Below are 56,159 nucleotides of genomic sequence, written 5' to 3' on the forward strand. Positions count from 1 at the left end.
CCGGAAACAACTGGTCATCCCACGGTGGCCCTTCATCGTCAGCGACGACGAGAGCCCCGCAGGAATTGACACCACGCTATGGGACTCACCCGTTATCGTTGGTTCGAGTGTGAAGGCCGGCGATTCCACACCGATTGCCGCTCCGTTTCAGGCGTGTAACAGTGTCCCCACAGCGGATCGGCCGCTGTTCGGCCGCTATTCGGAGGCTTCGGCGCGCGGCTGCGCGGACGGCGCGGCGCGCGGCTGCGCGGAGGGTGCTGAGCGCGGCTGCGCGGCGGCTCGACGTGCGGCTGCGAAGTGCGCTCAGCGCGCGGCGGTGAGGGCCCGCGCCCGCGCGATCGCCTCGTCGCCGAGGCCGCACAGGCGGAGGCATCCGTCGGCGATGCGCACCGCGTCGATCGCCTCGCCGTCCCGCCGCAGCGGGATCACGATCTCGACGAGATGGATGATCGCGTCACCCAGCTCGCGGGCGGTCCAGGTGTCGCGCAGGGCGTCGGTCGCGGCATCCCTCGCGAACGCGCCGTAGGCGTCGCGCAGCTCGCGCCGCGACGCGCGGAACCCGTCGAACCGCTCGCGGCCTGCCTCGGGCAGCAGATAGAGCGTGCCGATGTTGTGGGGCGCCGACGCGAGCGACTCGACGTCGCGCACCGCGAGCAGGTGCAGGGCCGCGGCGGGGTCGAGCGCGGAATCGGCGCGGAGCTCGCGCGCGAGTTCGACGCTCGAGCGCACGGTGCGCTCGAGCAGCTCGACGAGGATGTCGTCCTTGCCGGCGAAGTGGTAGTAGAGCGAGGCCTGACGGATGCCGATGCGCTCGGCGATCTCGCGCGTCGACGTCGCGGCGAACCCCTTCTCGACGAACAGCGCGGCGGCGGCGTCGAGGATCTCGTCGCGCGGCGCGAGCTGTGTCGTCGCGGCAGTGGCCCGGGGCCGGCCGGCTCGGGCGCGGGGCGACGTGCTCATACCGGCATCCTCGCACGGTCGCGCGAGGATGCCGGTCGTGCATCAGACCGTTGCGAGGTGAGCGCGCCAGCCGCCGAGCGCAGAGATGTCGACGGCGCCGTCGAGCGCGCCGGGCGTCGCGAGGAACCCCGCGACGCGCGTGCCGTCCTCCAGCAGCACCGATCCGATCGACAGGGGCGGCGGGACGGCGTCGACGACCGCGGCGAACCCGGCCGCGGGCAGCTCCCACACCTCACCCTCGATGGCCGCACCGCCCGGCCCCGTGTGGACGAGACCCGGCTTGGGAGGAGACACGGCGAGCGCGTGGAACGCGTACTCGTCCGCCGTCGAGGCGTCGCCGACGAGGCGGCCGCCGGCTGCGACGAGCTGGCGGTTGAGCGGCTGGCCGCGCAGGTGCGCGCCGACGACGAACAGCCGTCGCGGCGCGGCGTCGAAGCGCTGCGCGATCTGCGCGAGCACCCGGTCGGTGAACGCGGGCCCCGTCAGCATGACGCCGAACGGCAGGCCGTCGACGAATCCGGCAGGCACCGCGAGCGAGGCCATGTCGAGCAGGTTCGCGAAGTTGGTGTACCTGCCCATGCGCGAGTTCGCGCCGACGGGGTCGGCCGCGACCTCGGCGAGCGTCGGGTGCCATGTCGTGGTCGGGGTGAGCAGCGCGACGCAGCCGTCGAGCGCCTCCGTGCCCCGCAGACGCAGGTCGTCGAGTCGCTCGAGGTCGGCGAACAGGTCGTGGGCGGCGGGTGCCGCGCCGGCGAGGATGATGCCCGCCACCGTCTCGTCGAGGTCGCCGCCGATGAGATCGCGGTGCGCCGAGATGTGCGCGCCGACGGCGGCGTACCGCTCCGCGACGAAGGCCCCGTCGTAGAGGAGACGGGCGGCGTCGAGGAGCGCCGAGATGTCGCGCTCGACGACGTCGAATCCGGCAGCGCGAGCCGTCGCGACGGCGGCGGCGAACGCCTCGCGCCACCCGGCGGCGAGCCCGTCCAGCTGTGTCGGCAGCGGCACGGCGAGCCGGGCACGTGCGGGCAGCGCAGAGAACGCGGTATCCGTCCGGGCCAGCGGATCGCTGCCGTCGACGCCGGTCATCGTCTCGATCGCGAGCCGCGCCGTCGCGAGGTCGCGCGCGAACGCCGTCACGACGTCCTGCGTACGGCACGCGGGGACGACGCCCGTCGTGGGCACGAGCCCCTTCGTGGGCTTGACGCCGACGATGCCGTTGAGCGCCGCCGGGACGCGGCCCGAGCCCGCCGTGTCGGTGCCGAGCGCGACGTCGACGATGCCGAGTGCGACCGAGACCCCCGACCCCGACGACGAGCCGCCCGAGATGCGCGCCGGATCCCACGCGTTGCGGACGGCGCCGAATGGCGACCGCGTGCCCACGAGGCCCGTCGCGAACTGGTCGAGGTTCGTCTTGCCGATGACGATCGCGCCCGCGGCCCGGAGGCGCGCGACGGCCGTCGCGTCGACGACCGGCTCGTACGCGAAGGATGCCGAGCCCGCCGTCGTCACGAGGCCCGCGACGTCGATGTTGTCCTTCACGGCGACCGTGAGCCCCGCGAGCGGGAGGTCCTCCCCCGCCGCGACGCGCGCGTCGACCCGGGCGGCCTCGGCGGCGAGGTCGTCGGCGGAGCGCAGCGAGATCCAGATCTCGGGTCGGTCGACCTCGGCGATCCGGATGAGGGCGCGGTCGACTGCGGCACGGGCGGTGGTGCGGCGGATCATGCGTGGGCTCCGATCGCGGCGAGGATCTGTCCGGGTGCGACCTGCTCCCCGGGTGAGGCATACAGTTCGAGCACCCGCCCGGCGCGCGGAGCGATGACCTTCGACTCCATCTTCATGGCCTCGACCGACAGGATCGCGTCACCTGCGGCCACGGTCGCGCCCACGTCGACCGAGACCTGCCAGACGGTCGACGCGAACGGCGCGTACACGGGCTCGGCGCCCTCGGGGATCGTGACCTCGGTGGGGGCGGCCGGCGCGGGAGGCTCGTCCGAGCGCTCGAACTCGCCGGCGAGGCGCCAGCGCTCGCGCTCCTCGGCGAACGCGGCGCCCTGCCGGTCGCGGAACTCGGCGATCGATCCGGCGTTGTCGTCGAGGAACCGCGAGTACTCGGCGATCGAGAAGGTGCCCTCGGTCGTCTCGAACCGTCCGCGGCCCGCGTCGGTCTCGGCGCGCAGCTCGAACAGCTCGTCGGCCGAGACGGGGTACCACTCGATGCGGTCGAAGAACCGCAGCGCCCACGGGTTCTCCTGGAACAGGCCGCCGCGGCGGAAGCGGTTCCAGATCTGCACCGTGCGGCCGACGAACTGATAGCCGCCCGGCCCCTCCATGCCGTAGATGCACATGTACGCGCCGCCGATGCCGACCGAGTTCTCGGCCGTCCACGTGCGGGCGGGGTTGTACTTCGTCGTGACGAGGCGGTGCCGGGGGTCGAGCGGCGTCGCGACCGGCGCGCCGAGGTACACGTCGCCGAGGCCGAGCACGAGGTAGCTCGCGTCGAAGACCGTGCGGTACACGTCGTCGACCGAGTCGAGCCCGTTGATGCGGCGGATGAACTCGATGTTCCAGGGCGTCCACGGCGCGTCGCTGCGGACGCCGTTGATGTACCGCTCGATCGCGAGGCGCGTCGCGGGGTCGTCCCAGCTCAGCGGCAGCCGGACCGTGCGCGACGGCACGACGAGCTCGCTCGTCGGCGGCACCTCGTCCTCGAGCTCCCGCAGGAGCACGGCCATCTTCGACGCCGGCAGGATCTCGGGATCGGTGTGGACCTGCAGCGAGCGGATGCCGGGCGTGACATCGACGACGCCCTTCGGCGCGTGCGCGGCGAGCGTCTCCTGCAGGGCGTGCACGCGCATGCGCAGGGCGAGGTCGAGCTGCATGGGACCGTACTCGACGAGGACGTTCGAGTCGCCGTCGCGGCGGTACGTCACCGACGGACCCGCGTCGGTGGCCTCCCGCCGCGCGTACACGCCGTCGTCGCCGTCGCCGCCGCGTGTGAGGAGCGTCGGAGCGGAACGACGGGCGGCGAGCGCGGGGGCGTCGGCCTCGGCCACCGGCGCGAACCGCACGCGGTCGCCGGGGCGCAGCTGGCCGACCTTCCACAGCTCGCCGCTCGCGACGACGGCGGGGCACACGAAGCCGCCGAGCGAGGGCCCGTCGGGGCCGAGGACGATGGGCGTGTCGCCCGTGAAGTCGATCGCGCCGACGGCGTAGGGCGTGTCGTGGATGTTCGACGGGTGCAGGCCCGCCTCGCCGCCGTCGGGACGCGCCCACTGCGGCTTCGGGCCGATGAGGCGCACGCCGGTGCGGGCCGAGTTGAGGTGCACCTCGTAGTCGGTCGCGTAGAACGCGTCGAGGTCGCCTCGTGTGAAGAACTCGGGCGCCGCGTGCGGGCCCTCCGTCACGCCGATCGTCCACGAGTGGGTCAGGGCCGGACGACGTTCGGCGGGCGTGCCGTCGCCGAGCGCCTCGTCGGCACCGGATGCCGCGGGCCCGAGGCGCAGCACGTCGCCCGCGAGCAGTGCACGGCCGCCGTGGCCGCCGAACCCGCCGAGGGTGAAGGTCGAGGCGCTCCCGAGGTAGCTCGGAACGTCGAGCCCGCCGCGCATCGCGACGTAGGTGCGCAGACCCGGCCCCGTCGCGGGGCCGATCGCGAGGGTCGCGCCGGCGGGGATGCGGATCGGCTCCCACAGCGGCATCCGCTCTCCGTCGACCGTGATCGCCGCCGGCGCGCCCGTCACCGCGATCACCGCGGCATGCGAGAAGCGCAGGGTCGGCCCCGTGAGCGTGATCTCGAGCCCCGGTGCCCCCTCGGGATTGCCGACCGCGAGGTTGGCTTCGGCGAACGACACGCGGTCGAACGGTCCGCTCGGCGGAACGCCGATCTGCCAATAGCCGACCCGGCCCGGCAGGTCCTGCACCGTCGTCATGGCGCCCGGCGCGATCACGTCGACGCGCGGCTCGGGGTCCTGCGTGACGTCGAGCGTCGAGGTGCTGTGGCTCGCCGCGACGAGCGCGGGGAGCACTGCGAGCGAGCGGAGCAGGCCGAGGTTCGTGACGATGCCGTCGACGCGGCTCGCGCCGAGGGCGTCTCCGAGCAGGCCGAGCGCGGCGGGGCGGTCCTCGGCGTGGGCGATGACCTTGGCGAGCATCGGGTCGTACGACGCCGTGACCTCGGTGCCGTCCTCGATCCAGCCGTCGACGCGCACGCCGGCGATCGGGTCGATCCCCTGGCCGGGGAAGGAGGCACGCGTGACGAGCCCCGTCGACGGCAGGGAGTTCCTGCCCGGATCCTCCGCGTAGACGCGTGCCTCGACCGCCACGCCCTGCGGGATCCACTCCCGCGTGAAGACGTCGTCGGCGAGACCGACGGCGCCGTCGCGCGCGAGCGTGAGCATCATCGCGACGAGGTCGACTCCGAACACCTCCTCCGTGACGGGGTGCTCGACCTGCAGTCGCGTGTTGACCTCGAGGAACGACGCCTCCTCGCGCGCGGGGTCGTAGACGAACTCGACGGTCCCGGCGCTGCGGTACGAGACGGATGCCGCGAGCTCGCGCGCCGACCGGTGCAGCAGCTCGCGCACGTGGTCGGGGAGGGCGGGCGCGGGGGCCTCCTCGACGACCTTCTGATTGCGGCGCTGCAGCGAGCAGTCGCGGTCGCCGAAGACGGCGACGCGCCCCTCGCCGTCACCGAACAGCTGCACCTCGACGTGGCGCGCGGGGCGCACGAACCGCTCGAGGAAGATGCCGGTCGATCCGAAATTCGCCGCGGCGAGCGCCGCGACGCGCGCGAAGGCGTCGCGGACCTCGGTCGGGCTGAAGCACGCCTGCATGCCGATGCCTCCGCCGCCACCTGTGGCCTTGACCATGACGGGATAGCCGATCGCGTCGGCGGCGGCGACCGCCTCGTCGGCGTCGGAGAGCAGTCCCGTCCCTTGGAGCATGGGCACGCCGGCCTGCTGCGCCAGCTCGCGCGCCGTGTGCTTCTCGCCGAACGCGGCGATCTGCGCGGCGGACGGGCCGACGAACCGGATGCCTGCGCCCTCGACCGCCGCGGCGAACGACAGGTTCTCGGAGAGGAACCCGTATCCGGGGTGGATGAGTCCTGCGCCCGTCGACAGTGCAGCTTCGAGCACGGCGTCGGCACGCAGGTACGACTCCTTGGGCGCGGCGGGGCCGAGGCGGACGGCGTCGTCGGCCTCGCGGACGTGCGGAGCCGCGCGGTCGGCATCGGAGTACACGGCGACGGTCCGCATCCCGAGCTCGCGGGCCGAGCGGATGACGCGTCGGGCGATCTCGCCGCGGTTGGCGATCAGGACGGTGTCGCGCGAGAGAGCGGTCATCGGCGTGCCTCCTCGACCGGGTCGCTCGGATCGACCGTGATCATCCGCAGCGGTGTGGGGTTGAAGTCGTTGCACGGGTTGTTCATCTGCGGACAGTTCGACACGACGACGAGCACGTCGCGCTCTGCGCGCAGCGCCACACGCTTGCCGGGCGCGCTCATCCCGTCGACGATGCCGAGGCTCCCGTCCGCCTCGACCGGCACGTTCATGAACCAGTTGATGTTCGAGACGAGGTCGCGCGCGCCGAGCCCGTGCACCGCGCCCTCGCTGAGGAAGTTCTCTCGGCACGCGTGCTGGAAGGCGACGTGATGCCCGTACCGGAGCGTGTTCGACTCCTTCGAGCAGGCGCCGCCGATCGTGTCCTGGCGATCGATCTCGTTCACGACGACCGTCATGAGCGGCAGCGCCTCGTTCGAGAGCAGCACGGAGCCCTCACGCAGGTAGGCGTTGCGCTGGGCCGCGAGGGTGTCGGGGGCGCTGTAGCGGTGGGCGGTGTCGTGCGCGTCGTAGACGAGGAAGTCGGCGGACTGGTTGCCGCCGACGTCGACGATCGTCAGCACGTGCCCCGCCGCGATCACGGCCGACCACGACGCGTTCGACGCGACACGGTCGTCGGCGACGACGCGGCCCGCGACGGCGCTCGTCGCCCAGTCCAGGGGCGAGTCGGGTGCGGCGACGGCGCCGACGGGGACCGTGCTGGCGATCGCCGTGGGCGTGATGGGGGTGCTCATAGTCCGCGGGCCTCCGCATAGTCGAGGGTGTTGAGGTAGGCGCGCCGCGACTCGGGCGACGCGTCGAAGAGCGGCGCGCCGGGGAGCGTCGGCTCGCCGCGCCATGCGTGCACGCGCAGCTCGCCCACGCGGTACTCGGCCCGGGGGTCGAGGGGGTGCGCGACGTTCGCGATCAGCACGATGAGCGGCAGCTCCGCGACGAGCGTCACCGAGCCGCCCGGCCCGACGGAGCCGAGCCACTCGGCCGCACCGTCGACGCCGACGCGCACGCCCTGGAAGAACGACACGCTCGGCGGCAGGTCGCGCGGGCCGAGGCCGTGCTTCGCAGCGGCCTTCACGAACAGCGCGCGGCCCGACGGCGCCGGCCCCTCGGGGCGTGCATCTGAGTAGCGGGCGAGGTTGGCGGCATCCGTCGTCGTGCCGAACAGTGCGTCGTGGCGCCCCGAGGTGTCACCGACGATCGTCGCGAGCGCGCGGCCGTCGCCCGAGAGGAGCGGATGCCCCGCCCCGAGGTAGGCCTGCCACGGGATCTTCACGGTGTCGGCCGTGTTGAGGCGCTCCCAGGGCTCGAGCGCGTTGAAGAGCAGGACGTGTGCGTTCGCGTCGCCGGTCGGATCGTCGAGCCGCAGACGGGTGCCGCGGGCGAGCACGCGGTGCGTGTATCCGCCGGGGGCGACCGTCTCGGCCCAGGTCAGCTCCGCGGGGTCGACGCCGGCGGGAACGTGCGGCGACGAGGATGCGGGCAGGTAGGGCATGTGCGGACTCGTCTGGCCGCCCTGCGACCGTGCGTCCGCACGAGCGTTGCCGACGGTATCGGTGTTGTGGGCCACTGCATCCGTGGTCATCGATCGGTCTCCCTGCAACGAATAACTGTCGAGCGATAGTTATCTCGGAGTATGCAGGGGCTCTGTGTCCCGGCCGTTGTGAGGATGTTTCGTCCGTGTGACGGACGCGAGGTCGCTCTCGCGCCCCGCATGGATCAGCCGGACGGGATCAGTCGTATCCCAGGACGCACGCCGCGCAGTAGGTGACGAGCGGCCACCGAAGGTCATCGTCGACCGCTACGTCGAGCGGTCCGGGAAGTTCGTCGTCGTGGGAGTGGAGGACCGTCGACGCGTCGCGGAGAGCGGACATGTCTCTCATCCTTGGTCGCCTGCGTGGATGACCGTCCGCCGGTCGCCTGACGATACGTGAGAGGCGGACGGAGGGATCAGCTTCGATCCCTTCGCCCGCCATCCTACTTTTGTCCTTACATAAGGACAAGAGTTTGCTTGAAATCAGCGAACCCCGCGGATCGGCAGGATGAACAGCGCGCCGAGGACGGCGGCGAGCGCGCCGGCCACGAACAGCGCCGTGAAGTTGACCGGGCTCGTCGCCGACGCCCCGATCGCGAGCAGCGCGGGGGCGATGGCGGGGACGAGCGACGAGGGCAGGCTGCTGGCCAGGTTCATGATGCCGAGATCCTTCGCAGGGTTCTCGGGGTCGGGCAGCACTTCGGTGATGAGCGCGAAGTCGACCGCGAAGTACACGCCCTGGCCGAGTCCCATGACGGCGATCGCGAGGAGGAACATCGGGTAGCTGTCGGCGAGGGCCACGAGGCCGAGCCCCGCGGCGAAGATGATCGCGGCGGTGATGACGAAGGGCTTGCGGCGGCCGACCTTGTCGGAGATCTTGCCGAACAGCGGAGCGAAGACGATGGAGACGCCCGTGAGGATGAGCGTCGCGACAAAGATCGCGGTGCCCACGGTCGCGGGGTCCTGGTGCTGCACCATGATCAGGTAGAACGCCTGGTACGCGTTGACGGCGGCCACGCCGAAGAAGATCATCAGGCGGCTCGCCCAAGCCCACGCGAAGCTGGGGTGCTTCGCGGGGCTGACCCAGAACGTGCCGAGGAATTCGCGGAACTGGAACTCCGGGCGCAGGTGACGCGCGAGCGGCTTGTCGGCGATGAAGAGGCCGAGTGCGACGGACGCGACGACGGCGACGCCCGCCGGCAGTGCGATCATCGCGACGATGTTCGGCTGCACGAGCTGCGCGAGGAACAGTCCGAGCACCGCGCCGAGCGGGGCGCCCAGGCCGATGATCGCGGACGGCGTGCCGCGGCGCTCCGGGGCGATCTGGTCGGGAACGAGCGCGCCGGCCGCCACGAGCCCGCACACCGCGCCGAGCGTGAGCACGACGTACGACCCGATGAGGACGAACACGTCGGCGGCCGCGATCTGCAGCAGGGCGCCCACCGCGATGAGCGCGGCGGCGGCGAAGAGGTAGGGGCGGCGCCGCCCGAAGCGACCGAGGGTGCGGTCGCTCAGGCGTCCGATGACGGGGTACCCGATGAGCGCGAACAGGGCGCCGATCGACGTGACGATCGACAGCACCGTGGTGGCATCGGCGTCGCCGCCGATCGCCGCCGACTTCAGCGAGAGCGTCAGCACGGCGCTCGCGAGCAGCGCGCCGTTGACGGCGGCGACGGCGAGCCCGAGGACGACCAGGAATCCCCGGCGCACGGGCGGCCAGGTCTGCACCGATCCGGTGGCGGTGTATTCGAGCTTCGGCTCCGTGGAGAGGCCGGCATCGGCGCCGGCGAACTTTTCGGACATCGTCGTTCCTTCGTTCGGGTGGGTGGGGGCTCAGGGGACGGACAGGAGGGGGGATGCCACGGGCACGACGTGCTCCGTGGCGCCGGGCGTCAGCGCGATCGTCGTGTCGCCGAGGACGAGGACGGCATCGACGCCGGACGGCACCGCGACGCGCACGCGCACCTCGTCGCCGCTCCGGCGCCAGTCGACGGCGAGGCGCCCCGCGGGGGTTCCGACGTGCGCGGAGGCGCTCTCGACACCGGCGTCGAGATCGGGCTCGATGCGCACCCGGCGCCAGCCGGGCGCCGTGGGCTGGAGGCCGGCGACGCGGCGGTAGAGCCAGTCGTCGACGCAGCCGAACGCGTAGTGGTTCAGCGAGACCGGACGAACCGACCCGTCGGAGCCGATGGCATCCCACGACTCCCAGATCGTCGTCGCGCTGTGGTCGACGGCGTACAGCCAGGACGGCGACTCGCGCTGCCACAGCAGGCGCCGCGCGAGGTCGCGGTGGCCGCCATCCCACAGCGCGTCGAGCAGGTACGGCACCGAGAGGAACCCCGTGTCGAGGCGGTCGCCGTTCGCGCGGACGAGCGCGGCGAGGTGGCCCGCCGTGCCGGCGCGGCGATCGGCGGGGATCATGTCGAAGGAGAGCGCGATCGCGTGCGGGCCCTGCAGTTCGACGGGCAGGCGCCCGTCGGCGTCCACGTACTCGGCAGCGAAGGCGGCGCGCACCGACGCGGCCTCAGCGGCGAGCCGCGCGGCATCCGCTCCCTTTCCGAGCACCTCGGCCATGCGGGACGCGAGCGTGAGCGTCTGAGCCTGGAACATCGGCGCGAGGTACTCGCTGGTGAGGGCCGGGGCGATGCCGATCGCCTCGTGCAGCGGTCTGCCCGCGATGGTCGACGGCGTGAGCCAGTCGCCGAAGTGATCGCCGGAGTTGTAGAGGAGCGCCTGCGCGGCACGGCGCTCGATGCTCAACGGGACGCCGGCCAGGGATGGCGGCAGCTCGGCGCGAGCCCGGCTGCGCTGGTGGTCGATCCAGGCCAGCACGGCCGGATAGTTGTCCGCGAGCACGCGCTCGTCGCCGTACCGCTCGTACAGCGTCCACGGCACGAAGGCGATCGCGTCGCTCCAGCCTGCCGACGAGACGATCGCCCCGATGCCCGTCGCATGCTCCGCCTCGGCGATGTCGAACGGCGAGCGCGGAGAGGTGATCGGCACCCGGCCGTCGGGGAGCTGGTCGGCGCGGAGGTTGTCGAGCCAGCGGCTCAGGAACGGCGCGACGAGCGCGTTGTTCGTCGCGGCGGCGGCGAACACCTGCGCGTCGCCGGTCCAGCCGGCGCGCTCGCGCTGCGGGCAGTCCGTCGGCACGGAGAGCAAGTTGGCGCGCTGGCTCCACACGACGTTGTCGTGCAGGCGGTTGAGCCGCGGGTCGGATGTCGTGAACGTCCCGGTCTGCTCCAGATCGCTCGACAGCACGACCGCGACGATGTCGGACGGGTCGAGGGATGCTTGGAGCCCCGACACGCGCGCGTACCGGAAGCCGTGGAACGTGAACTCGGGCTCCCACTCGTCGTCGCCGCCGGCCGATACGAAGACGTCGGTCTGGTCCTTGTCGATCCCGACGATGTTCTGGAACCAGTCGCCGGCGGCGTCGAGCGTCTCGGTGTGCTCGAGCGTGATCTCTCGGCCGCGCGACAACCCGCGGAGGCGGAGCCGCACCCGCCCCGCGATCACCTGGCCGAAGTCGACGACGATCCCTTCCTCCGTCTCGGTGATCGAGGTGGGGGCGAGCTCGGCGACGCGGCGGATCGGCTCACCTGTGAAGGGGACGAGCACCGACCGGTCGGCGTCGATCGGCGTCACGGGCGACCACCGCGCGTCGTCGAACCCCGGCATCCGCCAGCCCTCCGGCTCGGCGCGTCGATCGAACCGCTCGCCGACGAACGGGTCGGCGTAGTCCCAGCCGCCCGTCGCGCTGCGCATCCCGCCGTCGGAGCCGATCACCTCGACCCGCCCGTCGGCGTAGGTAACGTGGAGCTGCCAGATGAGGGCCGTGCGCGTGCCGAACTGTGCGCTCGAGCCCGTCAGCCCGATGCGGCCCGCCCACCAGCCGTCGGCGAGCGCGAACGCGAGCACGTTCTCGCCCGCACGCAGCGCGACGTCATAGGTCTGCGTCGAGATGCGGTGCAGGTAACTGTCGAATCCGGGGGCGAGCACCTCGTCGCCGGCGCGGAGGCCGTTGATCCACGCCGTGTACACACCGCGCGCCGACGCGTGCAGGCGCGCCTGCACGACCCCCTCGCCCACCGTCACAGTGCCGCGGAGCAGCCGCGCGGGACGCAGCCGAGTGCGGGGAGGCGTATCGGGCCCGGTGCCGCGGATCCAGTCGACGATGCTCCAGCGCTCGACGAGCGTGTCGTCCTGGTCGGGCTCGACCCAGCGCGCGCTCCAAGCGGCGGGGCTCAGGAGCGCCGTCGCGAACGTCGACTCGGCCCACGGGGTCGGGCCATAGACCCCGATGCTGCGCACCCGCCACCGGTAGTCGGCATCCGATCGCAGATCCTCCCCCGCGAAGGAGATCTGCGAGCTCGCGGCGGAGCCCACGCTCCCCGTGCTCCAGACGGACCGGCCGTCGGCGTCCGTCACCTCCAGCTCGTAGGCGAGCTGCGCGTGGTCGACGGTCCAGGAGAACCGCGGCGTCGCGGTGCCGATGGCGCGCGGCGCGCGCTGGTACTCCACGCGAAGATCGGCGCACCGCGACTCGGTCATTCCCTGCTCCTTTGCCGGCGCCCGGAAGCGCACTTCGGCGAGGGTATCACAAAAACCTTACGCGTAAGGTTTTAGCATGTGGGATAGCGTGACGACGTGACCGACTCATCGCCCCGCGGCAGCTACACGGTGGGCCGCGAGCGCCGCGAGCGCATCCTCGATGCCGCGCAGCGTCGGTTCCGCGACGCGGGCTACGCCGCGACGTCGCTCGCCGACATCGCCCGCGACGTCGGACTCACGACGCCCGGCGTCAAGCACCACTTCGAGACCAAGCAGCATCTCCTGCTCGCGCTCGCGGAGCGCCGCTTCGACCTCGCCGCGGCACGTGCGCTCGAGCCGATCGAGGCGTCCGACGGCACGCGGACGCTGCGGGTGATGAACGACGTCGCCCGGCTCTACGCGTCGCAGCCCGAGCTGATGGAGCTGTTCGTGCTCGTCACGGCCGCCGCGGCCGACCCGTCCAGCGCCGCGCACCACCTCTTCGCGGAGCGGTACGAGAGGGTCATCGACCAGATCGCGACGGGATTCGAACAGGATGCCGCGGCCGGCCTCCTGCGCGACGAGATCGACTATCGGGCTCTCGCGCGCGAGTGCGTCGCGGTGGCCGACGGGCTCCAGCTGCAGTGGGTGCTCTCGGGCGGCACCCTCGACTTCGCCGGGATGTCGCGCGTGCACCTCGAGCGGCTCGCGCCGATCATCCTGCGCTCGGGTGCGACCGTCGACCTTTCGGCTCCGGCTTGAGCGCCGACGGCCGGTAGACCTCCCCGGCGGCGAGCCGCGCCGCGCCGGCAGGGTCGTGCGCCGGCAGGAGCACGATCGGCTGCTGCGCGGCGAACGTCTTTATGGTGCGAAGCTGCAGGGTCGCGAGCCGCGGCCGTGTGTTCACGCCGTCGGTGAGCTCTCGGTCGAGCAGATCCTGCGCGTAGGTGACATCGCCCCCGATGAGGTAGGTCGCCGCCTCGGCGAAGACGACGACGCAGAGGTGCCCGGGGACGTGCCCCGGCGTGGGGACCGCGACGACGCGGCCATCTGCGGTGATCGGAAAGGTCGTCTGCCAAGGGCCGAGCGGAGGGCCGGTCTTCGTGAGGATCGACGGCTCGAACCCGGCGGGCCAGTGCTTCGGCAGCGCCCCTTCGAGCGTGGCCCGGAACGGCCGGCGGAACGCCTGCCAGTGCTCCCGCGACAGCAGCACGGGCGGCCCCACGACGTCGCCGAGCCCGTCGGCATGATCATGATGGAGATGCGTCAGCACGACCGCGCGGAGGTCGGCGGGTCGGATGCCGCGCCGCGCGAGCAGCGTGCCGATGCCCTCGTCGGGCGCGACGTGGACGTCGACGCAGCGGCGGAAGAAGGGATGCCAGCGCGGCATCCACCCCCGTTCCGTCGCGTGCGGCGACTCCCCCGTGTCGACGAGGATCGGGCCGTCCGGATGCTCGATGAGATAGGCGTTGATCGGCAGCGGCTCGGTCCACTCGCGGTCGCCGAAGAGCATCTTCATGCGGCGCAGCACGACGGGCTTGGACGCCGACTGCATCCGCTGGCTGGGACGGATGCGGACGGTGCCCGTCTGCAGGATGCTGACGCCGACGCTCATGCCGTGCCGCCGATGGTCAGGACAGCGCCGAGCCCATGCGCGACAGATAGAGCGCCGTCGCCTCGGCACGGCTCTGCACGCCGAGCTTGCGGTAGACGCCCGCGACGTGGAACTTCACGGTGTTCTCGCTGATCGACAGCTCGGCGGCGATGTCGCGGTTGCGTCGCCCCGCCGCGAGGCGCTGGAGCACGTCGACCTCGCGAGGGCGCAGGGCCCACGCGACGGGCACGCCGCCCGCCGATCGCGGCGGATCGAGCGGGATGACGATCGCCATCTCGGTGCCCCAGCCGGGTGTCACGTGGCGGGTCAGGTGTCCGCCGAGGGCGTGGATGCGGTCGCGCGTGAGTTGCAGCTGGATCGAGTCGTCGACAGCCTCGCCGCGACCGTCGTCGCGCATGTCGATGAGCAGGTTCGTGCCGTCGCAGTCCCACTGGACGCGCACGCGCCCGACGTGCGGGTTCTCGATGAGCGCGAGGATCGACCCCCGCACGACGGCCCGCGCTCCGTGCGCGACCTCGCTCGGTAGCGGTCGCCCGTCGACGGGCGGCTCGACGAACTGCACTTCGATGTCGCGGTAGCGCACAAGCGGACGCAGGTCGTCGCGGAGCCGCTGGAACGCCGTCGTGACGGGCTCCTCCGTGAACGCCCGCACGCGGTCGCTCGCCGTCCGCAGGTGCACGAGCCCCTCCGCCGCCACGGCCGTCGCCGAAGCGCGAGCCGCCGCGTCGTCGAGTGAGGCCGAGCGCAGTGCCGCAAGCACGGTCTCGAGCGTCGTGGAGTATTCGTCGGAGAGCTCGGTCAGCGCCTCCATCCGCTCGCCGGAGCTCGCCCGGGCGAGCTGCAGATACAGCGGCGGAGCGGCATCCGCCAGATCCTGCACTCGCAGCGCGACGACGTTCCACAGATCGAGCACGACCGCTTCGTCGCCGGTCGGGCGCGGCTCGGCCAGCAGGAGGAGCGCCCCGTTGCGCGCGGTGAGCTGGAGCACCTCGACGCCGACCCCGTCGACGTCCAGCGTCGTGCGACGGGCCGAGTCGGGCATCCCCGTGCGGCGCAGCTCGTCGAGGACCAGATACGACACGCCCCCGACGAAGCGGGCGGCCCCCGCGCCGACGCGATGACCCCCGGATGCGTCGGCGGCGAGGACGATGAGCGCGTCGTGCGGGACGAACGCCGAGACGAGCAGGGAGAGGCGCTCGGCGAGGGCGTGGGCCGGAGCCGTGACCGTCTCCACGAGCGCGCGCAGGGTGTCAGCTGTCGCGTCGACTCCGCCGTCGGCCATGCCACCACGATAGGCCCACCCGTTCGGGTGGGTAAGACGGTCCCCGTGAGCGATGGCCCGCGTCCGAACGCGTAAGGGATGCTCGCTTCAGCCGGTGACAGGGCCGGTGAGGCGAGCGGGCGCTGACGCCCGGGAGAGGGGCGATCATGCCCGGGAATCGCGCGGTGGCGTACAAGGGGCCGGGGGTCGTCGAGGTCGTCGACACTCCCTATCCCGAGTTCGAGCTGAAGGACGGGCCCGGGGTCAACCCCGCCAACGTCGGCCGCAAGGTTCCGCACGGCGCGATCCTGCGCACCGTGTCGACGAACATCTGCGGCTCCGACCAGCACATGGTGCGCGGCCGCACGACCGCGCCTGCGGGGCTCGTGCTCGGGCACGAGATCACCGGCGAGGTCGTCGAGGTCGGACCCGACGTCGAGTTCGTCAAGGTCGGCGACATCGTCTCGGTGCCGTTCAACATCGCCTGCGGTCGGTGCCGCAACTGCAAGGAGGGCAAGACCGGCATCTGCCTCAACGTCAACCCCGACCGCCCCGGCTCCGCCTACGGCTACGTCGACATGGGCGGCTGGGTCGGCGGGCAGGCCGAATACGTCCTCGTCCCCTACGCCGACTGGAACCTGCTCGTCTTCCCCGACCGCGACCAGGCGCTGGAGAAGATCCTCGACCTCACGATGCTGTCCGACATCTTCCCCACCGGCTTCCACGGCGCCTACACCGCAGGCGTCCGCCCGGGCTCGACCGTCTACATCGCGGGGGCGGGACCGGTCGGGCTCGCCGCCGCTGTCGGTGCGCAGCTGCTCGGCGCCGCCGTCGTGATCGTGGGCGACCTCAACGAGGACCGCCTCGCGCAGGCGCGGTCGTTCGGCTGCGAGACCGTCGACGTGTCCAAGGGCGACCCGAAGGACCAGATCGAGCAGATCCTCGGCGTCCCCGAAGTCGACGCGGGCGTCGACGCAGTCGGCTTCGAGGCGCGCGGGCACGGATCGGATGCCTCGCACGAGGCACCCGCGACGGTGCTGAACTCCCTCATGGATCTCACCGCCGCCGGCGGTGCGCTCGGCATCCCGGGCCTGTACGTCACGGGCGACCCGGGCGGGGTCGACGAGGCCGCCAAGACCGGGTCGCTGTCGCTGCGGCTCGGACTGGGCTGGGCGAAGTCGCTGGCGTTCACGACGGGCCAGTGCCCCGTCATGCGCTACAACCGGCAGCTGATGATGGCGATCCTGCACAACAAGGTGCAGATCGCGAAAGCCGTCCACGCGACCCCGATCGCCCTCGACGACGCGCCGCAGGGCTACGCCGACTTCGACCACGGTGCGGCCAAGAAGTACGTCCTCAACCCCAACGGCTACATCAAGTCCTGAGACAGCTCGATTCGGGATGCCTCGACCCGAGGCATCCCTCGCCCCCAACGAAAGGAATGCCCATGTCCGTCACCCTCGAAGACGCCCGCCGTGTCATCGCCGCCGCCGAGAAGCGCGCCGACGAGATCGGCCAGCCCATGAACATCGCCGTCGTCGACGCCGGCGGCAACCTCGTCGCCCACGTGCGCCAGGACGGCGCCTGGATCGGCAGCATCGAGATCTCGATCAGCAAAGCGTGGACCTCGAAGGCCTTCGACATCTCCACGAAGGACCTCGGCGACAACTCGCAGCCGACCCAGCAGTTCTTCGGCATCCACACCACCAACGCGCACGGCCGCGGCGTCGCGATCTTCGCGGGCGGCGTGCCGCTCACGCGCGACGGCAAGGTCGTCGGCGCCGTCGGCGTCTCCGGCGGCTCGGGTGAGCAGAACCAGACCGTCGCCGAGGCCGGCGCCGCCGCGCTCTGACCGACGAGCGCCTTCGGGCTCCGCGTCAGGAGTCCGAAGGCGCCATCCCGCAGGCGCAGGCGGGTACTGGCAGGCCCTCCCACCGGCGCACTCCCGCGCGTACCGTCGAAGAATGGATCACCGCAGCGAAGTGCGCGAGTTCCTCTCCACGCGGAGGGCGCGCCTCACCCCCGACCAGGCCGGACTGCCCGCGTTCGGCGGAAACCGGCGGGTCGCGGGGCTCCGGCGCGAAGAGGTCGCACTGCTCGCCGGGGTCAGCGTCGACTACTACACGCGGCTGGAGCGCGGCGACCTCTCCGGCGTCTCCGACGGAGTGCTCGAGGCCCTCGCCCGCGGTCTGCAGCTCGACGACGCCGAGACGGCACACCTGTTCGACCTGGCCCGCACGGCCAATCGCTCGCCCGTCGCCCGCAAGCCCCGCCAGCGCACCGAGGCGATCCGGCCGAGCGTCCGGCGGCTGCTCGACGCCATCACCGAGGCACCGGCGCTCATCCGCAGCAACCACTTCGACTACATGGCGGCCAATCTCCTCGGACGCGCGCTCTACGCGCCCGTTTTCGAAGATCCCGCACCCAACAGCGCACGCTTCGCGTTCCTCGATCCGGCGGCGCGGGAGTTCTACCTCGATTGGGACCGGGTGACGCAGGAGCTCGTCGCCACGATGCGCAGCGAGGCCGGACGCAACCCGTTCGACAAGCGGCTCACCGACCTCGTGGGCGAGCTCTCGACGCGCTCCGATCGGTTCCGCACCCTGTGGGCCGCGCACAACGTGCGCTACCACCGCAGCGGCGTCAAGAAGATCCACCACCCTGTCGTCGGCGACCTCGAGCTCACCTACGAGGCCTTCGATCTCCCCGCCGATCCGGGCCTCTCGCTGTCGACCTACACGGCCGAGCCCGGCTCGCCGTCGGCCGACGCGCTCACGCTGCTCGCCAGCTGGGCGGCGAGCGGTGAGCTGCCCTCGCTCCGGCCCGAGAGCGCTCCCGCCGACTCCTGACGATCCCAGGCTTGCCACAGTGGCAAGAACCTCGATCTTTGCCACCTAGATCTGCCGCAAACACCCCCAGAGGTGGCTCTAGCGTCAAGTCATGGAGTCGAGGAGCGGCGGGATCCGTGTCGTGAAGCAGACGCGTGCGGCCTACTTCGTGTCGGACAGCACCGGCATCACGGCCGAGACGCTCGGCAACGCCCTGCTCGCGAACTTCCCGGGATTCGCGTTCGTCAAGCACACGATCCCGTTCGTCGACACGCCGGAGGGCGCCGCGAACGTCGTGCGCGACATCGCCCGCGATGCCGACGCCGGTCTGTCACCGATCGTTTTCGCGACGACGAAGAACGCCTCGGTGAGCGCGATGCTGGCATCCGCCCCCGCCACTCTCATCGACCTGCTCGGCGGCCACCTGACCGAGCTCGAGACGGCGCTCGGCACGACGGCGTCGGAGCAGCTCGGCCAGTTCCACCAGCTCGGCGATGCGACGCAGTACTTCGCGCGCATGCGCGCCGTCGAGTACGCGATCGAGCACGACGACGGGCAGAGCTCGCGGGCGCTCGACCTCGCGGACGTCATCATCATCGCGCCCAGCCGCTGCGGCAAGACGCCGACGACGATGTACCTCGCCCTCCAGTACGGACTGCTCGTCGCGAACTACCCGCTCACCGACGACGACTTCCCCACCGAGGGTCTGCCCCGGCTCGTCGCGCCGTACGCGTCACGATGCTTCGGCATCACGACGACGCCCCTTCGGCTCAGCCAGGTGCGGCACGAGCGGCGCCCCGACTCGCGGTACGCGAGCCTCGCGCAGTGCACCGTCGAGCTCCGCCGCGCGGAAGACCTCTACCGCCGCAACCGTGTCCCATTCCTCAACTCCTCGACGAAAAGCGTCGAGGAGATGTCGGCCGTGATCCTGCAGACCCTCAGGCTCCGGCCCTGACCCGCCCACGAAGGAGAGTCCTCATGAGCAACATCCTCTGGTTCGACGAGCTCGGCATGGCAGACCTGCCCCAGGTGGGCGGCAAGAACGCGTCGCTGGGCGAGATGGTCTCCAATCTCGCCGACCTCGGCGTGCGCGTGCCCGGAGGGTTCGCGACGACCGCCGACGCCTACAGCCGGTTCCTCGCGCACGATGATCTGGGCGGCCGCATCCGCGCCGCGATCGACGGGCTCGACGTGGACGACGTGACGCGGCTGACGCACGTCGGCACCGAGATCCGCGCCTGGATCGAAGAGCACCCCCTCCCTGCCGATCTCGAGCGCGACATCCGCTCCGCCTACGAGCGCCTCGTCGAGCGGGATGCCGAGCCGGAGACGGTGACATGGGCGGTGCGGTCGTCGGCGACGGCCGAGGATCTTCCGGATGCCTCGTTCGCGGGCCAGCAGGAGACGTTCCTCAACGTCGGGGGCATCGACAACGTGCTCGCCGCGATCCGCAGCGTCTACGCGTCGCTGTACAACGACCGCGCCATCGCGTACCGCGCGCACCACGGCTTCGACCACCACGACGTCGCCCTCTCGGCGGGCGTGCAGCGGATGGTGCGCTCCGACGTCGGCGCGTCGGGGGTCATGTTCACCGTCGACACGGAGTCGGGCTTCGACCAGGCAGTGTTCGTGACCAGCTCGTACGGGCTGGGCGAGGCCGTCGTGCAGGGCGCCGTCAACCCCGACGAGTTCTACGTCTCCAAGCCCGCCCTCCGCGCGGGCCGCCCCGCCGTGCTGAAGCGCTCCGTGGGTGAGAAGGCCATCGCGATGCGGTACACCGACAGCCGCGCGGCCGGGTCGAGCACGGCGTTCCTCGACGTTCCGCTGGAGGCCCGCGCGCAGTTCTCGATCACGGATGCCGAGCTCGAGGAGCTCGCCCGTCAGGCCCTCATCATCGAAGACCACTACGGCCGCCCCATGGACATCGAATGGGGCAAGGACGGCGTGGACGGACAGCTGTACATCCTGCAGGCCCGTCCCGAGACCGTCGTCTCCCGCGCCTCGGCGAACGTCATCCGCCGCTTCCGGCTGCACGAGAAGGGCACCGTCGCCGTCGCCGGCCGCGCCATCGGGCAGCGCATCGGCGCCGGCCCCGTCCGCGTGCTCAGCGACATCGCGCAGATGCGCGAGTTCCAGACCGGCGACGTCCTGGTCGCCGACATGACCGACCCCGACTGGGAGCCGATCATGAAGCGCGCCGCGGCGATCGTCACCAACCGAGGCGGCCGCACCTGCCACGCGGCGATCATCGCCCGCGAGCTCGGCATCCCGGCCGTCGTCGGCACCGGCGACGGCACCCGCACCCTGCAGGACGGGCAGCCCGTCACCGTCTCGTGCGCCGAAGGCGACACCGGGTTCGTCTACGACGGCATCCTCGACTTCGCCGAAGAGGAGACCCACCTCGACAAGATGCCCGACGCACCGGTCAAGATCATGATGAACGTCGGCACCCCCGACCAGGCGTTCTCGTTCTCGCGCCTCCCGCACCGCGGCGTGGGGCTCGCGCGCCTCGAGTTCATCATCAACCGGCAGATCGGCATCCACCCCCGCGCGCTGCTGGAGCACGACACCCTGCCGGAGGAGCTGCGCGCCGAGATCGACGACCGCATCGCCGCCTACGCGTCGCCGCGCGACTACTTCGTGCAGCGCGTCGCGGAGGGCGTCTCGATGATCGCGGCCGCGTTCGCGCCCGAGCCTGTGATCGTGCGGATGAGCGACTTCAAGTCGAACGAGTACGCCAACCTCATCGGCGGTGAGCGGTACGAGCCCGACGAGGAGAACCCGATGATCGGGTACCGCGGAGCCTCCCGCTACATCTCCCCCGACTTCCGCGCCTGCTTCGACATGGAGTGCGAGGCGTTGAAGTATGTGCGCGACGAGATGGGCTTCACCAACGTGCAGGTCATGGTGCCGTTCGTCCGCACCGTCGCCGAGGGCCACTCGGTCGTCGAGCTGCTCGCCGAGAACGGACTGCGCCGCGGGGCCAACGACCTCAAGGTCATCATGATGTGCGAGCTGCCCACCAACGCCCTGCTCGCCGACGACTACCTCGAGTTCTTCGACGGCTTCTCGATCGGCTCGAACGACATGACGCAGCTCACCCTCGGCCTCGACCGCGACAGCTCTCTCGTCGCCGACACGTTCGACGAACGCGACCCCGCCGTGCTCAAGCTGCTGTCCATGGCCATCCAGGCCTGCCGCGCGCAGGGCAAGTACATCGGCATCTGCGGGCAGGGCCCCAGCGACCACCCCGACCTCGCCGAATGGCTCGTCGCGGAGGGCATCGAGTCGGTCTCGCTCAACCCCGACACCGTCGTGGACACGTGGCTCCGCCTCGCGAAGACGAAGGACGTCGTGGCCGGCTGACCGACACCGGGCAGGCCTCCGAGAGGTCGGAGGCCTGCCCGATTCCTCTCAGACGGCGGTGTAGCCGCCGTCGATCACGATCTGCTGCCCCGTGAGGTAGCTCGAGGCGGGCGAGGCGAGGAAGACGACGAGCCCGGTGAGATCCTGCGGCGTCGCCATGCGGCCCTGCGGGATCCGCGAGATCCAGTCGGCCTCGAGTTCGGGCTCGCGGTCGATGATCTGCTGCGTGAGGTCGGTCAGCACGTAGCCGGGCGAGATCGAGTTGACGCGGATGTCGGATGCCGCCCACTCCACCGCGAGCGACTTGCCGAGGTGCGCGACGGCGGCCTTCGACGAGTTGTACGACGCAGCCCACTGGGGCACGTTGACGATGAGGCCCGACATCGACGAGATCAGCACGGCGCTGCCCGGCAGATCGGCGGCGAGCAGGCCCCTGCCGAAGGCCTGGGTGGCGAAGAACGTGCCGGTGAGGTTGACGTCGATGACCTTCCGCCAGTCCTTCGCGGTGACGTCGATGGAGTCCCCGTTGATCTCGATGCCCGCAGCCGTGAGCAGCACCTGCGGCACGCTGAGGCGTTCGGCGATCTCCGCGAACGCGGCATCCGTCGCCTCCTGATCCGTGACGTCGAGGCGCCGACCGTACGTGCGCACACCGAATTCGTCGGCGATGCGCTCAGCGGATTCCTCGACCGTGTCGAGGAGGTCGAGGATCGCGATGTCGGCGCCCTCCGCGGCGAGGGATCGCGCGACGGCGAAGCCGATGCCGCGCGCTCCTCCCGTGATGACGGCGGTCTTGCCCGTGAGGTTGGTGTCCATTTCTGTTCTCCTTCGTCGGTGATGGTCAGCAGTGGTTCAGGGTGCGGGCGTTGCCGCCCGAGCGGGCTTCCGCACCCGCATGGGCGTCGTCCCAGCCCGCGCGGGCGGCGGCGATGAAGAGGCGTGCGGCCGCCAGCGGATCGGGTGCGGCGAGGACGCCGCTCGTCGACCCCGTCCCGTCGGCGCCGGTCGCCATGATGGCGCGCACGATCTCGGGCGACGACACCCCTCCCGCATGCATCGCGAGCACCGCCGGGTCGACGCGTCGCAGAGCCGCGGTGATCGGGGGGATCCACTCCCGGTCGGACGTTCCGGCCGTCCCGATGAGGTTCGCCGGCTCGACCAGCACGGCGGTGGGCGCGAGAGCCGCCGCGGCGAGGCCCGCGCTCGCGGAGCCGGCACACACGATCGTGGCGAGGCCGACCTCCTTCGCGCGCAGCACGGTCGCCGCGAGGGTCCGCTCGTCGAGGGGCGCCGCGTCGTGATCGAGCATCACCCCCGCTGCTCCGGCATCGAGGAGCGCCTCGGCCGTGACGCGGCCGAAAGACGAGCCGAGGCGGTCGGCGTCCATGCCCTGCGCGAAGACGTGCACACCGGCATCCAGGTCGGCGATCGGCGCGATCAGGACGTTCGGCACGGTCACGACCACCGAGACCCCGTAGTCGGCGCCGGCGCGCCCCGCCGCGAGCGTCAGCTCCGCGAGCGCCTCGCGCCGCAGCAGGTTCTTGGGCCCGATCTCGAAGAAGGGGGCGGTGAGCGGCGGGGTCATGCGTTCACGAGCTTCCGCAGCCGTGCTGCCGTCGCCGGCAGGCTGACGGCGGGATCGCCCTCCGTCGAGCATTCGAGGTTGAGGCAGCCGCGGTAGTCCACGTCGTGGAGGGCCTGGACGATGGCCGGCCAGTCGAGGTGACCACTTCCGGGGAGCAGGCGGTTGCTGTCGCCGAGGTGGACGTGCACGATGTGGTCTCCGGCGTCCCTCAGGGCCTGCGCGGGGTCGGCCTCTTCGATCGACATGTGGAAGAGGTCGGGGAGCAGGCCGGCGTTCGGGTGCGCGATCTCCTCGATGATGCGGACGTTGTCGACGATCCGGTTGAGATAGCCGCACTCGTACCGGTTGATCGGCTCGAGCAGCACGCGCCCCTCGGTGCCGGCGACGACGTCGAGCATCTCGCGGTAGAAGTCGACGAATTCGGCGTGCTGCGAGGGGCTCAGCTGCCGGAACGGCTCGAAGAGCGGCAGCGGGTTCTGGGCGCCGTACTCGAACTCGATCTCGGTCACGGCGCCGATCTCGGCGCACACCTCGGCCGACTGCCGGTACATCGCCCGGCACCGCTCGCGCAGCGCGGCATCCGCCGCCATCGCGTTGCCGTAGACATCGTCCGACAGCACGAACTCGACGGGCCTGATGCCCGTGCGACGCTCCAGCGCGACGAGTTCACGGCGGGCCTCGGCATCCCACGCGTCGAGGGGCTGGAAGACGGCGATCGCGTCATAGCCCCATTCCTTGAGGAGTTCGGCCTTCGCCGTCAGGGTCTCCCCCGGCACCATGGGGGACGAGCAGCAGAGCATCATGGGGTGTCCTTCGTGTGGAGCGGAAGCGCCGGCGTCTCGTGGAAGAGCCGCCGCAGGTGGTCGTCGAATCGCGCATAGCGCTCTTGCCGGCGCCGGTCGCCGGACGGTCTGTACCGCACCGACGGCGGAGGGTTCAGGGCGGACGCTTCGCTCAGGTCGCCGATAATCCCCGCCGCGGCGAGTGCGAGCACGGCAGCCCCGCGGCACGTCGCCTCCAGCTCGTCCGGGACGACGACGTCGATGCCGCACACGTCCGCCTTGAGCTGATTCCAGAACGTGGATGCCGCGCCCCCGCCCGTCGAGACGATCTCGTCAGCGGGTCCGGCCGAGAAGTATTCGATGTTCCGGCGCAGCAGGTGCGCGATGCCCTCCTCGACGGCGTAGGCGAGGTCGATGCGGTCGTGGCCGAGGTCGAGGTCGAGGAAGGCGCCCTTCGCGTGCGCGAAGTAGTCCGGCGGGTTGACCCCGGTCAGGTAGGGCAGGAACATCGGGGCGTCCCGGTGCGCGCGCATGCGCAGGCTGCGCTCGAGATCTTCGTACGGCATGCCGCCGAGGCCCTGGACGCGGAACCACTCGAGCGCCGCGCCTCCCCCGTCGACGCCGTTGAAGAGCACCGTCTCGCCCTGGCGGAGGCCCGCGTGGAACGAGACCTTCCGCTGCGGATCGAACTCCCAGTCGCCCGCCAGAAGCGACAGCGACAGCACCGTCCCGGCGGATTCGCTCACGCACCCCTCGACGTACGACCCCGTGCCGGCCATCGCGCAGAAGTGATCGAGCGCGCCGACGTTGACGCGGTACCGGGTCGCGGGAGGCAGCAGCTGCGCGACGTCGTCGCGCACGCATCCCACGTCACTCCCCGCGGCGACGACGTCGGGAAGCGACCCGGGAGGCACGGAGCAGTACTCCGTCATGGCATCCCAGTAGCCGCCGCCGGCGACATCCCAGAGGTAGGTGAATCCGCGCGTCGAGACCTCGCCGGTCGCGATGCCAGTCAGGCGGAGGACGAGGTAGTCCTTGATCATGAGGACGGAGGCGGCGGCCGCCAGGGCGTCGGGCTCATGGCGGCGCAGCCAGCGGAGCTTCGCGGCCGGCCAGGTCGTGGAGGAGAACGGCTCCCCCGTGACGGCGAACGCCTGCTCGGCGCCGAAGTGCTCGCCGATCTCGCGCGCCTCGTCGACGGCGCGATCGTCGAGCCAGGAGAGTCCCGCCCGCACGGGTGCGCCCTGGCGGTCGAGCAGCACGAGCGACTCCGCCTGCCCTGTGAGCGCGATGACCGCCTCGTCCCGTCCGGGACGAGCGGCGTCCGCGCAGCGCCCGATGAGCTCGACGACCGAGGCGAAGAGCTCTTCGGGGTCGAACTCGACCCGGACCCCGTCGCGTGCGTAGACGGCGGGGGCGGCGGCGGTCGCGAGCCGCCGGAGCTGCTCGTCGTAGAGCACCACCTTCAGATTCGTGGTGCCGACATCGACGGCGTAGACGAGCATGGTCAGCCCGCGACGATCTGGAGGTGGACGGTGCGGATGCGGGGCCGCACCGAGTCCAGGTCGCCGAAGTAGACGCGGCCGAACTCGCCCAGGACGAGCTGCCCGTCCACGATCGGCACGATCTCCGACCGGCCGAGGATCGACGAGATGATGTGCCCGTCGGTGTTGAGCCCCCAGGCCGGCAGCTCGTCGCGCAGTTCTGCCGCGTTGCGGATGTGGATGGGCCCCGGGTGCAGATACTGACCCTCGTGCCGCGTCGGCGGCGCGATCGTCGCCAGGACGTTGAGGGTGTCCTGCAGGATCAGCTGGGTGCCGTAGTAGGTGACGTCTTCGGACTCCTCCTGGAGGAGGACGCAGCAGCTGGTGTGCGGCGAGTAGACGACGGCGATGCCGGCGTCGACGCCCGCCTCCCGGACGAACTCCGCCAGCTGTTCGGTCACGTCGAAGAACTCCTGACGGGCGGGAGTCTCGAGGGTGATCGTGCGGCTCTGGGCGCTCATGCGGCTACCTGCTTTCGTGGTCCGGGCGGTTCGGTAGCTCAGTCTGCGGGCGCACTCGGGGGCGGCGGAAACTCCCAGTTACAATGACCACATAACGTGGGCTTATCAATCGAACGGGCCTCATGCGCGCATTCCCCGACCTGAACCTGCGAGCGCTCCGCTACTTCGAGGCGCTCGGGACCGAGCTGAACTACCGCCGCGCGGCCGAGAAGCTGTTCATCACGCAGCCCGCGCTCTCCGCCGCCATCCAGAACCTGGAACGCGTCATCGGCGATCGGCTCTTCGACCGCAACACGCGGTCCGTCACGCTCACTGCGACGGGGCGCGAGTGGCTCCCGCACGTCCGCAAGGCGCTCGCGGAGGTCGACTCGGCGCTCGAAGCCGTCGCGATGCTCGTCGACTACGCCCACGTCCGCCTCGGCTACCTCATCGGCACGGGAGCCGACCTGCTCTTCCAGCTCCTCGACGGCGTCGAGAGCGCGTTCCCCGACATCACGATCGAGACCCTCGAGTTCGACTTCTCCGACCCGACCGCGGGGCTCGCATCGGGAGCGACCGACATCGCGCTCCTCCGGCCTCCCGTCGATGTGCCCGACATGGAGATGGTGATCGTCGCCGAGGAGTCCTGGGTCGCCTGCCTCCCGCGCGCCCACCGTCTCGCCGACCGGACCGAACTGCGGATCGAGGAGCTGCTCGACGAGCCCATCGTCGTGGCGCCCAAGTCGGCCGGAAAGTGGCGCGAGTACTGGTACGCGGCCGACGCCCGCGGAGGCGTTCCCCCGCAGATCGCCGCCGAAGCCGCGACGTACGAATCCGAGGCGACGCTGGTCGCGCGCGGCGTCGGGCTCAGCTTCACGACGTCGTCGATGGTCCGCCTCTACGACCGGCCCGGCATCCAGTTCGTTCCGATCACCAATCGCCCCATCAGCTACACCGCCGTCGCGTGGCGCCCCGACAGGCTGACGACGCCTGCGCGCCGGCTCGTCGAGCACATGATCACGGGCGCACCACGTCCGCAGTCTCGCCACTGATCGACTCTGCTTATGAATACATAAGAGCTTCGACCTTCCAGGCGACGGCACCTCATCGCTTCACTTACTGCAACGAACCGCGGGTCGCCCGTCCCCCGGCCGGCAAGGAAGCTAGGAGAATCCATGGTCAATTCGGCCACACCCCAGGAGCAGTCGCTCGTGCCACCGCCTCGAGTGGTCGGTGAAGACGAAGACGCCCGCCTGGAAGAGTTCGGATACACGCAGAAGCTCGATCGGTCCGTCGGCAGGATCGCATCGTTCGCCATCGGGTTCTCGACGATCAGCGCGACGACGGCCGTGTTCACCGGCTTCGCCGCCGGCTACCTCAACGCCGGCTCGCCGTTCATCTGGACGCTGTTCCTGGCGATCCCGGTCTTCCTGCTCTGGACGCTCATCGCGGCCGACGTCGCCGCCAAGATCCCGCTGGCCGGCTACGCGTACCAGTGGACGAGCCGCCTCAACGGCTCGACGTTCGGCTGGTTCACCGGGTACGCGGCGCTCATCGGCTGGGTGAGCGGCATGACGAGCCTCGGCTACATCTTCGCCGGCTACCTGGGCAGCGTCTTCGACTGGAACCTCACGCAGGCCCAGCAGATCTTCATCGCGATCGCCGTCGTCGCCGTGTGCGTCCTGATCAACGCCTACCGCGTCCGCCTCGCGACGTTCATCAACAACATCGGCGTCGGGCTCGAGATCGTCGTCACGGTCGGCGTCACCCTCGCCATCGCGATCGTCATGCTCGTCGTCCCCGACAACGCGCAGCCCTTCTCGTCGCTGTTCATGGGCAAGAGCCCCGACGAGGCGACGCCGTACATCTTCGCGTGGCTCGCGGCATCCCTCGGTCCGTTCTTCGGCCTCGTGGGGGTCGAGGCCGTCGCCGACGTCGCGGAGGAGACCAAGAACGCACGACGCGTCATCCCGCGCACGATGTTCTACGCGTTCGCGGCATCGTGCATCATCGAGTTCCTCATGTACCTCGTGTACGTGCTCGCGATCAAGGACCCCGCCGCTCTCGAGGGATCCTCGGCGCCGATCGAGGAGATCATCTCGCAGCAGCTCGGGCCCGTGTTCGCCCGGATCGTGATCGCGGTCGCGCTGACCAACATCCTCGTGTGCCTGCTCTCGAACGTCCTCGTCGGAACCCGTCTGCTGTACTCGCTGTCGCGCGACAACATGATGCCGGCCTCCCGCGCGCTTCGGCACGTGGCACCCAAGCGCAAGACCCCGTCGACGGCCGTCATCACGCTCGGCGTCGTCTCGGTGCTTCTGCTCCTGTCGGCCCTCATCAGCGTGCAGGCGTTCAACTACTTCCTCGGCATCGCGACGCTCGCGTTCTTCACGACGTACCTGCTGCAGACGATCGGCCTTCTCATCGCGGCGGTGCGGGGCCGGATCCCCGCCGCCGAGCCGGGAACGTTCGATCTCGGTCGAGCGCGGATCCCCGTGCTGATCGTGAGCCTCGTCGTGTTCGCCGCGGTCGAGTTCGCCCTCCTCTTCCTTCCCGCGTTCGCCGGCAACGGCTACGTCTTCGGCGGGATCGTCGCCCTCGCGGTGCTCTGGTGGCTGTTCGTGCTGCGCAAGCGGCTCGCGACAGGCCAGGCGGGTCCGCGCTATGCGCGAGAGCATCCCGACGAGGAGACGGTCTGAGACCGGATGGATGCCGCCCCCGACGGGGGCGGCATCCCCTGTGTGTGCCGGATCTCAGACGGCGGTCGCGCTGAAGCGGTGCTCGACGTCGTCGAACTCGATCACTCGGATGCGGATGCTCGCGCCGACTTCTGCGCGAGCACCGCGGACGAGGCCGTCGATGCCCGAATCGGAGCGCACGAAGACGCCGAAGGGCTTCGTCGCCGTGACCGTCGCGGTCAGCTCGTCGCCGGGTCGGAGAAGGGTCTCAGCCATGTGCTCACCCCCTTCCATTTCGTCAGGGTGAGTCGGGCGCGGGGCGACACGGCCGCTCCGGATGCCTTCCGTCGTGGAGTGCGCGTGCGCCGGATCGCGCCCGGACGTCACACGACCCATGTTAGAACCGCGGACGGCGTCCCACCGGAAGACCCGAGGTCGGCGTGGTGGACGACGATCAGTCCGGGGATAGGCTCGCTGCATGCCGCATCCACCGGCGACGGCGAACCTCAGCAGCATGGGCCGCGGATTCGAGGTGATCGCCGCGCTGTCCGAACTCGCCCGTTCGTCCGGCGTCGGCGCGAGCGTCACGGCCGTCGCCGAACGCCTGGGTCGCGACCGTTCGCAGGTGTCTCGCACGCTCGCCGCGCTCGACCGCCGGGGCTATGTGACGAGGCAGCCTCACCGTGGCTACCGGCTCGCCTGGCGGTGGTATGCCGAAGCGCAGGAGATCACCGAGCTGCGGCTGCGGACCGAGGGACTGACGATCCTCGACGAGCTTGCGGACGAGGTGGGCGAGAGCTGCTTCATCGGAGTCCTGCGCGGCGCCGACACCGTCACGATCGTCGAGAGCGTGCCGCCGGCGTCTCGAATGATCGGCTCGTGGATCGGCCGCGCCTATCCCGCGGACTGCAGCGACGCCGGGCAGGCCGTGCTGTGGGATGCCGACGACGACGAAGTCCGCGACGTGTTCGCGGTCGCCACCTTCGACGGTGCGGGACCGCGGGCGCCGCGCTCCGTCGACGAGTTCCTGGCGCGGCTCGACTCGGCCCGCGAGCGCGGCTTCGCGATCGTCGACGAGGAGGCGGAGGCGGGGCTGTACTCCGTGTCGGCTCCCGTGCGGGACTTCCGCTTCGAGGTGGTCGCGGCGGTGCAGATCGTCGGCGAGCGTGCGGCCCTCATCGACCGGACATCGGAGCTCGGCGAGCGCTGCCGTACGGCTGCCGGGCGCCTGTCGTCCGCCCTCGGAGTGCCCTCGTCAGACTGATTCGAGCCGGCCGACGGCCGCGCCGAGCATCCGTCGGATGGCCGTGCGCGTGGTGGCCGGCACGGGGGCGCCCTCCACCGACACGGATGCTGCGATCCCGTCCCGCAGTCGGACGGGGAGGGCGAATTCGGTGGTGCCGGCGACGTACTCGTCGGCTGCGCAGACCAGGCCCTCCTCCCGGTCGCGCTCGAGGAGACGCTCGACCTCCGGGATGCTGCGGGCGGCGGCCGGTCCCCCGACCCCGACGAACTGCACACCGTCGAGGAGCGCATGCAATGCGGCGCGGTCGTGGTCGAGAAGCAGTGCGCGACCGCCGCCGGTGCACCAGACGGGCGTGGTCATGCCTGGTCGGACTGAGGCGTGCGGCGCCCCCGTGCCGGATTCGAAGCGCAGGAGCAGCGCCCGCGGCCCGTCCGCGACGGTCACGCGCGCCGTCATCCCGAAGCGCGATGCGAGGCGGCGCAGCTCGCGCCGCGCCGACCGCAGCCACGGCTCGTTGAGGGCGGCCGCCGCATGGAAGAACGCCGGCCCGGCGGTGAAGACCGAGCCCTCGGTGCGACCGAGGTAGTCGAGGGCGCGCAGCTCCTGCGTGAGGCGCGAAACGCGGCTGCGCTCCATGCCGACCGCCTCCGCGAGCCGGGACGCATTGTGGCCCTGACGTCCGGAACGCTCCCGGTCCACCACCGCACCGAGGAGCGTGAGCCCCTGCGACAGGGACGAGGGTCCGTCCATCCGCTGCTCCCCGTTCGTCGTCGCCTCAGCCTATCGAGACACCGACCACAGACCGGCGAGGCAGGAGCCGTCCCCAGGCGGTGTAGAGGTCTGCGGCGATCTCGCCCGTCACCCGCTCGATCTCGGTCGACGTGATCGCGTCGGATCCCTGAGCGCCGTAGACGACCACCTCGTCTCCGATGCGCGCGTCCTCGATGGCCGAGACGTCGACGAGGAGGGTGTTCATCGCGAGTCGGTCGACCACGGGCGCGCGCCGGCCCCGCACGAGGACCTCCGCGCGTCGGCCGAGCCCGCGGCGGTACCCGTCGGCGTACCCGAGCGGCACGACCCCGAGGCGCGCGTCGGTGGCCAGACGGTGGGCGCGGCCGTATCCCGCGGTGGCGCCGGCGGGATAGCCGTTGAGGGCCGCGATGCGAGAAACGACGCGCATCGCCGGACGCAGGCGCCCCCCGAGGAGTGCGCTGTCGCCGTAGAGCGCCGCACCGATCCGCACCATGTCGAACTGTGCATCGGGCACCGACAGAGCGGCGAAGGTGGTCGCGCAGTGGCGGCCGACGTCGCCGACCCCGAGCGCCTCCACCGCAAGCCCGGCCTCGGCGGCGAAGTCGCGAGCGCCGCGCTCGACGTCGTCGACGTCTTCGCAGGGGAAGTGCGCGCACACTCCGACGACGTCGAGCCCCGGCATCCGCCCGATCGCCTCGATGGCCCGCCGTCCCGCGGCGGTGTCGAGCGGGATGCCGTCTCGGGAGAGGCCGGTCGAGTTGAGCGCGACGTGCACCGGGATGCGGCGCCCGCGCGTCGCCGAGGCATCCTGAACCACCTTCGCGTGAGCCTCGCCGCCGACCCATTCCTCGATGGCATGGGATGCGCCGTCCGTGATCTCCTCGGCGAGCGCGGGTCGCAGTCGCAGGATCCGGCCGTCGAAGCCTGCACCGCGCAGCATCCGCGCCTCGCCGTTCGACGTCACGCCGATCGTCCTGACCCCTGCCCCGATGACGACGGGGGCGACCAGGTCCACTCCGTGCCCGTAGGCGTCGGCCTTGAGGACGGCGCACAGTTCCACACCGTCCGCGAGGTGGGCGCGGACGACATCGAGGTTGTGCGCGATGGCCCTCGTGTCGACCTCGACCCACCCCGCGGCCGGCGTCATCGCTGCGTCTGAGTCTCGTCGGCGATCGGCGTCGGCGCTTCGACGGCGGGATCCTCCATCGGGTCGACCGGCGCCTCGCCCGTGAGCACCGAGACCTCACGCGCCCCACGACGCCCGTAGCGCAGCCAGAAATACAGGTAGCACAGCCCGACGAACGGCACCCCGAAGTACAGCGCCGCGACCTGGTTCGGGTCGAAGGCGATCGCGACGACCGAGACCGACAGCAGCACGAAGGCGAGGATCGGCACGAACGGGTACAGCGGCGTCCGGTACGGCAGCGATGAGACGTCGCCTCCCTCGCGCACGAACCGGCGGCGGTGGAAGTACAGCGACGCCACGATCGACATCCACACGGCCACGACGGCGAAACCCGCGATCGAGACCAGGACGAGGTAGACGGTCTCGGCGGCGATGATGCTCGAGAGCAGAGAGGCGAGCCCGACGAGGATGCTGACGCTCAACGCCACGAGCGGGATGCCGCGGCGCGTGAGCCGGCCCAGCGCGCGCGGGGCGTGCCCCTCCTCGGCGAGCGAGAAGAGCATGCGCGCGCACGAGAACAGGCCGCTGTTTCCGGCCGAGAGGAGCGCCGTGATGATGACGAAGTTCATGATGTCCGCCGCGTATGGCACGCCGACGTACTCGAAGACGTCGACGAAGGGGCTCGACGTGACGCCGGCCTCGTCGTACGGGAGGAGCGCGGCGATGACCGTGATGGACCCGACGAACAGGATCAGCAAACGCAGAACCGTCGAGCGGAGCGCCCGCGGGATGTTCTTCGCCGGGTCCTTGGTCTCACCGGCCGCGACGCCGATCAGCTCGGATCCGCTGAACGCGTAGAAGACCGCGAGCGACGTCATGAGCACGCCCATCACACCGTTCGGGAAGAGGCCCTCGGGCGTCATGAAGTTGCTGAAGTACACCGCGGGCGGATGCTCGGTCGACAGCGGCGTGAAGCCGAAGATCGCCATGCCCCCGAGCACGATGAGCGCGACGATCGCCACGACCTTGACGAGGGAGAACCAGAACTCCGTCTCGCCGAAGACGCGCGCCGAGATCGCGTTGATGAGGAACAGCACGCCGGCGAACACGAGGCACCAGATCCAGACGGGCACAGACGGGAACCATCGCTGCATCAGGATGCCTGCTGCGGTGAACTCCGAGCCGAGCGCGACGACCCAGCACAGCCAGTAGAGCCACGCCGTCGTGAAGCCGGTCGCCGGGTTGATGGACCGTGCCGCGTAGACGTGGAAGGCGCCCGACACGGGATAGGCGAGCGCGAGTTCGCCGAGGCAGGCCATCACGAGCCATACGACGAAGGCGCCGATGAGGTACGCGATGACGGCGCCGAGCGGACCCGCGACGCCGATCGTGTAGCCGGAGCTGAGGAACAGGCCGGATCCGATCACGCCGCCGAGGGCGATCATGACGAGGTGGCGGGCATCCATGGTCCGCTGCAGCCGGCGCAGCGGCACCTGGGTGGCGGTGGTGTGGGGCATGGCGTTGGGCAGATCTCTGCTGCGTGTGGAAGAGGTCATCGGTCAGATCCTCGCTTCATTGTCGGACAAGCAGGTGTCAGTGGTCGGGTGTGCGACATTGCACGTGTGAGATAAACACAGCCATGTGTTCATTTAGCACGCTTGGTGTTTCACGGACGTTACCTGCCCGACGGGTCGCACACAAGCTCGACGGAAGGTTCACAGGCCCCGCGGGGCGGATCCGACAGTCTGTTCCGGCCGCCGACAGAATGTCGGCCGCGACGGACGGATGGACAGGCGCGCACCGACACAGTCCCTCGCCAGGCTGTGGTCAGTCCTGCCCACTCACATCGAGGAGTTCCCGTGAACCGTCACGACATCGCCCTGATCGGCTTCGGCGGCGTGGCCCGCGCCCTGGCCGAGACCATCCGCGACCGCGGAGCCGACCTGACCCGCGAGCTCGGCTTCGAGCTGCGGGTCGTCGCGATCACCGACCTGCGCCTCGGCTCACTCATGGTGGCCGATGGCATCGACCTCGGCGCGGTGCTCGATATGGAGCCGGGCGACACGTTCGCCGGCTGGCACGGGGGCACCGCGGCACCCCAGAACGACTACGTGATCCGCAACACGACGGCCGACATCGTCGTGGAGGCCACTTTCACGAACCCCGTCGACGGCGAGCCCGCGGTCTCGCACGTGCGCGCTGCACTGGAATCGGGCAAGTCCGTCACGACGACCAACAAGGGCCCTGTCGCGCTGGCCGGGGCAGAGCTCAACCGCATCGCCGAGGAGAACGGCGTTCGCTTCGAGTACGAGGGGTCGGTCGTCAGCGGCACTCCGGTGCTGCGCTTCGCGGAGAAGACGCTCGCCGGCCTGCGCATCAACGCCGTGCGCGGCATCCTGAACGGCACGAGCAATTACGTGCTCGGTCAGATGGAGCTCGGTATGACGCTCGAGGATGCCGTGGCCGAGGCTCAGGGCCTCGGATACGCCGAGGCCGACCCGACAGCCGACATCGAGGGGTCGGACGTGCAGCTGAAGGTCGTGATCCTCGCGAACGAGCTGCTGGGCGCCGGGATGACGACGACCGACGTGCAGCGACGCGGCATCGCCGGCGTGACGGCGGCGGACATCGTCGAGGCGGCCGCCCGGGGCCGGCGCTGGAAGCTCATCGGCTCGGCGTTCCGCAACGCCTCCGGCGGAGTGACGGCGGCTGTCGAGCCTGTCGCCCTGCCCCTGAGCGACCCCCTGGCGGGCATCAACGGCCCGACCAACGCCGTCTCGTTCGAGACCGACATGCTCGGGACTGTGACGGTGAGCGGGCCGGGCGCGGGCCGCGTCGAGACCGCTTTCGCGCTCCTGTCGGACATCGTGGCGATCGACGCGCAGCTGGGCGCGGCGGTGACCGCGTGAGCGCAGCGACGATGACGAGTCCTGCCGCGCAGATCGACGAGCTCGTCGTGCGCAACCCGTTCGACGGCGCCGTGATCGGCCAGCTCCGCCAGAGCACGGCCGCCGACGTCGACGAGATCCTCGCCCGCGCACGGGTCGGCTCTCAGATCGCCCGAGGGATGTCGCGCTTCACACGCCACGAGATCCTCGAGCGCACGGCGGCTCTGCTCCGCACGCGGGCCGAGCAGGCGGCAGAGCTCATCGTGCGCGAGGCGGGCAAGACGATCCGCCAGGCGCGCAAGGAGGTGAAGCGCGCGGCGACGACGATCGCGCTCTCCGCGGAGGCCGCCCGGTCGCAGTCCGGCGAAGTGATCCCCTTCGACGCCTACGAGGGATCGGAGAACCGTCGCGGCTGGTTCACGCGTGAGCCCCTCGGCGTGATCGTCGCGATCACGCCCTACAACGACGCGCTCAACCTCGTCGCGCACAAGCTCGGCCCGGCCATCGCCGGCGGAAATGCCGTCGTGCTCAAGCCCTCGCAGGAGACCCCGCTCACGGCCCGCTTCCTCGTCGAGCTGCTGATCGACGCGGGCCTGCCCGACGAGATCGTGACGGTCGTGCACGGCGACCGCCACCTCGCGCAGGCGCTCGTCGCCGCGCGCGAGGTGCGGATGGTCTCGTTCACCGGCGGGTTCGTCACCGGCGAGGCCATCGCCCGCACCGCGGGGCTCAAGCGCCTCGCGATGGAGCTGGGCGGCAACGCCCCGGTCATCGTCTTCGACGACGCCGACATCGACGCGGCTGTGCAGGCCTGCGCCTCGGGGTCCTTCTGGGCCGCCGGTCAGAACTGCGTCGGCACGCAGCGCATCCTCGTGCACCGGCGCGTGTACGACGCGTTCCGCGACGGGCTCGTCGCCGCGACTGCGACCCTGCGCGCGGGGGATCCGCGCGATGAGTCGACCGATGTCGGGCCGATGATCTCCGAGGCCTCCGCGGAGCGCGCCGAGCGCCTCGTGGACGACGCCGTCGCGGCGGGCGCGCGCGTGCTGTGCGGCCACCGCAGGAGCGGGTCGGTCTACTGGCCCACCGTGGTCGAGAACGTCACACTCTCCTGCGAGCTCTGGGCGGACGAGGCGTTCGCGCCCATCGTCGCGATCAGCCGCTTCGACACGGAGGACGAGGCCGTCGCGCAGGCGAACGACGTCGAGTACGCGCTGCACGCCGCGACCTTCACGACCGACATCACGCGCGCGCTCCGGGTCGCGGAGCGCCTCGACGGCGGGGGCGTCATGATCAACGACTCCTCGGACTACCGCATCGACAGCATGCCGTTCGGCGGCGCCAAGTACGGGAGCATGGGCCGCGAGGGCGTGCGGTTCGCGTACGAGGAGATGACGCAGCCCAAAGTCATCTGCATCAACGCATGAACGCGACACGCCTCGAGCACGACTCGCTCGGTGAGCGGGAGGTGCCCGCCGACGCGTACTGGGGCATCCACACCCTTCGCGCACGGGAGAACTTCCCGATCAGCGGCACCCCGCTGTCAGCCCATCCGTCTCTCGTGCGGGCCCTCGCGACCGTCAAGCAGGCCGCCGCGCTCGCCAACGGCGATCTGGGGCTGATCCCTCCGCCGCGCGTGGAGGCGATCGTGGCGGCGTGCCGACGCGTGCGCGAGGGCGGGCTGCACGATCAGTTCTGCGTCGACGTCGTGCAGGGCGGGGCCGGCACGAGCTCCAACATGAACGCCAACGAGGTCATCGCCAACGCGGCCCTCGAGGAGCTCGGCCAGGCCGCCGGCCGCTACGACATCGTGCACCCCATCGGCGACGTCAACTGCAGCCAGTCGACGAACGACGTCTACCCCACGGCGATCCGCCTCGCGGTGGTCGAGGGCCTGACGGCGATCCGCGGCGAGCTGGCGACCCTCGCGGACGCCTTCGAAGAGCGGGCCAAGGCGCATCGGACGGTTCTGAAGGTGGGGAGGACCCAGCTGCAGGACGCGGTCCCGATGACGGTCGGCGACGAGCTCATGGCCTTCGCCGTCGCGATCCGCGAGGACGTCGCGCGCCTCGGCGAGGCCGTGCCGCTCCTACTGGAGTGCAGCCTCGGCGGCACGGCGATCGGCACCGGCGTGACCGCGCCCGCCGGCTACCGCGAAGCCGTGCTCGTGCACCTGCGCGATGTGTCGGGACTCGCAGTGGTCCCGACACATCACCTCTTCGAGGCCTCGTGGGACGCGGGCGGCTTCCTGCAGACCTCGGGAGCGCTGCGTCGCACGGCCGTCAAGCTGTCGAAGATCTGCAACGACCTGCGGCTGCTTTCGAGCGGCCCGCAGGCGGGATTCGGCGAGCTCCGGCTGCCCGCGCGTCAGGCGGGCTCGTCGATCATGCCCGGCAAGGTGAATCCGGTGATCCCGGAGGTGGTAAACCAGATCGCCTTCTCGGTGATGGGCGCCGACGTGACGATCGCGGTCGCCGCGGAAGGCGGGCAGCTGCAGCTCAACGCGTTCGAGCCGATCATCGCCCACTCGCTTCTGCAGTCGGTGCGGTGGATGACCAACGGCGTCCGCGTGCTGCGCGAGCTGTGCGTCGAGGGCATCGAGGCCGACGAGCGGGTGCTCGCCGAGCGCGTCGCCGTCTCGGTCGGAGCCGTCACGGCGCTGGTCCCCGCGATCGGATACGAGACGGCGGCCCGAGCGGCCGCCCACGCGCTCGCGACGGGCACGCCGATCGCGGATGCCGTGGCATCCATCGCGGGGATGCCACGCGAAGAAGTGGTGCGCCTGCTCGCGGGATGAGCTCAGGCGCGGTCGACTGGACGCGCGAGCGACACGGAGGTGACCGTGTCGGCGACGCCGGGGAGCGCGGCGATCTGCTCCCAGATCTCGCCGATGCGATCCATCGACTCCGCGATGACCGTGACGAGCAGGTCGAACTGGCCGGAGAGGATGTCGCACCGCACGACCTCGGGGATCCGCGCCAGCTCGGTGACGACGCCTCCCCCGCGCATGCGGTCGGCACGGTAGACCAGCACGACGGCGGTCATGCGTCGCGCACTGCCCGCGCCGCGGCGGAGGGTGTAGCCGTCGATGACGCCGTCGCGCTCCATGCGCTCCATGCGCTGCTTGACGGCGTTGCGGGACAGGTGCACCCGGCCCGCGAGGGTGACGAGCGGCAGACGTGCGTCCGCCGTGAGCTCGGCGAGGATCCGGTGGTCGATCTCGTCGAGGTGCAGGCCGGTCATGGCGCTCCCTTGTGTGCGTCAAACGCAATCTCTAGTGCTAATGTTGCACGAACAGCATAGGCGACGCTGCCATGGAGAGGAAGATCGATGCACGAGCACCCAGATCGCACCCTGCCCGAAACGCTGAACGACCTGAGCCTTTCGGTGCACGGCGGCAAGGCGCTGGACAGCACCATGGCGCTGCGGACCCCCCTCGTCATGGCGAACTCGTATCAGCTCCCCGACGACCCCAGCGAGATCAGCTGGTCGGCGACCGCCCCCGGCCTCTACACCCGCAACACGGGCGTCAACCAGTCGGGCCTGGAAGCCAAACTCGCCGCGATGGAGGGCGGAGAGGACGCCGTCGCCCTCGCGAGCGGCGTCGCCGCCCTGCACGCGGTCTTCTTCTCGCACGTCCGGGTCGGCGACCACGTCGTCGTGAGCGACGTCACCTACGAGGCGACGTGGCGACTGTGGACCGAGCTCCTGCCGCAGCGCTACGGGATCGAGGCGACATTCGTCGACGTCACCGATCTCGAGGCCGTCCGCGCGGCGATCCGCGACGAGACGCGGCTGGTGTGCGTCGAGGCCATCGCCAACCCGACGACGAAGGTCGCCGACATCCGGGCGCTGGCCGAGATCGCGCACGCCGCCGACGCCCTCCTGATGGTCGACTCGACCTTCACCCCGCCGCCGTTCTACCGCCCCCTCGCGGACGGCGCCGACCTCGTCGCGCACTCGCTCACCAAATACATCAACGGTCATGGAGACGCGATGGGCGGCGCCGTCATCGGCGCGCACGAGCTCATCCAGCCCATCAAAGCCGATGCCATGGTCGACGTCGGCGGCGTCATCTCGCCCTTCAACGCGTGGCAGATCCAACGGGGATCCGTGACGCTGCCGCTGCGCCTGCGCCAGCATCTCGCCTCAGCGCAGGCGGTCGCCGAACTGCTCGACGCCGACCCGCGCGTCGCGTACGTGCGCTACCCCGGCCTGCCGTCGCACCCCGAGCATGCGCTCGCGGCGCGACAGTTCGACGGGCGCGGCAACGGCGGCATGATGGCGTTCGCCGTGGACGGCGATCCCGAGACGCAGAACCGGTTCGTGGCCCGGCTGCGCCTCATCACGTCGGGCTTTTCGCTCGGTCACGACGACTCTCTGATCGTGCACACCGGTGCGGAGGGACCGCGCGTGACGACGTACCCCGAGCCGTTCCGCCGTCTCGGACACCTTCGCCTCTCGGTGGGGATCGAAGACACCGACGACCTGCTCGCCGACCTCTCGCAAGCCCTCGACGCCACCTTCGGCTGAGCGCTCCGCCGGCCCGCCGCGGAACGGACAGCGCCTCAGTGGAAGAACCCGACCCCGAGGTCGGCGTGGTCGACGAAGACGCCGTCGATGCCGGCATCCCGGATCACCGACCACTCACCCTCCCAGTCGCCGAACGCGCTCCGACCGCCGTGCCCGCGGAACTGCGCGATGAGGAAGGCGTTCTCGGGGCGGCACGTCCAGGTGAAGACCTGCAGGCCCCGCTCGTGCGCGTCTGCGACGATCCGGGACGGTCCCGCCGTGCGGCCCAGGCGGTCGGGCGCGAGGATCATGCGCTTGTCGACGCTGATGCCGTCGACGACCCCGGCGAGCGCATCGAGCCCCTCGGGTGCCGCCGTCGCCGCATACGTCGGCGCCGCCTTGCCATGCGCGGCCACGAGGTCGAAAGGGCGGCCGCTCGCCTCGAGCAGGTAGACGTAGGTGCCCTGGACGCCCCGTTCCCGCAGGCGCACCAGCGCCGTCGACTCGAACGACTCGACGACGAGCGGCAGCTCACCGGCCGCCCAGCCCGCCGCGCACAGCTCCGCGTCGACGAGGGCGGCCACATCCCACCCCTGCGAGGCGAAGTAAGTGGCGTGCTTGATCTCGAGCACGACGCCGATCTCGCGACCCTGCTCGAACGACGCCGCGCGCACGAAGTCCAGCACGTCGCGCAGCCGGAGCACGGGCTGCCGGTCGTCGAACGACGCGCTCGTCTGCCGGACGGCGGGCAGCCGCTCACGGCAGCGCAGCGTCGCGAGCTCGTCCCACGTGAAGTCCTCCGTGAACCAGCCGGTGAGGTCTTCGCCGTCGACCGTCTTGGTCGTGCGGCGATTCGCGAACTCGGGCCGGGTCGAGACATCCGTCGTCGACCCGATCTCGTTCTCGTGACGCACGACGAGCACGCCGTCGCGCGAGACGACGACATCGGGCTCGACCGCGTCGACGCCCATCGCGAGCGCCAGGTCGTACGACGAGCGGGAGTGCTCGGGCCGGTAGCCCGGAGCACCGCGGTGCCCGATGACGAGCGGGCGAGAGCGCGGCATGCGAGCCACGTTACCCGCGGCACTCCGCGCCGACCCGCGCGCGACGCAGGCTCAAAGGGGTCTCTCAGCGCGAGGCGGGAGGGCCGGACACCCTATCGGTTATCGTGGAGCCACAGCACCTCGCTGCAACCTACTGATGGAGTGTGATCGAGCATGGCCTCGGCAAACCCCGCATTCAACAACCCGGCCTTCCAGGACCCCAAGGCCGTCAAGACCTACCCGGGCGGTCCGCAGGCGGCCCAGCTCGGCGGGCCGACGCAGTATGCATCGACCGCCCAGGCGGGAGTGGATGCCGCGACCCAGGCCCGGCTCGAAGGCGCCTTCGCCGCCCCCTCGGCCGACGCGATCGCCACGGGGCGCATGACGGTGGAGGACACCGTCCTGAAGACCCTCGCCCTCTTCGTCGTCCTCCTCGTCGGCGCGGTCGTCGGCTGGGTGTGGACCCTCGGCGGAGCGGTCGAGCCGGCCGCCGCCACGACGATCTCGATGGCCCCATGGATCATCGGCGCCCTCGGCGGCTTCGTCCTCGCGATGGTCGTCGCGTTCACGTCGCGCAAGAAGGTGCGCCCCGCGCTGATCTTCGGGTACGCCCTCTTCGAGGGTCTTTTCGTCGGCGCGATCTCGGCGTACTTCGAGTTCATCTGGCCCGGCATCGTCGTGCAGGCGACGGTCGCGACCCTCGCCGTCGTCGGCGTGACCCTCGCCCTCTTCGCGAGCGGCAAGGTGCGCGCCACCAAGCGTGCGACGAAGATCTTCATGGTCGCGATGATCGGCTACCTCGTGTTCGCCCTCATCAATGTCGTGATGATGATGTTCGGCGCCTTCAGCGGCCCTGACAGCGCGGGCCCCTTCGGCATCTACAGCGTCAAGGTCTTCGGCATCCCGCTCGGCCTCATCATCGGCGTGCTCGTCGTCATCATGGCGGCGTACTCGCTCGTGCTCGACTTCGACTCGATCCAGCAGGGCGTCCGCAACGGCGCTCCCCGTCAGTTCGGCTGGCTCGGCGGCTTCGGCATCATGGTGACGGTCGTCTGGCTGTACATCGAGATCCTCCGCATCCTCGCGATCCTCCGAGGCAGCAACTAGCACTCCGCGTTCGACGAGAAGGCCGTCCCTCGGGGCGGCCTTCTCGCGTGCCTGCGCCGCTTCGCTGGGCGCGAATCGTCGCGTCGTCCGCCCCACGCGACGATTCCGGCCCATTGAACGCGACGGTTGCGGCGGCGAACGCCCTCACTGGGCACAAACGGTCGCATCGGCCGAGGCAGGCGACGATTCGGGCCCACCGAATCGCCCAGCAGCGCATGGGATGCCGCGGCAAGGCCTGGCCGGGGCATCCCTCGCCGCCGTAACGTGGGGCGCGTGAGCCCTGCCCGCAAAGAGACCTTCCTCGAGATCGAGGGGCGCGAGGTCCGCGTCTCGAGCCCCGACAAGATCGTGTTCCCCGAACCGGGTCTGACGAAGCTCGACGTCGTGCAGTACTACCTGTCGGTCGCGGAGGGCGCCGTGCGCGGCGCCGGCGGGCGGCCGATGGTGCTCAAGCGCTTCGTGAAGGGCATCGCCGCAGAGCCGTTCTTCCAGAAGCGCGTCGACGAGAACCACCCCGACTTCATCGAGACCGCGACGCTGCACTACGCGTCGGGGCGGTCGGCGGAGGAGGCGGTGATCCGGGATGCCGCGGGCCTCGCGTGGGTCGTGAACCTGGGATGCCTCGACCTCAACCCGCATCCCGTGCGGGCGGAGGATCTCGACCATCCCGACGAGCTGCGGATCGATCTCGACCCCATGCCGGGCGTCGACTGGTCGCAGATCGTGGACGTCGCGATGGTCGCCCGCGAAGTGCTCGACGACTGCGGCCTCGTGGGATGGCCGAAGACGAGCGGGTCGCGCGGGATGCACATCCTCGTCCGCATCGCGCCGCAGTGGGACTTCCGCGACGTGCGCCTCGCCGCCGAGACGCTCGCGCGCGAGGTCGAGAACCGCGCGCCCGGCCTCGCGACGGCGCGGTGGTGGAAGGAGGAGCGTGGCGAGAGCGTGTTCGTCGACTTCAACCAGAACGCGAAGGACCGCACCGTGGCATCCGCGTATTCGATCCGCCCGCTCCCCGACGCCCGGGTGTCCACACCGCTCGACTGGGACGAGGTGCGCACGCGCCGCCCCGAGGAGTTCACGGTGCTCACGGTGCCGGCGCGTTTCGCCGAGATCGGCGATCCGCACGACGGCATCGACGACGCCGTCGGCACGCTCGACGGCCTGCTCGGCCTGGCGAAGGAGCTGGGTCCCGCCGAGAAGCCGCCCCGCGCCGGGGACGGCTCGGGGCGCCGCGTCTCGACGATGCCCCTCATCGAGGTCGCGCGCACGAAGCTCAAGTCGGAGGCGCTCGCCGCTCTGCAGACCTGGAACGAGCAGCACCCCGATGTCGTGGCGCAGCTGAGTCCCGCCGACGTCATGATCGACGGCATGCGCGGCTCGAGTTCGCTCTGGTACCGCGTGCGCATCAACCTCCAGCACGTGCCCGAGCCCGAGCGCCCCGAGCAGGGACCGCTCCTCGCCGACTACGACCCGTGGGCCGGCAAGGTCTGGCCCGGCCGGGAGGACGGCTGACACTGATCCCGGTCCCCGAGCTTGTCGAGGGGTCGAGCCCAAGCCGACGAGGAGCCTCGGCTCAAGCGGCCCCGTCGAGCAGTGCGGGCAGGTACCTCGCCGGCACGTCGAAGAACCGAGTGTCGCGCTGATACGCCCGGAAGAACGTGAGGATGAACCCCATCCGATCGTCGTAATCCTCCCAGCGCAGGGCGTTGGATGCCGAGGTGTCGGTGCCCCGGGACTGCCCGAACGCGTCGCACGCGGACCGGAGGTCGACGTTGTCGAGCTCGAGCAGCACGGCGGGGAAGATCTGACCGGCGAGATAGGCCGGAGCGAGCACGTCGCGGCACACGTCGATGTCGCCGTCGGGCGTCTCGATCGCGATGAAGCGGGTCGTGATGAGCCCGAACGGTCCGCCCAGGGGCATCGCGGCGTCGACGAAACGGTCGACGACCGTCTGCTCGTGCTCTCCCATGCGGATGTTGCCGAGCAGGATGAGCTCGGCCGCCGTCTTGTCGTGCACGGGGTCGGCCTCGATGCCGGGCAGCAGCAGCGCGGCCTCGTGATAGCAGCGGATCGCCTCGGCGAGCTTCGGCGCACGCCCGAAGAGCGGATCGGCGAGCGTGCGGGAGAGCGCGTCGGGCGTCGGCCCGCCGGCGCGTTCGATCTCGTCGAGCCAGCAGATCGCGGCGGGGGCGACGTCGGCGATGATCGCGAGGTTGCCTGCCGCGACGTTGCGAGAAGTGCCGAAGTCGACGGGGATCCGCTCGCCGCGGATCGCGGCACCCGCCGTGCCGCTCGCCCACGCGCCGAACGAGAACCAGTTGAGGTCGCGGCGGCCCACGACGAGCGCGAGCTGGTCGGCGATGTCGCGATAGCACTGCGTGATGAGCCGGTTGCGCGCGACCGGATCGTCGTGCACCAGGATCACGTCGAGCAGTTCCCGGGTCCTCTGCGCCATCGCCACCTCCCCGGTCGAACGTACCGCGCCGCGGTGTCAGGGCACACGCCGGCCCCGGGCGAAGTGTGCCGCATCTCGACAGCCTGAGGCTGGAGGGGCACGGAACGCGCCTCCTCCCGGCGTGTCGTCGCAACCGGCCGAGATCCGGGACGGTTCACGGCGCAGCCGTCAGGACACCTCCCCGGTCCCCGAGCTTGCCGAGGGGTCGATGCCGAACCAGCGAGGGGCTCAGCGCCCCGGTCGCGCCACGGGATCGTCCAACGCCACGCGTGCCGCGTCGCCCAGGGCCCGCATCGAAGACGCGGCATCCATGTCCTGCGCCGCAGCCTGCCCCTCGATCGAGAGCCGGTCGCGCACCATTCGGTCGCCGATCACCTCGACGAGCGCTGCGGCGAGCCCGTCGACGTCGCCATCGGCGACGAGCGCCCCGCCCCCGCGTGCGAGCGTGTCGCGCGGGCCGTAGGGCATGTCGTAGCTCACGACGGGAACTCCCGCCGCGAGCGCCTCGAGCACGACGAGCGGCTGCCCCTCGTTCGTGCTGGCCAGCACGAAGACGTCGGCCTCGCTCCACGCCTCGCCCGGATCGGAGGTGTGACCCCGAAGCACGACAGCCTCGGCGACGCCCAGCTCGTCGGCGAGCGCGACGATCCGCTCGCGCTCCACGCCGTCGCCGTAGACGTGGACGTGGGCCTCCGGCCGCGTCTCGCGCACGATCGCGAGCGCGCGGATCACGTGGTCGACCCGCTTGCGCGGGATGAGCGAGTTGAGCACGAGGATGCGCCCGTGCACCGGTGCGGGCGCGAGAGCCGGCGCATCGGGCGCGGGGTGCGGCACGACGAACGACCGGATGCCGCCGCCCAGGCGCCGCTCGACGTCGCTCTGCTGCGTCGGGGTCAGCCACAGCACGCCGTCGAACCCGTCGGCGACGGCGAACCAGCGCTCCCACGCGGCATCCATCGGCGAATCCGGGTGGAAGGGCGCGAGCACATGGCAGGCGTGGGTCGTGTGGAGGATCCGGATGCCGGGAGCGAGCGCCGGCTCGCCCGGAGCGACGAGCGCCTCGCCCACCTGACGGGCCTCGCACACGAGCACGACCGGGTCGTCGGAGCGCGCGGCGACGGCGTTGATCCACGCGCGGTAGAGCCCCGCATATCCCGGGAGCCAGCCGATCGGGCCGTCCTCGCCCCAGACGCGCACCGGCGCGTCGGTGAGATGCCACGCCGGGTCGCCCGACACGACGGGCAGTTCGAGCACGGTCGCGCCGGCGGCATCCCGGATCTGCCGGTACGGCCACGCCGATCCGGGGATCGGCCCCGCCAGGGCGGCGGCGCGCAGCCACGACGGGTCGGCGCGCGCGTCGTCGAAGAGGTTCCGCAGGGCCTCGGGGGCGCTCAGCATGCCGCGGCGCACCCATTCGGCGCGGTCGGCGTCGTGGTCGGCGGTCTCGCCCGGGTCGATCGTGAGGAGCAGCGGCTCGGCGCCCGCGGCCGCCATGTCGAGCGCACGGCGCAGCACCGAGATCGTGAATCCGCCGTCGCGGTCGGGCAGGAGACGGCTTGCGAGCACGAGGTAGCGCGCGTCCGGCAGGAGGTCGGTCACCCGTCCATCCTCCCCCAGGGTCCCAGAGCCGCGAACCGATACAGCTGTGACGAGCCGCTACGGTTCGGACCGTCTGAGCCGTATCGGCTCGTGGCAACCGTATCGGCTCGACACAAGGGGTTGGTGTTCTGCTCAGAGCGGAAGCCCTGGGCGGCCGGAGTGACGCCCGCCTATCGTGAGCGCATGGCCGAGATCATCCCGCTCCCCTCGAAGCGCACCCCGCGCGAACCCGAGCCGCTGTGGCGCGATGCCCTCGGCGACCTGCTCCGCCGCCTGCGGCACGAGCGGGGCGAGCGCCTCGCCGACACCGCCGATCGCGCAGGGGTCTCGCCGCAGTACCTGTCCGAGATCGAGCGCGGCCTCAAAGAGCCCTCGAGCGAGATGATCGCGGCCGTAGCCGGCGCCCTCGAGGTCACGCTCGTCGAGCTGACGGCGGCGGTGGCCGACGACCTGCGCGTCCGGGCAGCGGAGCGCGCGGTCGTCGGCGTGCGCGCGGCCTACACCCTCGCCGCCTGACCGACACGCTCCAGGATGCGGTCGGCGAGACCGTAGGCGACGGCGTCCGCGGCGGTGAAGACCCGGTCGCGGTCGGTGTCGGTGCGGAGCTTCGCGGCATCCCGACCCGTGTGGAACGCGAGGATCTGCTCCACGTCGCCGCGCACCCGCACGAGCTCGTCGGCCTGCAGGATGAGGTCGGGGATCGCGCCGCGTCCCTGTCCCGCGGGCTGGTGCAGCACGACCCGCGCGTGCGGGAGCACCGCGCGCTTACCGGCGGCGCCCGCCGCGAGCATGACGGCCCCGACGCCGATCGCCTGTCCGACGACCGTGGTCGCGACATCCGGCCGCACATGCTGCATCGTGTCGTAGACGGCGAGCATCGCCGCCGGGTCTCCGCCCTCGCAGTTGATGTAGAGCTGGATGTCGCGGTCGGGGTTGTCGGCGTCGAGGTGCAGCAGCTGCGCGATGAGGGCGTTCGCGACGCCCGCGTCGATGCCGGTGCCGAGGTAGACGACGCGCTCGGTGAGCAGGTGCGAGTACACGTCCATGACGCGGTCGCCTCGTGGATGCTGCGCCACGACGCTGGGGATCGTGTACGAGCTCATGCCGCCACCTCCTCGATCCCGAGGCCCGCGGGTCGGCGGCGGCGCGGGACGACCTGCGCGAAGTCGGTCACGATGCCGTCGATGAAGCCGTAGTCGAGCGCCTGCTGCGCCGTGTACCAGCGGTCGTGGAGTGAGTCCTCGAAGATGCGCGCGCGGGACTGCCCGGTGTCGTCGGAGATGAGCCCGAGGACGGTGTCGCGCATGTGGCGCAGGTCGTCGGCCTGCACCTCGACCTCGACCGCCGAGCCGCCGATGCCGGCCGACCCCTGGTGCATGAGGATGCGCGCGTGCGGCAGGGCCCGGCGCTTGCCTCGCGCGCCCGCCGACAGGAGGAACTGCCCGGCGCTGCACGCCAGCCCGAGCGCGAGCGTCGCGACGTCGTTGGGGATGAGCCTCATGACGTCGCGGATCGCGAGCATCGACGGCACGGAACCGCCCGGCGAATGGATCCACAGGGCGATGTCGGATGCCTCGTCCCCCGCTGCGAGCGCCAGCAGCTGCGTCGCGATCAGGGTGCCGTTGTCGTCGTCGAGCGGACCGTCGAGCACGAGCACGCGCTGGTGGAACAGCTCGCGTCGCGCCTCGGCCCCGAAGTGCGGGATCTTTCCTTCTTCAGCCATGCCCTTAGACTGCGCCGCGGTCTCTCGCCGCGGGTCGGGTTCTGCCGGCGGCGGCTCTGCCTCGGGCAGATCGCTCAGGTCACTCGGGGGTGCCGCCCACCTCGAGAGTCCGAGGTGCGACTCCGAGTCCCGCGTACCAGTCGCGGACGGTCTGGCGCTGCGACTCCGAGCAGACCTGGCCGTAGCCGATGTTGACGTCCCAGTACTCGTAGCTGCTGACCCAGATGCGGTGGTCGAGGGTCCACCCGTCGAGGAAGGTCAGCGCGAAGCAGTCGGCCATGACCTCCCAGTCGCCGTCGAAGGCGGGCAGGGCTGCGTCGGTCGCGGCGGGGTTGGTGAACTGCAGCACATGGGCGAACTCGTGATACGCGATCCCCGTGCGCAGTTCGTCGTTCATGTACGGCTCCGCGTTGCCGCCGGCGTCGAAGTGGACGAGGTACGGGTCGCTTCCGTACACGCAGCCGAGGATGCCGTCGCCGCTGCCCGTGCAGATCTGCTCGTCGACGACCGACCGGACGAACCCGCCGCCGAGCCGGTCGATCGTGGACTCGTAGGCCGTCCCGGTGGCGTTGGAGCCCGCCTCCTGCTGCGCCGCGGTCAACAGCGTCTCGAGGCCGGCCGCGTCGGCTTCGGCCTCACGGGTGTCGGCCTCGACCTTCGACGCCTCCCAGCGGTGCGCCCACGCCCGGTCCACGAGCAGCTGGTAGTCGGACCAGGGGACGATCGTCGCCATGAGGGCACCGTCGAACTTCGCAGCGGTGCCCATGAGAGCGTTCATCGCCGCGCCGAACGACTCCTTCTCGTCGATGAGGTCCTTCTGATGCTCGATCTCGTCCTGCTGGTCCGAGATGCGGCGTTCCTGCTCCGAGATCCGATCCTGCGCCTGGACGAACTGAACGGCGAGCCAGGCGCCGAAGCCCACCGCGAGCAGGAGCGCCACGGCCAGGAGCGAGATCGCGACGACCGCACCGCGCGACCGCCGGGGGGAGGGGTCCGCGGGCGGACGCAGACCGGGCTCTTCGGCTTCTCCGAGGCCGGGCTGGTCCGCGGGCGGAAGGGCTCCGAGCTCGTCCGCAGGCGGAGGGGCTCCGGGCGCTCCGGCCTCTCCGGCTGCGGGCTGCTCGGGAGTGGGCGGCGGCGATTCCGCGGCATTCCCCGCGGGAGCAGGCTGATCGTCCATCCCCGGACCGCCTTCCCAGATCGGCTGCCCCAGCCGAGGCGTGGCGTCAGCTTAGCCCCGCGCCGGCACGACCGCCGACGGCCTCGGGAAAGGCGAAGGGCCGGAGCATCGCTCCGGCCCTTCAGCTCACTCCCACTCGATCGTCCCCGGGGGCTTGGACGTCACGTCGAGCACGACCCGGTTGACCTCGCGCACCTCGTTCGTGATGCGGTTCGAGATCTTCGAGAGCACGTCGTAGGGCAGGCGCGTCCAGTCCGCGGTCATCGCGTCTTCCGACGAGACGGGACGCAGCACGATGGGATGCCCGTACGTGCGGCCGTCGCCCTGCACGCCCACCGAGCGCACGTCGGCCAGGAGCACGACGGGGCACTGCCAGATCTCGCCGTCGAGCCCCGCACGGGTCAGCTCCTCGCGCGCGATCGCGTCGGCGTCACGCAGAATCTCGAGGCGGTCAGCGGTGACCTCACCCACGATCCGGATGCCGAGGCCGGGGCCCGGAAAGGGCTGGCGCGACACGATGACCTCGGGCAGGCCGAGTTCGCGGCCGATCGCGCGCACCTCGTCCTTGAAGAGGGTGCGCAGCGGCTCGACGAGCTCGAACTGCAGGTCTTCGGGCAGGCCGCCGACGTTGTGGTGCGACTTGATGTTCGCCGTGCCCGTGCCGCCGCCCGACTCGACGACGTCGGGGTACAGCGTGCCCTGCACGAGGAAGCGGATGGGCTCGCCCTCCGCCGCCGCCTCGGCGACGAGGTCAGCCTGCACCTGCTCGAACGCGCGGATGAACTCCCGGCCGATGATCTTGCGCTTCTGCTCGGGGTCGCTCACACCGGCGAGCGCGTTCAGGAACTGCTCGCGTGCGTCGACCGTGACGAGGCGCACGCCCGTCGAGGCGACATAGTCCTGCTCGACCTGCTCGCGCTCGCCCTTGCGAAGAAGTCCGTGGTCGACGAACACGGCGACGAGCTGGTCGCCGACCGCCTCGTGCACGAGGGCCGTCGAGACTGCGGAGTCGACACCGCCGGACAGCGCCGAGAGCACGCGCCCCGAGCCGACCTGCTCGCGGATGCGCGCGACCTGCTCGGCGATGACGTTGCCGCTGTTCCAGTCGGCGGGAAGGCCCGCGGCCTTGTGCAGGAAGTTCTCGATGACCTGCTGGCCGTGGTCGGAGTGCTTGACCTCGGGATGCCACTGCACGCCGTAGAACCGGCGCTCGTCGCTGCCGAACGCGGCGACGGGGGTCGCGGGCGTCGAGGCGAGCACGTCGAAGCCCTCGGGTGCCCGCGAGACCTGATCGCCGTGGCTCATCCAGACGTTCTGGTCGGCCGGCTGACCCCCCAGAAGCACACCGCCGTCGCCCGAGAGCGAGGCATCCGTCGCCCCGTACTCGCGGAGTCCCGTGTTGGCGACCTCTCCGCCGAGGGCCTGTGCCATGACCTGGAAGCCGTAGCAGATGCCGAGCGTCGGCACGCCGAGGTCGAAGACCCCCGTGTCGAGCGCCGGCGCTCCTTCTTCGTACACCGACGAGGGGCCGCCGGACAGGATGATGCCGACGGGGTTCTTGGCGGCGATGTCGGCGGCCGACGCGGTGTGGGGGACGATCTCGCTGTAGACGCCCGCCTCGCGCACGCGGCGCGCGATGAGCTGGGCGTACTGCGCGCCGAAGTCGACGACGAGGACGGGTCGCTGGGAGGTCTCGGTCTGCTCGGTCAACGGCTGCCTTCTGTCGGAGCGGGTCAGATGAGCGGGCGCTCGCGCTGCTCGGTGGGGATGTTCTGCGTCAGCGTCGAGTGCGCCGCGAGGTCGTGGGTCTGGCCGGCGCCGTCGCGCTCGGCGGCCTCGCGCTCGGCGAGGTACTGCTTGACCTCACGCGCGACGCGCGCCTCGAGGAAGAACGAGAGGAACGGCACGATGCCGCCGGCGGCGAGCATGAGGAAGCGCCAGAAGTGCCAGCGCATGAGGCTCCACACGCGGAAGCAGGAGAAGAGGTACACGACGTAGAACCAGCCGTGCGCGACGAGGATGCCCATCGAGAGGTTGAGTCCGTCGCCCGTCGACTCGTGGCCGTTCGGACCCTCGATGACGGGGGCGAACCAGAGGAAGCCGCCGGACCCACCGAGGAACAGCTCGTACCCGAAGGCGTACTTGACGATCATCTCGGTGCACAGCAGCAGCAGCATCGTGCCCGTGATGATCGAGCAGACCTGGTAGAACCTCAGCGCACCGCGGATCGCCGGAAACGAAGCGAGTTTCGGGGCGCGGGGCATGGGTTCCAGTCTAGCCGCCGGATTCCGCGTCTCCGCCCGGCCCCGAAGGGGCGCCCGCGGCCTCCGCCCTGGCGTCCTCGATCTCCTCGACCTCCTTCTCCCAGGCATCCTTCGCGAGGCGGTACCAGAGGTAGAAGGCGAAGCCGGCGAACACGGCCCACTCGATCGCGTAGAAGATGTTGAGCCAATTGACGCCCGAGCCCTGCCGAGGCGGGGAGGAGTGGATGTCGGCGAGCCCGCCGGAGGCCGACTCCGACGCGACGTACTGGCGGTAGACGTCGAGGCCGTCCACATCGTGCCACTGGCCGAGGAGCGCGGCAGGCGACATCCGCGTCATCGTCTGAGGATCGCTCCCCCGCGGCGGCGTGACGGGGCCCTCGTCGGCGATGAGCCGGCCCGTCACGGTGACGGGGGCGGCGGTGGCCGGTTCCGCCTCGAGCTTCTTCGCCGCCGCCTGCGCCTTCTCCAGCGTCGGAGCCCAGCCGACCGCGACCGCGACCGACGTGGGTGACGCGGTGCCGTCGACGCGCAGCTGCCCCGTGACCCAGTAGCCCTCGACGCCGTCGTTGTACCGCGACGAGACGACGAGGAAGTCTTGCGGCAAGTAGGTTCCGGTGACTTCGACCCGCTGCCCGACGAGCGAGTCGGTGAGGTACTCACCCGGCTGCACGACGTCTGCGATCGGGCGCACGATCTCGGTGGCACCCTCGGGCGTGGGGTCGACCTGCACGGCCCTGCCCAGCTGCCACTGGCCGAGCCACGCGAAGATGCCGGCCACGACGAGGCACAAGCCGAGCATCGCGATCCACCGCCCGCGCAGCATGACCTCGCGCAGGGTCGGCGGGAAGACCTCCACCTCGCCTGCGGTCCCCGAGCCGCCCGCGGTCCCCGAGCCTGTCGAGGGGTTGTCGTTCGGAGAGCTCATCCGCCGTTGTAGGGCGCGACCACGACCTCGACGCGCTGGAACTCCTTGAGGTCGGAGTAGCCCGTCGTCGCCATCGACTTGCGCAGTGCCCCGATGAGGTTGGCCGTGCCGTCGGCGACCGGCGCGGGGCCGTACAGCACCGACTCGAGGTCGACGAGCTGCTCGATCTTCATGCGGCGGCCGCGCGGGAGCTTGGCGTGGTGCGCCTCGGGACCCCAGTGGTAGCCGAGGCCGGGCGCGTCGGTCGCGCGCGCGAGCGCGACGCCGAGCATGACGGCATCCGCTCCCATCGCGAGCGCCTTGACGATGTCGCCCGACGTGCCGACGCCGCCGTCGGCGATGACGTGCACGTAGCGTCCGCCCGACTCGTCGAGGTAGTCGCGGCGAGCGCCCGCGACGTCGGCGACGGCCGTCGCCATGGGCGCGTGCAGTCCGAGGGTCGCACGGGTCGTGGATGCCGCGCCGCCGCCGAAGCCCACGAGCACGCCCGCCGCGCCCGTGCGCATGAGGTGGAGGGCCGCCGTGTAGGTGGCCGCGCCGCCCACGATGACGGGGACGTCGAGGTCGTAGATGAACTTCTTGAGGTTGAGCGGCTGGTCGACCGACGACACGTGCTCGGCCGAGACCGTCGTGCCGCGGATGACGAAGAGGTCGACGCCGGCGGCGACGACCGTCTCGTAGAGCTCCTGCGTGCGCTGGGGGGTGAGGGAGCCGGCGACCGTGACGCCCGCGGCGCGGATCTCGGCGAGGCGGTCGCGCACGAGCTCGACCTTGATCGGCTCGGAGTAGAGCTCCTGCATGCGCGCCGTCGCCGCCGAGTCGGGGAGCGGGGCGATCTCGGCGAGCAGCGGCTCGGGGTCGTCGTAACGCGTCCACAGGCCCTCGAGGTCGAGCACGCCGAGACCGCCGAGCTGGCCGAGCATGATCGCGGTGCGCGGGCTCGTGACCGAGTCCATGGGCGCGCCGAGCACGGGGATCGAGAACTGGAAGGCGTCGATCGTCCAGGCCGTCGAGACGTCCTCGGGATTGCGCGTGCGCCGCGAGGGCACGACCGCGATGTCGTCGAACGCGTAGGCCCGGCGGGCGCGCTTCGCGCGGCCGAGCTCGATGTCCATGCTCACGTCCCCAGCCTACCCGCCGCCCCTCGCGCGCCCCGTGAGCGTCAACGGGCGCGGGCGACGCGGCGCTCGTCCCACACGGGCTCGGGCGTCTCGCGCACGCGGCCGTCCTCGCCGAAGACGAGGAAGCGGTCGAACGAGCGCGCGAACCAGCGGTCGTGCGTCACGGCGACGACGGTCCCCTCGAAGCGGCCGAGCGCGTCCTCCAGCGCCTCGGCCGACACGAGGTCGAGGTTGTCGGTCGGCTCGTCCAGGAGCAGCAGCGTCGCGCCTGACAGCTCGAGCAGCAGGATCTGGAACCGCGCCTGCTGACCGCCCGACAGCGTGTCGAACGCCTGCTCGGCCTGGCGGACGAGCCCATAGCGGTCGAGTGCCGAGCTCGCGGCATCGCGAGGCATCCCGGATCTCGTGTCGTCGCCGCGATGCAGGATGTCCAGCAGCGACCGTCCCGAGAACTCGGGATGCCGGTGCGTCTGCGCGAACCACCCCGGCGAGACGCGCGCGCCGAGGATCGCGCGGCCCGTATGCGGCACGGGGTCCAGGGCGGAGCCGACCGTCGTGATGTGGCCGAGGCGCCCGTCGGGGTCGCTGCCGCCGCGCGCGAGGAGCCGCAGGAAGTGCGACTTGCCGGATCCGTTCGACCCGAGCACCGCGACCCGGTCGCCGAACCACACCTCGAGGTCGAACGGCTGCATGAGCCCGGTGAGCTCGAGCCGCTCAGCCACGACGGCGCGCTTGCCGGTGCGCGATCCGCGCAGCCGCAGTGCGAGCTCCTGCTCGGGCGGGCGCTCCTCGGGCGGTCCCGCCTCCTCGAATCGTCGCAGCCGCGTCTGGGCGGCACGGTACCGCGAGGCGAAGCCGTCGTTGGCGGCGGCCTTGACCTTGAGGTCGGCGACGAGCGCCTTGAGCTTGGCGTGCTGCTCGTCCCAGCGACGGCGCAGCTCGTCGAGGCGCAGCATCCGGTCTTCGCGTGCCCGGTGATAGGTCGCGAACCCGCCGCCGTGCACCCACGCGGAGCTGCCCGCGGGGCTCGCCTCGAGGGTCACGAGCCGGTCGGCGCCGCGCGCGAGCAGCTCGCGGTCGTGCGACACGAGCAGGACGGTCTTCGGCGTCTCGCGCAGCCGCTCTTCGAGCCAGCGCTTGCCGGGCACGTCGAGATAGTTGTCGGGCTCATCGAGGAGGAGCACCTCGTCGGGTCCGCGCAGGAGGGCCTCGAGTGCGAGCCTCTTCTGCTCGCCGCCCGAGAGGGTCGACAGGTCGCGGTACCGGGCACGGGACAAGGGGATGCCGAGCGCCGCCGTCGTGCACGTGTCCCACACCGTCTCGTGCTCGTAGCCGCCGGCCTCGGCGTACTCGGCGAGCGCCGTCGCATACGTCATCTGCGTCTCGAGGTCGTCACGCTCGATCAGGGCGTTCTCGGCCGCCTCGAGTGCGCGCGCCGCGTGGGCGATGCGGTCGGGCGCGACCGCGACGAGCAGGTCGTGCACCGTCTGGTCGGCGCCGCCGTGGCCGATGAACTGGTCCATGACGCCGAGGCCGCCGCCGATGACGATGGCGCCCTGGTCGGGGGCGACCTCGCCGCGGATCATGCGCAGCAGCGTCGTCTTGCCGGCGCCGTTCGCGCCGATGAGCGCCGTCGTCGACCCCTCGCCGACGCGGAACGAGACCTCGTCGAGAAGCTGCCGCCCGTCGGGCAGCGCGTAGGAGACGCCGCTGACGTCGATGTGCCCCACGATGTCCTCTCCGTCCGCTCCCGCGGACGGAGAGCCGACCAGACTACCTCAGGCGGCGGGTGCGGCGTAGCGGCCGGAGCGCACAGCGCGTGCGCGGGCCTTCTCGGCCTCTTCCTCGCGGTTCTTCGGCGGCACTGTTGCCACGAGGTCGTGCAGGAGGTGCTGCGTGATGTGCTCGATCTCGTGCACTGCCCGGTCGAAGGCGTCCTGGTTGGCCTTCGAGGGCTTCGTCGTGCCCGCGATCTTGCGGACGAACTGGAGCGCGGCGGCGTGCACCTCTTCGCTGGTGGCGGCCGGCTCGAAGTTGTGGAGGGTGTGGATGCTGCGGCACATGCCCCCGACGATACGCCGGGCGGCGGTCACCCGGCCAGGCTCACCAGGGCTCGTCGCCGCGGGGCGCGATGTCGAGGATGTGCGGCAGCTCGGTGGGGAAGCACGCGCGGAAGAGCTCGGTGATGCTGGGGTCCGAGCCGTAGTCGTCGACGAGCCGCATGCCGATCATGACGTTGATGAGCATGCCCTCGGCGAGGAACCTGCGCGCCTCGTCGGCGTCGAATCCGGCCTCGTCGCGGAAGAACCGCCACACCTCGGCGAAGCACTGGCGGGCGGCCGCCCCGATGACGGGGTGGCCGCCGAGCAGCCACGCGTGCGACAGCGTCTGGTGCAGGCCGCGCACGCTCAGCAGCTCGACGTACGCCTCGCCGATGCGCTTGGCGACGGGGCGGTCGGACGAATCGTCCTCGAGTGCGACGCGGAACACGCGCATCAGCTCGTCGCGCGATGCCTGGATCGCGGCGAGGAACAGGCTCTCCTTCGTGCCGAACAACCGCACGACGTAGGGCTGGCTCACGCCCGCGGTGCGGGCGACGTCGTCGGTCGTCGTCCCCTCGTACCCGCGCGCCCCGAACACGGCGATGGCTGCGGCGATGATCTGCTCGCGGCGCTCGTCCGAGCTCATCCGCCGGCCGGCGGTCTCGGGTCGCGACACCGTCGTCGTCTCCTGATTCGCGTTCACGCTTGACATGTTATCAGCGGATTACTACATTGAGCCTCGTCTTAGTAATCATCCGATTACAACAACCCGGAAAGGAGCATCCGATGAGCGACGTCCTCACCCCGACCCCGACCCGCAGGCGAGCCTTCGGGCTCGTCGTGGCCGCGGCATCCATCCCGATGTTCATGGCGACCCTCGACAACCTCGTCATGACCAACGCGCTCCCCGTGCTGCATCAGCAGCTCGGCGCGAGCGTCGAAGAGCTGCAGTGGTTCGTCAATGCGTACACGCTCGCCTTCGCGAGCGCGATCCTGGTCGCGTCGGCACTCGGCGACCGCTTCGGCCGGCGCACCGTCTTCATCGCGGGCATCGCGATCTTCGGCGTGGGATCGGTCCTGGCCGCCCTCAGCACCGACCCGACGCAGCTCATCGCGGCGCGCGCGCTGCAGGGCTTCGGCGGCGCGGGCGTCATGCCCCTCTCGCTCGCCCTCATCTCGGGCGGCGTCGCCCCCGAGCGCCGGCCCCTCGCGATCGGCCTGTGGGGCGGCATCTCGGGCCTCGGCGTCGCGGTCGGCCCGCTCGTCGGCGGCGCCGTCATGGAGGGCTGGAACTGGCAGGCCATCTTCTGGATCAACGTCCCCGTCGCGATCGTCGCGATCCCCTTCGCCTTCTTCGCGCTGAACAACGACTTCGGCGCACGCGCACGCATCGACGTCGTCGGTGCGATCCTCGCCGCGGTCGGCGTGCTCGCACTCGTCCACGCGATCGTGCGCGGCAACGACGACGGCTGGTCGTCGTTCTCCGTCATCGCCGAGCTCGTCGTCGGCACGGTGCTGCTCGTCGGCTTCGTGCTCTGGCAGCTGCGGGCCAAGGCACCGCTCGTGCCGCTGCGCCTCTTCCGCGACCGCTCGTTCACGCTGACCAACGTCGTGGGCTTCGGCTTCAGCTTCGGCACCTTCGGCGCCGTGTTCATCCTGATCCAGTACATGCAGGTCGTGCAGGGCTCGACGCCGCTCGAGGCGGCCGTGCAG

Annotated in this window: 50 protein-coding genes (1 of these 50 running past the window's edge); 17 read left to right on the forward strand and 33 right to left on the reverse strand. The window is 71.0% G+C overall.

Translation table 11 applies throughout. The features are described from left to right. Positions 1-303 precede the first annotated feature (303 nt). The 8 genes from ACH3VR_RS16755 to ACH3VR_RS16790 form a co-directional block, all read right to left on the reverse strand. The gene (locus tag ACH3VR_RS16755; protein ID WP_397557469.1) at positions 304-960 is read right to left on the reverse strand and encodes a TetR/AcrR family transcriptional regulator; all 657 of its coding nucleotides are present in this window, start codon (positions 958-960) and stop codon (positions 304-306) included. Positions 961-1,002: 42 nt separating this feature from the next. Continuing rightward, positions 1,003-2,682 carry an allophanate hydrolase gene (locus ACH3VR_RS16760; protein WP_397557470.1) on the reverse strand — a complete coding sequence of 560 codons (1,680 nt, stop codon included), beginning with the start codon at positions 2,680-2,682 and terminating at the stop codon, positions 1,003-1,005. Beyond that, positions 2,679-6,302, reverse strand: a complete 3,624-nt coding sequence (gene uca / locus ACH3VR_RS16765; protein WP_397557471.1) for an urea carboxylase — start codon at positions 6,300-6,302, stop codon at positions 2,679-2,681. Before uca ends, ACH3VR_RS16760 begins: the two co-directional genes overlap by 4 nt. Beyond that, positions 6,299-7,033: an urea amidolyase associated protein UAAP2 gene (locus ACH3VR_RS16770; RefSeq protein WP_397557472.1), complete on the reverse strand. Its 735-nt coding sequence runs from the start codon at positions 7,031-7,033 to the stop codon at positions 6,299-6,301. The genes uca and ACH3VR_RS16770 overlap by 4 nt, the downstream gene beginning before the upstream one ends. Further along, on the reverse strand, positions 7,030-7,878 hold the full coding sequence (locus tag ACH3VR_RS16775; RefSeq protein WP_397557473.1) for an urea amidolyase associated protein UAAP1: 849 nt from the start codon (positions 7,876-7,878) through the stop codon (positions 7,030-7,032). The genes ACH3VR_RS16770 and ACH3VR_RS16775 overlap by 4 nt, the downstream gene beginning before the upstream one ends. 148 nt (positions 7,879-8,026) lie before the next feature. Next, on the reverse strand, positions 8,027-8,167 hold the full coding sequence (locus tag ACH3VR_RS16780) for a hypothetical protein (RefSeq protein ID WP_397557474.1): 141 nt from the start codon (positions 8,165-8,167) through the stop codon (positions 8,027-8,029). Between the two features lie 143 nt (positions 8,168-8,310). Next, entirely contained in the window at positions 8,311-9,630 is a 1,320-nt protein-coding gene (locus tag ACH3VR_RS16785) for an MFS transporter (RefSeq protein ID WP_397557475.1), read from the reverse strand. 30 nt (positions 9,631-9,660) lie between these two features. After that, positions 9,661-12,381, reverse strand: a complete 2,721-nt coding sequence (locus ACH3VR_RS16790; RefSeq protein ID WP_397557476.1) for a family 78 glycoside hydrolase catalytic domain — start codon at positions 12,379-12,381, stop codon at positions 9,661-9,663. Between the two features lie 96 nt (positions 12,382-12,477). Here ACH3VR_RS16790 and ACH3VR_RS16795 point away from each other — a divergent pair, with 96 nt between their 5' ends. Next, entirely contained in the window at positions 12,478-13,122 is a 645-nt protein-coding gene (locus ACH3VR_RS16795; RefSeq protein ID WP_397557477.1) for a TetR/AcrR family transcriptional regulator, read from the forward strand. On the opposite strand, the gene ACH3VR_RS16800 is transcribed toward ACH3VR_RS16795, so the two are convergent. Together ACH3VR_RS16800 and ACH3VR_RS16805 are read right to left on the reverse strand one after the other, a co-directional pair. After that, the gene (locus tag ACH3VR_RS16800; RefSeq protein WP_397557478.1) at positions 13,076-13,975 is read right to left on the reverse strand and encodes an N-acyl homoserine lactonase family protein; all 900 of its coding nucleotides are present in this window, start codon (positions 13,973-13,975) and stop codon (positions 13,076-13,078) included. The two genes, ACH3VR_RS16795 and ACH3VR_RS16800, sit on opposite strands and share 47 nt — an antisense overlap. Before the next feature lie 16 nt (positions 13,976-13,991). Continuing rightward, entirely contained in the window at positions 13,992-15,257 is a 1,266-nt protein-coding gene (locus ACH3VR_RS16805; RefSeq protein ID WP_397557479.1) for a helix-turn-helix transcriptional regulator, read from the reverse strand. A gap of 146 nt (positions 15,258-15,403) precedes the next feature. Between ACH3VR_RS16805 and fdhA the strand changes: the two genes are divergently transcribed. From fdhA to ppsA, 5 genes are all read left to right on the forward strand, one after another. Continuing rightward, positions 15,404-16,621 carry a formaldehyde dehydrogenase, glutathione-independent gene (fdhA, locus tag ACH3VR_RS16810; protein WP_397557480.1) on the forward strand — a complete coding sequence of 406 codons (1,218 nt, stop codon included), beginning with the start codon at positions 15,404-15,406 and terminating at the stop codon, positions 16,619-16,621. 62 nt (positions 16,622-16,683) lie between these two features. Then, complete coding sequence (locus tag ACH3VR_RS16815) at positions 16,684-17,088, forward strand: GlcG/HbpS family heme-binding protein (protein ID WP_397557481.1); 405 nt, start codon at positions 16,684-16,686, stop codon at positions 17,086-17,088. Between the two features lie 112 nt (positions 17,089-17,200). Then, complete coding sequence (locus tag ACH3VR_RS16820) at positions 17,201-18,085, forward strand: helix-turn-helix transcriptional regulator (protein ID WP_397557482.1); 885 nt, start codon at positions 17,201-17,203, stop codon at positions 18,083-18,085. A gap of 91 nt (positions 18,086-18,176) precedes the next feature. Then, entirely contained in the window at positions 18,177-19,019 is an 843-nt protein-coding gene (locus ACH3VR_RS16825) for a pyruvate, water dikinase regulatory protein (protein ID WP_397557483.1), read from the forward strand. 23 nt (positions 19,020-19,042) lie between these two features. Further along, the gene (gene ppsA, locus ACH3VR_RS16830; protein ID WP_397557484.1) at positions 19,043-21,430 is read left to right on the forward strand and encodes a phosphoenolpyruvate synthase; all 2,388 of its coding nucleotides are present in this window, start codon (positions 19,043-19,045) and stop codon (positions 21,428-21,430) included. Positions 21,431-21,478: 48 nt separating this feature from the next. Here ppsA and ACH3VR_RS16835 read toward each other — a convergent pair whose 3' ends face one another. From ACH3VR_RS16835 to ACH3VR_RS16855, 5 genes are read right to left on the reverse strand one after another with little or no spacing between them, the layout of a single operon-like run. Next, the gene (locus ACH3VR_RS16835) at positions 21,479-22,246 is read right to left on the reverse strand and encodes an SDR family oxidoreductase (RefSeq protein ID WP_397557485.1); all 768 of its coding nucleotides are present in this window, start codon (positions 22,244-22,246) and stop codon (positions 21,479-21,481) included. A gap of 25 nt (positions 22,247-22,271) precedes the next feature. Further along, positions 22,272-23,015, reverse strand: coding sequence for a triose-phosphate isomerase (locus ACH3VR_RS16840; protein ID WP_397557486.1), 744 nt, complete (start codon positions 23,013-23,015; stop codon positions 22,272-22,274). After that, positions 23,012-23,818: a sugar phosphate isomerase/epimerase family protein gene (locus ACH3VR_RS16845; protein ID WP_397557487.1), complete on the reverse strand. Its 807-nt coding sequence runs from the start codon at positions 23,816-23,818 to the stop codon at positions 23,012-23,014. Before ACH3VR_RS16845 ends, ACH3VR_RS16840 begins: the two co-directional genes overlap by 4 nt. Beyond that, entirely contained in the window at positions 23,815-25,302 is a 1,488-nt protein-coding gene (locus ACH3VR_RS16850) for an FGGY-family carbohydrate kinase (RefSeq protein ID WP_397557488.1), read from the reverse strand. Before ACH3VR_RS16850 ends, ACH3VR_RS16845 begins: the two co-directional genes overlap by 4 nt. Before the next feature lie 2 nt (positions 25,303-25,304). Next, a complete protein-coding gene (locus tag ACH3VR_RS16855) occupies positions 25,305-25,802 on the reverse strand; it encodes a YjbQ family protein (RefSeq protein ID WP_397557489.1) in 498 nt (165 codons plus the stop codon). A gap of 122 nt (positions 25,803-25,924) precedes the next feature. Here ACH3VR_RS16855 and ACH3VR_RS16860 point away from each other — a divergent pair, with 122 nt between their 5' ends. Beyond that, positions 25,925-26,833, forward strand: a complete 909-nt coding sequence (locus ACH3VR_RS16860; RefSeq protein ID WP_397557490.1) for a LysR family transcriptional regulator — start codon at positions 25,925-25,927, stop codon at positions 26,831-26,833. 123 nt (positions 26,834-26,956) lie between these two features. Then, positions 26,957-28,480, forward strand: coding sequence for an APC family permease (locus ACH3VR_RS16865; RefSeq protein WP_397557491.1), 1,524 nt, complete (start codon positions 26,957-26,959; stop codon positions 28,478-28,480). Between the two features lie 54 nt (positions 28,481-28,534). Here the strand turns inward: ACH3VR_RS16865 and ACH3VR_RS16870 are convergent, their stop codons facing one another. Next, positions 28,535-28,735 carry a S1 RNA-binding domain-containing protein gene (locus ACH3VR_RS16870; protein ID WP_397557492.1) on the reverse strand — a complete coding sequence of 67 codons (201 nt, stop codon included), beginning with the start codon at positions 28,733-28,735 and terminating at the stop codon, positions 28,535-28,537. A gap of 202 nt (positions 28,736-28,937) precedes the next feature. Here ACH3VR_RS16870 and ACH3VR_RS16875 point away from each other — a divergent pair, with 202 nt between their 5' ends. After that, entirely contained in the window at positions 28,938-29,723 is a 786-nt protein-coding gene (locus ACH3VR_RS16875) for an IclR family transcriptional regulator (RefSeq protein ID WP_397557493.1), read from the forward strand. On the opposite strand, the gene ACH3VR_RS16880 is transcribed toward ACH3VR_RS16875, so the two are convergent. Genes ACH3VR_RS16880 through ACH3VR_RS16890 form a run of 3 tightly spaced genes read right to left on the reverse strand, consistent with a single transcriptional unit; the run spans position 29,715 to position 33,101 of the window. Next, the gene (locus ACH3VR_RS16880; protein WP_397557494.1) at positions 29,715-30,455 is read right to left on the reverse strand and encodes an IclR family transcriptional regulator; all 741 of its coding nucleotides are present in this window, start codon (positions 30,453-30,455) and stop codon (positions 29,715-29,717) included. The genes ACH3VR_RS16875 and ACH3VR_RS16880 overlap by 9 nt on opposite strands. A gap of 25 nt (positions 30,456-30,480) precedes the next feature. Then, entirely contained in the window at positions 30,481-31,605 is a 1,125-nt protein-coding gene (gene alr, locus ACH3VR_RS16885; protein ID WP_397557495.1) for an alanine racemase, read from the reverse strand. Next, a complete protein-coding gene (locus ACH3VR_RS16890; protein WP_397557612.1) occupies positions 31,602-33,101 on the reverse strand; it encodes an amino acid permease in 1,500 nt (499 codons plus the stop codon). The genes alr and ACH3VR_RS16890 overlap by 4 nt, the downstream gene beginning before the upstream one ends. Before the next feature lie 342 nt (positions 33,102-33,443). Here ACH3VR_RS16890 and ACH3VR_RS16895 point away from each other — a divergent pair, with 342 nt between their 5' ends. The 3 genes from ACH3VR_RS16895 to ACH3VR_RS16905 are packed head-to-tail and all read left to right on the forward strand — an operon-like array spanning position 33,444 to position 37,269. Next, positions 33,444-34,493: a homoserine dehydrogenase gene (locus ACH3VR_RS16895; protein ID WP_397557496.1), complete on the forward strand. Its 1,050-nt coding sequence runs from the start codon at positions 33,444-33,446 to the stop codon at positions 34,491-34,493. Then, a complete protein-coding gene (locus ACH3VR_RS16900) occupies positions 34,490-35,899 on the forward strand; it encodes an aldehyde dehydrogenase family protein (protein WP_397557497.1) in 1,410 nt (469 codons plus the stop codon). Before ACH3VR_RS16895 ends, ACH3VR_RS16900 begins: the two co-directional genes overlap by 4 nt. Further along, positions 35,896-37,269, forward strand: a complete 1,374-nt coding sequence (locus ACH3VR_RS16905) for an aspartate ammonia-lyase (RefSeq protein ID WP_397557498.1) — start codon at positions 35,896-35,898, stop codon at positions 37,267-37,269. The genes ACH3VR_RS16900 and ACH3VR_RS16905 overlap by 4 nt, the downstream gene beginning before the upstream one ends. Positions 37,270-37,271: 2 nt before the next feature. Here the strand turns inward: ACH3VR_RS16905 and ACH3VR_RS16910 are convergent, their stop codons facing one another. Further along, positions 37,272-37,715, reverse strand: coding sequence for an Lrp/AsnC family transcriptional regulator (locus ACH3VR_RS16910; protein ID WP_397557499.1), 444 nt, complete (start codon positions 37,713-37,715; stop codon positions 37,272-37,274). 87 nt (positions 37,716-37,802) lie between these two features. Between ACH3VR_RS16910 and ACH3VR_RS16915 the strand changes: the two genes are divergently transcribed. Beyond that, on the forward strand, positions 37,803-39,005 hold the full coding sequence (locus tag ACH3VR_RS16915; RefSeq protein ID WP_397557500.1) for a trans-sulfuration enzyme family protein: 1,203 nt from the start codon (positions 37,803-37,805) through the stop codon (positions 39,003-39,005). Between the two features lie 35 nt (positions 39,006-39,040). On the opposite strand, the gene ACH3VR_RS16920 is transcribed toward ACH3VR_RS16915, so the two are convergent. Next, positions 39,041-40,048 (reverse strand): glycerophosphodiester phosphodiesterase family protein, encoded by a 1,008-nt coding sequence (locus ACH3VR_RS16920; protein WP_397557501.1) that lies wholly within the window; start codon positions 40,046-40,048, stop codon positions 39,041-39,043. A 153-nt stretch (positions 40,049-40,201) separates the two neighbouring features. Here ACH3VR_RS16920 and ACH3VR_RS16925 point away from each other — a divergent pair, with 153 nt between their 5' ends. Beyond that, positions 40,202-41,134, forward strand: coding sequence for a Bax inhibitor-1/YccA family protein (locus tag ACH3VR_RS16925; RefSeq protein WP_397557502.1), 933 nt, complete (start codon positions 40,202-40,204; stop codon positions 41,132-41,134). A 273-nt stretch (positions 41,135-41,407) separates the two neighbouring features. Beyond that, the gene (locus tag ACH3VR_RS16930; RefSeq protein WP_397557503.1) at positions 41,408-42,649 is read left to right on the forward strand and encodes a DNA polymerase domain-containing protein; all 1,242 of its coding nucleotides are present in this window, start codon (positions 41,408-41,410) and stop codon (positions 42,647-42,649) included. A gap of 61 nt (positions 42,650-42,710) precedes the next feature. Here the strand turns inward: ACH3VR_RS16930 and ACH3VR_RS16935 are convergent, their stop codons facing one another. Continuing rightward, on the reverse strand, positions 42,711-43,592 hold the full coding sequence (locus ACH3VR_RS16935; protein WP_397557504.1) for a hypothetical protein: 882 nt from the start codon (positions 43,590-43,592) through the stop codon (positions 42,711-42,713). A gap of 228 nt (positions 43,593-43,820) precedes the next feature. Further along, complete coding sequence (locus tag ACH3VR_RS16940) at positions 43,821-45,191, reverse strand: glycosyltransferase (RefSeq protein ID WP_397557505.1); 1,371 nt, start codon at positions 45,189-45,191, stop codon at positions 43,821-43,823. Positions 45,192-45,374: 183 nt separating this feature from the next. On the opposite strand from ACH3VR_RS16940, the gene ACH3VR_RS16945 reads away from it, so the two are divergent. After that, positions 45,375-45,707 (forward strand): helix-turn-helix domain-containing protein, encoded by a 333-nt coding sequence (locus ACH3VR_RS16945; protein WP_397557506.1) that lies wholly within the window; start codon positions 45,375-45,377, stop codon positions 45,705-45,707. On the opposite strand, the gene ACH3VR_RS16950 is transcribed toward ACH3VR_RS16945, so the two are convergent. The 10 genes from ACH3VR_RS16950 to ACH3VR_RS16995 all read right to left on the reverse strand — a co-directional run bounded on the left by ACH3VR_RS16950 (position 45,689) and on the right by ACH3VR_RS16995 (position 55,149). After that, a complete protein-coding gene (locus tag ACH3VR_RS16950) occupies positions 45,689-46,294 on the reverse strand; it encodes a ClpP family protease (protein ID WP_397557507.1) in 606 nt (201 codons plus the stop codon). The two genes, ACH3VR_RS16945 and ACH3VR_RS16950, sit on opposite strands and share 19 nt — an antisense overlap. Next, positions 46,291-46,914, reverse strand: a complete 624-nt coding sequence (locus ACH3VR_RS16955) for a ClpP family protease (RefSeq protein WP_397557508.1) — start codon at positions 46,912-46,914, stop codon at positions 46,291-46,293. The genes ACH3VR_RS16950 and ACH3VR_RS16955 overlap by 4 nt, the downstream gene beginning before the upstream one ends. A 79-nt stretch (positions 46,915-46,993) precedes the next feature. Next, positions 46,994-48,094, reverse strand: coding sequence for a hypothetical protein (locus tag ACH3VR_RS16960; RefSeq protein ID WP_397557509.1), 1,101 nt, complete (start codon positions 48,092-48,094; stop codon positions 46,994-46,996). A gap of 126 nt (positions 48,095-48,220) precedes the next feature. Further along, complete coding sequence (gene guaA / locus ACH3VR_RS16965) at positions 48,221-49,804, reverse strand: glutamine-hydrolyzing GMP synthase (RefSeq protein WP_397557510.1); 1,584 nt, start codon at positions 49,802-49,804, stop codon at positions 48,221-48,223. Between the two features lie 23 nt (positions 49,805-49,827). Continuing rightward, positions 49,828-50,358, reverse strand: a complete 531-nt coding sequence (locus ACH3VR_RS16970) for a DUF3817 domain-containing protein (protein ID WP_397557511.1) — start codon at positions 50,356-50,358, stop codon at positions 49,828-49,830. A 10-nt stretch (positions 50,359-50,368) separates the two neighbouring features. Further along, positions 50,369-51,181 (reverse strand): SURF1 family protein, encoded by an 813-nt coding sequence (locus ACH3VR_RS16975; RefSeq protein ID WP_397557613.1) that lies wholly within the window; start codon positions 51,179-51,181, stop codon positions 50,369-50,371. Positions 51,182-51,279: 98 nt separating this feature from the next. Continuing rightward, the gene (locus tag ACH3VR_RS16980) at positions 51,280-52,398 is read right to left on the reverse strand and encodes a GuaB3 family IMP dehydrogenase-related protein (RefSeq protein ID WP_397557614.1); all 1,119 of its coding nucleotides are present in this window, start codon (positions 52,396-52,398) and stop codon (positions 51,280-51,282) included. A 47-nt stretch (positions 52,399-52,445) separates the two neighbouring features. Continuing rightward, on the reverse strand, positions 52,446-54,134 hold the full coding sequence (locus tag ACH3VR_RS16985) for an ABC-F family ATP-binding cassette domain-containing protein (RefSeq protein WP_397557512.1): 1,689 nt from the start codon (positions 54,132-54,134) through the stop codon (positions 52,446-52,448). 48 nt (positions 54,135-54,182) lie between these two features. Continuing rightward, complete coding sequence (locus tag ACH3VR_RS16990; RefSeq protein WP_397557513.1) at positions 54,183-54,467, reverse strand: DUF2277 domain-containing protein; 285 nt, start codon at positions 54,465-54,467, stop codon at positions 54,183-54,185. Between the two features lie 40 nt (positions 54,468-54,507). Then, the gene (locus tag ACH3VR_RS16995; protein WP_397557514.1) at positions 54,508-55,149 is read right to left on the reverse strand and encodes a TetR/AcrR family transcriptional regulator; all 642 of its coding nucleotides are present in this window, start codon (positions 55,147-55,149) and stop codon (positions 54,508-54,510) included. Between the two features lie 83 nt (positions 55,150-55,232). Here ACH3VR_RS16995 and ACH3VR_RS17000 point away from each other — a divergent pair, with 83 nt between their 5' ends. Beyond that, on the forward strand, positions 55,233-56,159 hold the 5' portion of the coding sequence (locus tag ACH3VR_RS17000) for a DHA2 family efflux MFS transporter permease subunit (RefSeq protein ID WP_397557515.1). The gene runs 522 nt beyond the window's last position; only the first 927 of its 1,449 coding nucleotides appear in the window; it begins with the start codon at positions 55,233-55,235; its stop codon lies beyond the right edge, outside the window.

The organism is Microbacterium alkaliflavum, assembly GCF_044325405.1.
GTDB classification, from domain to species: Bacteria; Actinomycetota; Actinomycetes; order Actinomycetales; family Microbacteriaceae; genus Microbacterium; species Microbacterium alkaliflavum.

Excerpts from the sequence above, each read along its gene's own strand:
- ACH3VR_RS16755 (WP_397557469.1), bottom strand. The coding sequence starts at position 960 with ATGAGCACGTCGCCCCGCGCCCGAGCCGGCCGGCCCCGGGCCACTGCC.
- ACH3VR_RS16760 (WP_397557470.1), bottom strand. The coding sequence starts at position 2,682 with ATGATCCGCCGCACCACCGCCCGTGCCGCAGTCGACCGCGCCCTCATC.
- uca (WP_397557471.1), bottom strand. The coding sequence starts at position 6,302 with ATGACCGCTCTCTCGCGCGACACCGTCCTGATCGCCAACCGCGGCGAG.
- ACH3VR_RS16770 (WP_397557472.1), bottom strand. The coding sequence starts at position 7,033 with ATGAGCACCCCCATCACGCCCACGGCGATCGCCAGCACGGTCCCCGTC.
- ACH3VR_RS16775 (WP_397557473.1), bottom strand. The coding sequence starts at position 7,878 with ATGACCACGGATGCAGTGGCCCACAACACCGATACCGTCGGCAACGCT.
- ACH3VR_RS16780 (WP_397557474.1), bottom strand. The coding sequence starts at position 8,167 with ATGTCCGCTCTCCGCGACGCGTCGACGGTCCTCCACTCCCACGACGAC.
- ACH3VR_RS16785 (WP_397557475.1), bottom strand. The coding sequence starts at position 9,630 with ATGTCCGAAAAGTTCGCCGGCGCCGATGCCGGCCTCTCCACGGAGCCG.
- ACH3VR_RS16790 (WP_397557476.1), bottom strand. The coding sequence starts at position 12,381 with ATGACCGAGTCGCGGTGCGCCGATCTTCGCGTGGAGTACCAGCGCGCG.
- ACH3VR_RS16800 (WP_397557478.1), bottom strand. The coding sequence starts at position 13,975 with ATGAGCGTCGGCGTCAGCATCCTGCAGACGGGCACCGTCCGCATCCGT.
- ACH3VR_RS16805 (WP_397557479.1), bottom strand. The coding sequence starts at position 15,257 with ATGGCCGACGGCGGAGTCGACGCGACAGCTGACACCCTGCGCGCGCTC.
- fdhA (WP_397557480.1), top strand. The coding sequence starts at position 15,404 with ATGCCCGGGAATCGCGCGGTGGCGTACAAGGGGCCGGGGGTCGTCGAG.
- ACH3VR_RS16815 (WP_397557481.1), top strand. The coding sequence starts at position 16,684 with ATGTCCGTCACCCTCGAAGACGCCCGCCGTGTCATCGCCGCCGCCGAG.
- ACH3VR_RS16820 (WP_397557482.1), top strand. The coding sequence starts at position 17,201 with ATGGATCACCGCAGCGAAGTGCGCGAGTTCCTCTCCACGCGGAGGGCG.
- ACH3VR_RS16825 (WP_397557483.1), top strand. The coding sequence starts at position 18,177 with ATGGAGTCGAGGAGCGGCGGGATCCGTGTCGTGAAGCAGACGCGTGCG.
- ppsA (WP_397557484.1), top strand. The coding sequence starts at position 19,043 with ATGAGCAACATCCTCTGGTTCGACGAGCTCGGCATGGCAGACCTGCCC.
- ACH3VR_RS16835 (WP_397557485.1), bottom strand. The coding sequence starts at position 22,246 with ATGGACACCAACCTCACGGGCAAGACCGCCGTCATCACGGGAGGAGCG.
- ACH3VR_RS16840 (WP_397557486.1), bottom strand. The coding sequence starts at position 23,015 with ATGACCCCGCCGCTCACCGCCCCCTTCTTCGAGATCGGGCCCAAGAAC.
- ACH3VR_RS16845 (WP_397557487.1), bottom strand. The coding sequence starts at position 23,818 with ATGATGCTCTGCTGCTCGTCCCCCATGGTGCCGGGGGAGACCCTGACG.
- ACH3VR_RS16850 (WP_397557488.1), bottom strand. The coding sequence starts at position 25,302 with ATGCTCGTCTACGCCGTCGATGTCGGCACCACGAATCTGAAGGTGGTG.
- ACH3VR_RS16855 (WP_397557489.1), bottom strand. The coding sequence starts at position 25,802 with ATGAGCGCCCAGAGCCGCACGATCACCCTCGAGACTCCCGCCCGTCAG.
- ACH3VR_RS16860 (WP_397557490.1), top strand. The coding sequence starts at position 25,925 with ATGCGCGCATTCCCCGACCTGAACCTGCGAGCGCTCCGCTACTTCGAG.
- ACH3VR_RS16865 (WP_397557491.1), top strand. The coding sequence starts at position 26,957 with ATGGTCAATTCGGCCACACCCCAGGAGCAGTCGCTCGTGCCACCGCCT.
- ACH3VR_RS16870 (WP_397557492.1), bottom strand. The coding sequence starts at position 28,735 with ATGGCTGAGACCCTTCTCCGACCCGGCGACGAGCTGACCGCGACGGTC.
- ACH3VR_RS16875 (WP_397557493.1), top strand. The coding sequence starts at position 28,938 with ATGCCGCATCCACCGGCGACGGCGAACCTCAGCAGCATGGGCCGCGGA.
- ACH3VR_RS16880 (WP_397557494.1), bottom strand. The coding sequence starts at position 30,455 with ATGGACGGACCCTCGTCCCTGTCGCAGGGGCTCACGCTCCTCGGTGCG.
- alr (WP_397557495.1), bottom strand. The coding sequence starts at position 31,605 with ATGACGCCGGCCGCGGGGTGGGTCGAGGTCGACACGAGGGCCATCGCG.
- ACH3VR_RS16890 (WP_397557612.1), bottom strand. The coding sequence starts at position 33,101 with ATGCCCCACACCACCGCCACCCAGGTGCCGCTGCGCCGGCTGCAGCGG.
- ACH3VR_RS16905 (WP_397557498.1), top strand. The coding sequence starts at position 35,896 with ATGAACGCGACACGCCTCGAGCACGACTCGCTCGGTGAGCGGGAGGTG.
- ACH3VR_RS16910 (WP_397557499.1), bottom strand. The coding sequence starts at position 37,715 with ATGACCGGCCTGCACCTCGACGAGATCGACCACCGGATCCTCGCCGAG.
- ACH3VR_RS16915 (WP_397557500.1), top strand. The coding sequence starts at position 37,803 with ATGCACGAGCACCCAGATCGCACCCTGCCCGAAACGCTGAACGACCTG.
- ACH3VR_RS16920 (WP_397557501.1), bottom strand. The coding sequence starts at position 40,048 with ATGCCGCGCTCTCGCCCGCTCGTCATCGGGCACCGCGGTGCTCCGGGC.
- ACH3VR_RS16925 (WP_397557502.1), top strand. The coding sequence starts at position 40,202 with ATGGCCTCGGCAAACCCCGCATTCAACAACCCGGCCTTCCAGGACCCC.
- ACH3VR_RS16935 (WP_397557504.1), bottom strand. The coding sequence starts at position 43,592 with ATGGCGCAGAGGACCCGGGAACTGCTCGACGTGATCCTGGTGCACGAC.
- ACH3VR_RS16945 (WP_397557506.1), top strand. The coding sequence starts at position 45,375 with ATGGCCGAGATCATCCCGCTCCCCTCGAAGCGCACCCCGCGCGAACCC.
- ACH3VR_RS16950 (WP_397557507.1), bottom strand. The coding sequence starts at position 46,294 with ATGAGCTCGTACACGATCCCCAGCGTCGTGGCGCAGCATCCACGAGGC.
- ACH3VR_RS16955 (WP_397557508.1), bottom strand. The coding sequence starts at position 46,914 with ATGGCTGAAGAAGGAAAGATCCCGCACTTCGGGGCCGAGGCGCGACGC.
- ACH3VR_RS16960 (WP_397557509.1), bottom strand. The coding sequence starts at position 48,094 with ATGGACGATCAGCCTGCTCCCGCGGGGAATGCCGCGGAATCGCCGCCG.
- ACH3VR_RS16970 (WP_397557511.1), bottom strand. The coding sequence starts at position 50,358 with ATGCCCCGCGCCCCGAAACTCGCTTCGTTTCCGGCGATCCGCGGTGCG.
- ACH3VR_RS16975 (WP_397557613.1), bottom strand. The coding sequence starts at position 51,181 with ATGCTGCGCGGGCGGTGGATCGCGATGCTCGGCTTGTGCCTCGTCGTG.
- ACH3VR_RS16980 (WP_397557614.1), bottom strand. The coding sequence starts at position 52,398 with ATGGACATCGAGCTCGGCCGCGCGAAGCGCGCCCGCCGGGCCTACGCG.
- ACH3VR_RS16990 (WP_397557513.1), bottom strand. The coding sequence starts at position 54,467 with ATGTGCCGCAGCATCCACACCCTCCACAACTTCGAGCCGGCCGCCACC.